Consider the following 57,671-nt stretch of genomic DNA (forward strand, 5'->3'; position numbering starts at 1 on the left):
TACGGCGCCCACCGAGATCTTCAAGCAGCCAGAGCAGCCCCGCGCATTCGCCGTGGATCAGCGCACCATCGTCGGCAGCCTGACGTAGATCGCGGCGAATGTCATCACGAATAGATAGCGCGTCGGCATGCTCTTCTGGGAATCCACCGGGCACGATGTAGCCTTCGGCTTCCGGCAGTTCGTCAACCAATGGGTCAAAATCCACGACCTCGGCTCCAGCGGCCTGCAATAGCTCACGGTGCTCTGCATAGGTAAACGAGAACGCAGGACCCGCCGCGACCGCCACGCGCACGCGGCGATTAAGAGCCAGCGGTGCAACGAACTGTGCAGGGTCCCATGGTTCGGCTGGATAGGGCTGCCGGGCAAGCTGGATAATCCGGTCGATGTCGATGTAGGTCTCCACCAAGTTGGCCATCGATTCAATGACCGCTTCTAGCTGCTCACCCTGCTCGACCGCAGTGACCAGCCCCAAATGCCTGCTGGGCACCTCAATATCAGTCACTCGCGGAATAGCGCCGAGCACCTCGACCCCCATGGCCTCCACAGAACGGGTAATGATGTCCGCATGCCGCGGGCTGCCCACCTGATTAATAATCACGCCACTGACACGGACGTCAGTGCGAAGCGTGGAGAAACCGTGGACAACAGCCGCAGCCGACTGCGACATATGCCGGGCATCAATCACCAACACCACCGGAAGTCCCAACAGCGAGGCAATCTCAGCCGTCGACCCCTCCACCGATAGCGGGTCGTTACCAATGCGGCCGTCGAAAAGTCCCATAACACCTTCGACCACCGCAATATCGCTGTCGGCAGCTCCATGTGCGTAGAGCGGCCCAATCATCTCAGGCGCGCACATAAAGGAATCCAGATTGCGCCCGGGACGACCAGCGGCTACCCCGTGATAGCCAGGATCAATATAGTCGGGTCCGACTTTGAAAGGTGCCACCGCGTGACGGCGCGACAGTGCACGCATCAGCCCCGTGGAGATTGTCGTCTTTCCCGTGCCTGAAGCTGTCGCCGCGATGACAATTCCAGGCGCTACCACTCGATGCCCTTTTGTCCCTTACGTCCGACATCCATCGGGTGCTTAATCTTGGTCATCTCCGTCACCAGATCCGCGACCTCCACGAGCTTCGGATCCGCATCGCGGCCAGTCATCACCACATGCTGGCGGCCGGGACGGTTCCTCAATGTCTCCACCACATCGTCGACATCAATCCAACCCCACTTGATTGGGTAGGTGAACTCGTCGAGGACGTAGAAGTCGTGCACCTCATTTTCCAGGCGCCGTTTAATCTCCTGCCATCCCTCGGCAGCAGCTGCCGCATGGTCCTCCTCAGTGCCCTGCTTACGCGACCAAGACCAACCTTCGCCCATCTTGTGCCATTCGACCGGGCCGCCTTCCCCCGTGTCGTCGTGAAGCTCGCCCAACCGGCGCATGACAGCTTCCTCGCCAACCTTCCACTTTGCCGACTTTACAAACTGGAAGACACCGATATTCATCCCCTGATTCCACGCGCGCATCGCCATACCGAATGCCGCGGTGGACTTGCCCTTACCTGGGCCCGTATGCACCGCAGTAATCGGAATCATGCGACGCTGCCTGGTGGTCAGTCCATCGTTGGGAATTGATTTGGGGTCAAGCTTTCCTTGTGCCATGGTCTCGATGATAGGCATGGACCACGCCCGCCACGGCTTCGGCATTGAGTTCGGAGAGATTTATGCAGGTCGCACCCAATTCCACGCTGAGTTCCTGTGCCAGCCCCAGCCGCACGCGAGAGCGCTCACAGTCGATAACCACCGTCGCCGCCAACGCTTGACGACGGATCTTTGCGGCCACAGCCCTCGCCTGCTGCAGGCCATTTTTACCCGTTGCTCGGCCGTCGGAGAGCAAGACCATGATTGCGCGCCGTGTGGGCTCCCTATGGGCTTCCCGAACTACCACTTCGTGTGCCTTCAGCAATCCTTCGGCCAATGGAGTTCGGCCACCAGTGCGGACATCTGCGAGGCGACGTACTGCGGTGTCGATAGACTTCGTCGGCGGTAAAACTAATTCGGCGTTATTTCCGCGGAAAGTAACGACAGCGACTTTATCGCGGCTTTGGTAGGCATCACGCAGCAGCGATGTGACCGCGCCGGTGACGGCTGCCAGACGGTCGCGTGCTGCCATGGAACCCGAGGTGTCCACGACAAAGACGACCAGATTGGACTCAGTTCCCTGTCGAATAGCGCCGTGAACGTCCTCCGGTTCCAGGGGAATCATGGAGTCGCCCATGCGGGCGCCACGATTGGCCGCCGCCAGCACTGTCGCCGGCACGTGGAGACCATGGCCTCCCCGCTCGGCACCAATGGTGCTGCCCCGCGGGCCAATGGCCTTGGAACGCCGACCGGAATCCCCTTGGCCGACACCGTCAACGCTGATTTTACGAACGGCGAAAGGGGGCGCCTTCAGCGGCGCGACCTCCCTTCGATCCCGAGGAATTCGACTGTTGTGGCTCCTGAGGTTCGGAGTTGGAGTCGAACTGGGAGACCTGCTCAGCATCGGGCTCTGGATCCGACTCCGGACTCGACTCTGGCTGATTCTGGTCATCTCGGAACTGCTCCTCTGCATCCTGCAGAGCATCGTCGAGCTGTTCCTGGTCCAGTCCTGGTTCATCAAAGGGGTCACGGCGACGACGGTGCGGCAGTGCCATTTCCGCAGCTACCTTAATGTCTTCCGCAGTGATCTCAATTGGATTGCCGGGTGCCGGCTGCGCCGACTCGTCCCCGGCTACTCGCCAGGCAGCGTGAGCGCGGGCGGTACGTGCAATGACGATGTCGGCACGCATCCCGTCCACATCAAAAGCAGCGCACACAGTGGCAATTTGACCAAGAATGTTGGGGGTCAATTCGACGTCGTCAAGCAGTGCGCGCGCGCGATCGATGCGAGCGTGTAGCGCATCGTCGTCGGCGGCGAACCGCGTGACAAAGCTCTCCGGGTCGGCGTCAAAGTCGAGGCGGCGGGCGACGATTTCCGCGCGGACAGCCGGATCCTTGGATGCGGTGACGTCGATGGCGAGCCCAAAGCGGTCGAGAAGCTGGGGACGCAATTCGCCCTCTTCCGGGTTCATAGTGCCGACCAACACGAACCTGGAGGTTGCGGAGTGCGAGATACCATCGCGTTCAACAACCACGCGACCGGTGGCTGCGGCATCGAGCACGGAGTCAACGAGATGATCCGGCAGCAGGTTAATCTCGTCGACATAGAGAATGCCACCGTCAGCCGCGCTGAGTAGTCCCGGATTGAACTGTGCGTGTCCGGTAGTCAGGACGGTCTCCACATCGATGGAGCCTACGACTCGATCTTCCGTAGCGCCGAGTGGCAGGTTTACCAACGATCCGCTGAGAAATGGCGCCAACGCGCGGACCGTAGTGGTCTTGGCTGTGCCCTTCTCACCGCGGATGACGACACCACCAATCTCCGGGGATAGCGCGGTCAGAATCAACGCAAGCTGTAGTCGCTGCTGCCCGACGATCGCAGTAAAAGGAAAAGTGGGCTCTGTTTGTGCAGTGGTCGCTGACGTGATTTTTTCCATAAGCACAGTTCTACCCCACTGCGAACGGATGGCTCACAGCGGGGTAGAACAATGTTGGCTTAATTGAACTCTTTGAAGCTCTTCAGCGAGTTACTAGCGCTCCAGCTTCAGGGTCTTCTGGGAAGCCTCCCAGACCTCCTTGAACAGAGCCGGGTCATCAGCCAGGTGCGTACCGTAGGACGGGACGAGCTCCTTCAGCTTCGGAGCCCACTTGCCCATGTGACGGCCGAAGCAGCGCTCAATCAGGCTAATCATCACAGCCGGAGCGATGGAAGCGCCCGGGGATGCACCCATCAGGCCGGCAATGGTGCCGTCCCACGAGTTGATGACCGCGGTACCGAACTCGAGGGTACCGAAGACCGGAGCCTTCATCGGCTTAATGACCTGGACGCGCTGACCAGCGACGATCAGCTCCCAGTCCTCTGGGCGAGCGTTCGGGACGTACTCACGCAGGGACTCAATACGTGCGTCGAAGTCCTTCAGAACCTCAGTAATCAGGTACTTGGTCAGCCCCATCTCCTGGACACCAACACCCATCATGGACGGCAGGTTGGCCGGACGCAGAGACTTAATCAGGTCCAGGTTGTTACCGTTCTTGAGGAACTTCATGTTCCAACCGGCGTACGGGCCAAAGAGCAGGCCGCGCTTGCCGTCGATAACACGGGTGTCCAGGTGCGGAACGGACATCGGCGGCGTGCCGACGGAAGCCTTACCGTAGACCTTGGCGTCATGCTTAGCAATGACTTCCTCGTTGGTGCAGCGCAGCCACTGGCCGGAGACCGGGAAGCCACCGAAACCACGAATCTCGTTAATACGAGCCTTCTGCAGCAGCGGCAGTGCGTCACCGCCGGCACCGACGAATACGAAGTTGGCAACCAGGGTGCGAACGTCCTTGGTGTGCAGGTTCTTCACGGTGACGATCCACTTGGAACCGTCGCGCTTCAGACCGGTGACCTCGTGTCCGTAGCGAATCTCAGTACCCATATCGGACAGTGCGGCCAGGTACTGCTTGGTCAGTGCACCGAAGTTAACGTCCGTACCATTCGGGTTACGAATAGCGGAGACCGGCTTGGAGAAGTCACGGCCCTCGGACATCAGCGGAAGGTACTCAGCGAAACGGTCCGGATCTTCAATGAGCTCCTGACCGTGGAACAGCGGCTCCTTCTCAAGTGCCTCGTAGCGACGACGCATGAACGCCATCTGCTCCGGCCCCTGAGCGAAGGTGGTGTGATCAACTGGGTTGATGAATTCCTTCGGGTCAGTCAGGGTGCCGTTTTCAATCAGCGAGGTCCACAGCTGGCGGGAAACCTGGAACTGCTCATTAATGAGCTTAGCCTTGGTGACATCGACCTTGCCGTTCTTCTCCGGCGTGTAGTTCAGCTCGCACAGAGCAGAGTGGCCGGTACCAGCGTTGTTCCACGGGGAGGAAGACTCCTTGGCGGGCTGATCGAGACGCTCGAACAGAACCTGTGACCAGGATGGCTCGAGCTCCTTGAGCAGCACACCCAGCGTCGCACTCATTACACCTGCACCGATGAGGACGACGTCTACCTCGTCGCCACTGGAAGCAGGAAGCTTGTTATCAGCCATTTTGCTGTCAACATCCTTACTAACTTGATTAGTGATTCAAACTAGCGCTCGCTCACATGCGCGCACACAACTAAAGACGCAAAAGAGAGCTACCGTCTCAGTCCATAATCTATTGTGGCACACATTCCCACTACCCCCGGTAATCGGCGCTAGGCTTGACCCTGTGACTACCGATATTCCCGATTTCGTTACCCCCACCTTTAACCCCGATAACCTAGGCGAAGACTACAGCCAACATGTCATCGAACTCGGCCAGGATCCCGACGGTGAGGGATCCGTACACGCGGTATTGGTCCGCTACTGCCCCGACTCGTCGGCAAGCGACTTCCAAAAACGTCCGGCGGTTCTATGGATTCACGGGATGTCGGACTATTTCTTCCAGAAGCACGTGGCGGAGCGGTACCACGCCGAAGGCTACGCCTTTTACGCTATTGACCTGCGTAAGTGCGGGCGCGCACACCAACCGGGGCAGACTTGGCATGGCTGCAGCGATCTAACGAATTACTTCGAGGATCTCAACAGGGCACTCGCAGTGTTAGACCACGCCGGTCATACAACTGTCACTGTTAATGCGCACTCCACTGGTGGTCTCATTGCCGTGCTCTGGCTCGATTGGTTACGAAGCACAGGCGGCCATTGCCCGCAAGCACCCAATATTTCCGTCACAGCTGCCGTCTTGAACTCACCGTGGCTGACTCTGCACGTTTCCCGGGCAAAGGCTCCCGTGTACTCGCTGGTGACTCGCGTTATGTCGCGGATTCGCCCTAACAGTCTCATTCCGGTGCAGTCTGCGGGCGGCTATGGCAAATCCATTAGCGCCGACCACCAGGGACGCTGGGAGTACAACCGCACTTTCAAGCCGCTGGCTGGCCATGACAAGAACTGGCGTTGGCTCAATGCCATCATCGTCGGCCAGCAACGTGTCAGCCGCGGTATCGATACCGGCGTGCCGACGCTCGTTCTCCACTCGGACAACTACCTTCTCGGTTCCGACTACACACCGGAACTCAGCCGCGTTGACTCTGTCCTCAACACTGAGCAAATTGCCGATGCCACTGCCCACTTGGGACCGCAGGCTCGCAACGTCGCGATTCCGGGTGCTCTCCACGACGTGTATCTCTCCGCACCCGAAGCACTAGACCGCGCTTTTAATGAGACATTCCAGTTCCTTGCCACAGTCAATCCAGGAGACAGCTCAAAATAGGAGCACAGAATAGGAACTCGGAATAAATCAGCATTCAGTACGGTTGAACCAAACTAGTTTGACCAGAATGCTAGGAGTGCTTGTGACCACTGAGAATTCGCCTGAGACTACCCCACGCCACTACGACGTCATCATTATCGGAACCGGGTCCGGCAATTCCATTCCAGCCCCGGCCTACGACAATGTCCGTATCGCTCTGGTGGAGGAAGGACGTTTCGGCGGTACTTGCCTCAACGTTGGGTGTATTCCCACCAAGATGTTCGTTCTGGCCGCTGATGCCGCCCGCAACATCCGCGAGGCCAGCCGCCTGGGCGTGCACGGCACCTTCGGCTCCGTTGATCTCAAGCAAATCCAGGATCGCGTTTTTGCCCAGCGCGTCGACCAGATTGCCGACGGCGGCGAGGCATACCGCCGCGGGGACGAGACTCCCAATATCGATGTCTACGACCGCCACGCAACGTTCGTCGGCCCTCGCACTATTCGCACCGGCATCGGCGAGGAAACCGTCGACATCACAGCCGACAACATCATCATCGCTGCAGGCTCCCGCCCTCACGTTCCGGGCCTCATCGCAGACTCCGGGGTCGATTACTACACCAACGAGAACATCATGCGCGTCGACAAGCTTCCGCGCGAAATGATCGTCGTCGGCGGCGGCTACATCGCTAGCGAGTTCGCGCATGTCTTCGCATCCTTCGGCACGAAGGTGCACATGCTGGTGCGCTCCGATGTCATGCTGCGTGGCTCAGACGCCGCTATCTCCGAGCGCTTCCACGAGGTTGCCTCCCGCGACATTGACATCCGTATGAACACCTCCATCACTGAGCTCTCCCAGGAGGGCGAGATCGTCACGGTCACGCTTGACGACGGCACGGAGCTCGCAGCCGATGCCCTGCTCGTGGCAACCGGACGCATCCCCAACGGTGACCGTATGGACCTTGCAGCCGGTGGTGTGGCGATGCACGACGATGGTCGCATCAAGGTTGACCAGTACGGCCGCACCTCTGCCGAAGGTGTGTGGGCGCTGGGCGATGTCTCTAGCCCGTACCAGCTGAAGCATATTGCCAACCATGAGGCCAAGGTTGTCTTCCACAACGTGCTGAATCCGTCGGACCTGCGCGAATTTGACCACCGCTACATTCCGTCGGCAGTCTTCTCACATCCGCAGATTGGTCAGGTCGGTATGACCGAGGATGAAGCTCGCGCCTGGGCTGCGGAAAATGGCACGGAGATTACCGTGAAGGTACAGAACTACGGCGATGTCGCCTACGGCTGGGCGCTGGAGGATCGCGACGGCTTCGCTAAACTGATTGCGGACCGCTCCACCGGCCGCCTGCTGGGTGCGCATTTCATCGGCGAGCAGGCTGCCACCCTAGTGCAGCAGTGCATCCAGATGATGAGCTTCGAAATGGATGTGCGCGAAGTTGTCAAGGGCCAGCACTGGATCCACCCAGCACTGCCAGAGCTGATTGAAAACGCAATCCTGGGCCTGGAGTTCGATAACTAGCCCAGCTGTTCAATACCTGTGGCCTGGGCCAATGCGGGCCCAGCCAGGTACTTCTCGACTGCATTGGCCAACAGGTCGACCTGCAGCAGCCGTTCTCCGGCAAACGAAGTATTAGGACTGACCTCAAAGCCGTCCCGACCGACGGCAACTGCAACTTCCATCAGCAACTCACGGCGCGCCTGATCATTTTCCAGGTAGCCGTGGCGGTGCGTGCCCATCACCATGCCACGCCGCGCCCCTTCTTCAGGCTCAGTGATAAAAGGCGCCTCGCTGCTTCGCACAACCTGTCCATTGTGGACTTCGTAAGAGCCATCCGGGTGGCTCACCAGCGTCTTCGTCCCCGCGAATTCAATGTCGGTATCGAACACGCCAAGCCCGTTCACTGTCCCGGCTACCGACTCCACCGAGTCAGTGATGGTGGTGCAGAGCATTTGGAACCCACCGCAGATGCCAATCAGCGGCAGCCCTCGGGCGGCTCGGTTCTCCAGTACGTCGTCAAGCCCACGCTCGCGCAACCACTTGAGATCGGCGACCGTCGACTTCGTCCCGGGCAACACGACCAGGTCGGCGCGAGCAACGACCGACGGATCGACCGTCCACTGCACGTGTACCCCTGGTTCACAGGCAAGCGCTTCGATATCGGTGGCGTTGGACACGCGCGGCAAGCGAATGGCGGCCACGGACAACGTTTCCGTACCCAGCGGTGCGTTCGCCGGCCCTACCGACGCACCAGCGACTGTGCCGAGCGAATCCTCCGCATCGATCCACAGCCCCGGAATAAAAGACACTACGCCGAGTACGGGCACGCCGGTGTGCTCGCGCACCACGTCCAATCCCGGTGTCAACAGCGAAACATCGCCCCGGAACTTGTTGACGATAAAACCGGTAATCCGCGCGCGGTCTTCGGGGCTCAAAATTGCATGCGTGCCGACGAAATGTGCAAGCACCCCACCGCGGTCGATGTCGCCGGCGACCACAACCGGCAAATCAGCGAGCTCTGCCAAGCCCATGTTGGCGATGTCTGACTCTCGCAGATTGACCTCGGCAGGACTACCAGCGCCTTCGCACAAGACGACATCGAACTGCCCCCGCAGCTCTTCCAATGTCTCCGCGACTACCCCGCGCAACGCTTTTCGACGCGACCGGTACGTCAGAGCGCTCACATGCCCATCGGCTTTGCCCTTCACCACCACCTGACTAGTGTGGTCCGAGCCCGGCTTGAGAAGCACCGGGTTAAAGGAGACATCCGGCTCCAGCCCACAGGCGAGCGCCTGCAGAGCCTGCGCGCGCCCAATCTCGCCGCCGTCAAGCGTGACAGCGCAGTTGTTGGACATGTTCTGTGCTTTGAAGGGTGCGACCTTCACGCCGCGGCGCGCGAGCAGCCGACACATGCCGGCGACCAGAACCGACTTACCGGCATCTGAGGTGCAGCCGGCAATCAGAGCTGCAGGGGCCTGCACGGGTTAGGCCTCGGGCTTCCAACCAGTTTGGAACTGACCTGGCACGTTCTGCTCATCCGGCAGAGTGAGGATTTCATAGCCGTCGGAGGTCACCAGCACCGTGTGCTCGAACTGGGCGGTGAACTTGAAGTCATCATTCTGCACAGTCCAGCCATTATCCCAGATGTGGTACGGCAGCTCACCAAGGTTAATCATCGGCTCAACAGTCAAGGTCATGCCCGGCTCGAAAATGGTGTCCTGGCTCGGCTCATCGTAGTGGAGAACGATTAAACCATTGTGGAACGTGGTACCGACACCGTGACCGGTGAAGTCCCGAACGGTGTTGTATCCAAAACGCTTAGCGTAAGACTCGATTACGCGGCCGATGACATTAATCTCACGGCCCGGCTTGATGACCTTAATGCCGCGCATGGTGGCGTTGTAAGTGCGCTCCACTAGCTGGAGGTGCTCCTCCGAGACATTGCCCGCGAGGAAAGTCGCGTTGGTGTCACCGTGGACGCCGTTCTTGTATCCGGTGACGTCGACATTGACGATATCGCCGTCTTCAATAACCTGAGTGTCCGGAATACCGTGGCAGACAATCTCATTGAGAGACACACAGCACGACTTCTCGAAACCGCGGTACCCCAGCGTGGACGGGTAGGTGTCGTGATCCAACAGGTACTCGTGCACCACCCGGTCAATCTCATCCGTGGTCACGCCCGGAGTTACGGCCTTGCCGGCCTCCACCAACGCGTTGGCAGCAATGCGAGAGACCTCTCGCATATTTTCAATATCTTCCGGAGTCTGTACCAGCGGCTCGCCGACGCCTTCCTGAACCTCGTCCTTCCAGGCGTACTCCGGCCGTTCAATATGTGCCGGAACGGTGCGAATTGGAGTGGACTTTTGCTGAGTAAGTGGAGAACGCTGAATCATGGAACATACTCTACCCCTACCCCCGGATTAGCCTTTCGGCCTGTGCCGGTTTCAAAGCCAGAAATGCTCTAGCCCTCGTCCCCCGAACCTTCATCGATATTGGCAAAGAAGGCATCGGTAATCGCCACGGCATGCTCCGAACCACCACCGCCAACGATAAGCGTGGCAAAGGCCAAATCATCGCGGTAGCCAGTAAACCAAGCGTGGGAGCCGCCAGCGTACTCGGCCTCACCGGTCTTTGCATAAACTTCACCTCGACCGGCAATGGCCGAACCAGTACCAGAGGTCACCACCGCCCGCATGAGTGTGCGAACCTCATTCAAAACCTCAGGCGGCAGTGGCTTTGATACCTGCGACTGCCAGGTTCCCGCGCTTGGCACGAGTGACGGTGTCGGAGTGCGTCCGGCCGCCACCGTCGCGGAAACCAGCGCCATGCCAAACGGGCTGGTCAAGTCATTGCCCTGCCCATAGCCCGCATCGATACGCTCGACTTCATCACTGCCATCAGACACGCTGCCGGTAATAGTGTCGAGGCCCGCGATGTGATAGTTGATGCCGATGCCGAAGTTCTTGGACTCCTCCTTGAACTGCCCTGGCTCCAACTTGTGAGAGATGTTGCCAAACGTGGTGTTACAAGACCGCGCGAACGCATCGCTCAGCGAGGTATTCCCGACACCACTTCCGTTGTAGTTGGTGACAATACGCGGCCCGATCTCCATCGAACCTGGGCACGGCACAGTCGATCCCGCATTTAGCCCCTCGTGCTGCACACCTGCAGCAGCAGTGACAATCTTGTACGTCGATCCCGGCGGGAACTGTCCCATCAGCGCAAGGTCGCCGTCCTTATCCGCTTCCGCCGTCTGGGCTACCGCCAGAATCTTGCCCGTAGACGGCTGCACAGCCACCAGCATTGCCTTCGCATCTTGCCGCGTATCGACTGCCTTCTGCGCTGCGTCCTGCACCTTTTTACTAATCGATGCCTGCACCGCCGGGGCTACATCCGGAGACACCTCATAGAGCGTGCCGACGACTGCTCCGCCCTCGTTGGCCGCCACGATATTCCAGCCATCGGCACCGTGATCACCAGTGTCCACTAGCCTTTCCACACGGCTCATCAAATCAGGCGCAAACCCCGGGTCGGGTCGCACCATCGCTGCTTCATCGTTAACAGAAATTCCGTCAATGTCCGCGAGCTCATCCTTGACTCGCTGCGGCGTGGATGCCGGCAGCACAATCAGTGAAAAGTTACCCTTCCCACCAGCTGCCTGTTCCCCTATAGCGCGCGCGTCAAGCTTCGGACCATCTTCCGGCATTTCATTATTGATGACCGTCGCCGCCCGGTTAATCGACGACTGCACATTCTCCGCCCCATCACGATTGAGAATTACCCGGTGCACAGTCCCCGGCTCAAGCAAGGCCGCACCGTCCGAACCAACCACAGACGGACGTGGAGCTGCGATAGTGCGCAATTCTGGGTGCTGATTACGCCCCAGCTGTGGATGCAGGGATGCTGGCGACCAGCGCAATGCCCAATCCCGTTGCCCAGTCTCAGTCTTGGTCAGTGTGAAAGTGGTGTCATATCCCCAGCGTCGCTGATGCGGTAGCTGCCAATTCATGGCGACTTCCGCCGAGGACTGATTCGAGCTGGAATCGATACCCGCAATCTCATACTCAAGCCCCTCCGGCTGGAGTCCGGCAGTGGCCGCCTTCAGATCTCCTTCAGCGGAGTCCGGGTGATCAGTCAGTGCCGCCGCCTTAGCAACGTCCCCTCCCGCCAGCGCCCCCAGGAATTCCTCGAGCACCTCGCGCCCGGTGTCAGGCCGCGGCGTACACGCGGCGGATGACAACACCAGACCCGTGATTGCCACAGCCGAGATACTGCGAAGCAGGGGCTTGCGGCGCGAAGTTTGTTCCATGTGGGCTGACGTTAGCACCGCTTTGCTTTACGACGACGCTGGCGCGCCGCAACCTGCTATCAGCGGTTCAGCACAATTGGATTGACCACGTCAGCAGCCATAACCAGAACGCCGAAGACCAGCAAAACTGCGGTAAAGGCCATAGTAATTGGCATGAGTTTGGTGTAATCGGCAGGCCCAAGCGCAGGCTTACCGAACGCCTTGCGAATCAGGTCGCGGATGCGCTCATAAATAACAACGGCGATGTGGCCACCGTCGAGTGGCGGCAACGGCACGAGGTTGAACACGGCCAGGAAATAATTGAGGTTAGCCAGCAACAGGAAGAATGAAGGCCACTGGTTCATCTCCACCAATTCACCACCGGCACGCGACGCGCCGACGACACTCATTGGGCTGGCCGGGTCACGCTGAGCACCAAAGATAGAGGCGACCACGCCGGGAACCTTCTCCGGGATGGAGAGCAGCCCGTTCCAAACCGCCCCGAAAAGGCTGCCTGTGAAGCTGGCCGCACCGCCGATGGCAGTCACTGCGTTGTACTCGTGAAGGATGGTCTCTGGTCGCTGGAAGGCGATACCAATTGCTGGCTGGTCGATGTCCTGGCCGTCGTTAGTCTTGCGCTTGACGACTTCCGGGGTGACCGTGACCGTCTGGGTGCTGCCATTGCGGTCGATGGTCATTTTGATGTCGCCACCTGCAGAGCTACCGATGAGAGACACAGCCTCGGGGTAGGACGTGATCTTGGTGCCATTGATCTTCTCAATCACATCTCCGGCACGTAGCCCTGCGCGCTCTGCAGGACCGGAACCAGTGCAGGGCTCCAGCGTGCCGTCGGCACGCTGTGCCGGCGAGACGCACTGCACCGCCTGAATGCGTGGCGCCATTTCCTTACCCATGTTGGGCAAACCCCACGTCACGGCAATGAAGTAAAGAATGATGAATCCAACGATGAGGTTCATTGCCACCCCACCGAGCATCACGATAATGCGCTGCCACCACGGCTTCTTGTACATGGCGTAGGGTTCTTCGGCAGGAGCGATGGGATCCATTGCCGTCATGCCTGCGATGTCGCAGAATCCGCCAAAGGGAATTGCCTTTACTCCATACTCGGTGTCATGCCCACCTGCCGCAGCGTGATGCCGCTTGAAGGAAAACAGCGTTGGGCCGAAGCCAATGAAGTATCGACGCACTCGCATTCCACACAGGCGAGCTGCGGTGAGATGGCCCCATTCGTGAAGGGCGATTGTCACCGCGATGCCGATTGCGAAGAGTAAAACTCCAAGAAGAAATGTCACGAGTGCTCACCCTACCCCCACTTTGGGCAAACGAGCACACCGGCGAACAGTTTCCGGCCGGGCTAAGTCCCAATTTCAGCAAGTTCTAAGGTATCCTTACACCCGATACTCAAGATTGTCTGAAAATGCGCTCAGTCGCTTTCAGCAAAACCGCAGATAGACTGAAGTGCATATAGAGTGCAATTCGCCGAAAGTGTTAACAGGAGGACTTTCAAGTGAGCAACCACGAGCCAAAGGAAGAAATTTACCGCGGCGTCAGCACCCTCGACGAGCCGTCGGCGAAGTGGGGCTGGCACGGCATTAGCAAGAGCGCTATGCAGAAGGCCGGCTGGATTTCCGTAATCTTCCTGCTGGGCATGACCATTGGTAACCACAAGGGCAACGTCGAGAACTGGTGGCTGGTCGTCATCGCCGCCCTGATTGCTATTGGCCTGCTGTTGCAGTTGTTCGCCCCGCAGGGTTCTCAGGTTCGCACCGTTACCGGTCACAACAAGCCGGAAGGCCACATTGAGCCGGAGTGGGCACGCGACCAGGTAAACGGCACTGGCGTCTACGCTAACCTGACCGACTCTCAGCTGCGCTCCTGGAACCGCCTGCCGGAAGGCCAGAACCAGTAGAGTTAGCCACTTTTGCTGAAAGTCTGGCCTAACAGCTCTATAGCAACAGCTCTATAGCGCTACAGCGCACAAAAAGATCCGCACCGAATTCGGTGCGGATTTTTTGCTATTTGTCGGCTAAACCTCTTCGGCCGCCAGCTGACCACACGCTGCCGCAATCTCGTTGCCACGGGTATCGCGGACCGTGCACGGTACCCCCTGCGCCTGTACGCGGCGGACGAACTCCTCCTGCTGCTTCTTCGGAGAGGCATCCCACTTCGAACCCGGAGTTGGGTTGAGCGGAATGAGGTTGACGTGGACACGTGAGCCCAGAGCATTATGGAGCTTCTTACCCAACAGGTCTGCACGCCAATCCTGGTCGTTAATATCGCGAATCAAAGCGTACTCAATAGATACGCGACGGCCTGTCTTGTCTGCGTAGTAGCGAGCTGCATCAAGTACCTCGGCCACTGTAAAGCGATTGTTGATTGGTACCAGCTCGTCGCGAAGCTCGTCATCTGGAGTGTGCAGAGACACCGCGAGGGTGACTGACAGGTCCTCGTCGGCAAGCCGTCGGATGTTCGGCGCGAAACCGACCGTAGAGACGGTGACATTGCGCATCGAGATGCCGAATCCCTCCGGCGACGGCCGCGTGATGCGATGGACGGCGGCGAGAACGCGATTGTAGTTCGCGAGCGGCTCACCCATGCCCATGAATACGATGTTAGTCAGACGACCGCCCTCAGCTGCCATCGTGGCAGCGGCCTCACGAACCTGGTCGACAATCTCCGCGGTGGAGAGATTACGCTGCAGACCGCCTTGACCCGTCGCACAGAATGGGCATGCCATACCGCAGCCCGCCTGCGAGGAAATACAGAGGGTCGCACGCCCCGGGTACTTCATCAGCACGGATTCCAGCAGCGTACCGTCACCTGCACGCCACAGAGTCTTACGCGTTTCGCCGTCGTCACAGGTGATGTGCCGCACGGGGGTCAACAGAGGTGGGAAGAGACTGTCTTTGACCTTTTGACGGTCTGCTTCCGGCAGATCAGTCATCGTCATAGGGTCAGCCTCAAGCCGACCGTAATAGTGCCGGGCAATCTGATCGGCGCGGAAGGCCGGCAGGCCCAGTTCCTTGACCGCAGCCTTCCGTTCCTCAACATCGAGGTCCGCAAAATGGGTCGCGGGCATGCCGCGACGTGGAGCTTTAAGAACGATTGGAAGTGAAGATGCCATGATGGCACCCATTTTCGCATGTAATGACGGTTTTGGCCTAATGAGCGACTAGGCAGCCGCAACTAAGTGGACCTTTACAAGTGGTACATACCTGCCAAAACGTGTTGAATGATAGGTATGACTAACGCTAATCAGCCGAATAACGACAGTCCGCTTTTCGACGATACTCCGTCGTACTCTCCAAATGATTCCGTGGCTCCTGCACCAGAGCAGGACAACCTTCCAGAGCCAGTCGTTGACGCGCCCGCAGAGAAGGACTCCACACCGGAGCCAGCGCCCGCTCCTGGCCGGCGCAAGGTGAAAAAGACTACCGCGGGCTCGATGTGGGTTGGCCTGGTCATCAGTGCAGTTTTGCTGATCGTATTGCTTGTATTCATTCTGCAGAATCAGCAGGAGACCACACTAAACCTGTTCGGCTGGGCCTGGAACTTCCCGGTCGGTGTCGGAATGCTGTTCGCTGCTATCCTCGGCGCCCTCATCACTGCGCTAATCGGTGGCTGGCGAATGTTTGATCTGCGCCGCCAGATTCGTAAGGGCGACAACTAAAGCCCGACTGAACCAGCCAAATTAAACCAGGCTGAAAAGCTGCAATATCAGCCACGTCATCGCGGCTGATGGCAGCATGCCATCCAGGCGGTCCATCAGACCGCCGTGGCCCGGCAATATCGAGGACATATCCTTAATCCCCAGATCGCGTTTGAACTGGGACTCCATCAGGTCACCAAGCGTGGCGGAGATAACCAAGGCAATGCCCAGCACGATGCCCTGCCACCACGGCGCGTGCAACATAAAGATTGCACAGAGCGCTCCAGTAATAGTGGCGAGTACGAGAGAGCCGCCGAACCCTTCCCAGGATTTTTTAGGGCTTACCTTCGGGGCCATCGGATGCTTTCCGAACATGACACCGGCGGCATAGCCTCCGACGTCATTGGAAATTACCCCGATCATGAAGGTCACAATGACCAGACGGGGGTCGACTCCCCAGGGATTGTCCATGTGCACCAGCTGCACAGCTAGCGCCGCAAAGAACGGAATCCACATCACCACGAAAACTCCAACTGCGACATCCCGCAGCCAGTTCCGTGGTGCTTCAGCCATCCCGTGTAAGAACAGACGAACGACCAGCAAGAGCATCAGAGTCGCGGCCAGGCCCATGACCAAACCGTCAATCCCCCAGTAGGCAGACAACCACACCATCAGCTGTCCGCCGAGAATCAATACCGGGCGAGGGACCTGCCAATCGGACTCACGGAGCCGCTCGCAGACCTCCCAGGTTGCGAGACCAACCGCCGCGGCGACCAGAACGGTCCAGGCGAGCGCCCCCAGTAGCAAGCCGATGATGACGACTGCACCAAGTGCTACGCCCACCGTGATTGCAACCGGCAGGTTCCGACCTGCTGAGTTGCGTGGCTTAATGAGCCGTAGTTCGTCTAGAACACGTTCCTTATTGGACGCTGGCTTCGACGTTGGCATTGGCGCCTCAAATCCCCTCTCCCGGTTGAATATGAAGGCCTAAACCTCCATCAATTCCGCTTCCTTGCGTTCAACCAAGGAGTCCACCTGCTCGACGTAGTTCTTGGTGACCTGGTCCAGCTCCTTTTCGCCTGCCTGCACCTCGTCCTCGCCAGCATCGCCGTCCTTCTGAATCTTCTTCAGAGTTTCCATGCCCTTACGACGGACATTGCGAATCGCGATCTTGGCGTCTTCGCCCTTCGAACGTGCGACCTTAACCATCTCACGACGACGCTCCTCGGTCAGCTGCGGGATAGTTACGCGCAGGACCTGGCCATCATTAGTCGGGTTCACACCCAGGTCGGAGTTGCGAATCGCGTTTTCGATGTCGCCCATGACGCTCAGCTCATACGGCTTAATCAGCAGCATGCGCGGCTCTGGAACCGAAATGGTAGCCATCTGGGTAATCGGAGTCGGAACACCGTAGTACTCCGCAATAACGCCGTTGAACATCGCCGGGTTCGCACGGCCAGTGCGAATGTGGGTCAGCTCCTCGCGGCAGTGTTCTACGGAGCTACCGTACTTTTCTTCACAGTCAAGCAGGACTTCATCAATCATTGTGTTTTTAACCTCGGGTTTCTACGCGGGTTCTAGATAGTTCTAGAGCGCTCTGTGGAAAGAACGTATTACGAACAAATTTATCAGCTGTGGACGAGAGTACCGATTTGCTCACCGGCTACCGCGCGCGCAATGTTTCCGTCGGTAAGCAGATTAAACACGAGAATCGGCATGTTGTTGTCCATGCACAGGGAGAAAGCGGTGGCATCCGCAACGCGCAGGTCGCGTTCCAGAACCTCACGGTGGGTGATGTCGTCGAACAGCTCTGCGTCCGGCACCTCACGTGGGTCGGCCGTGTAGACACCGTCAACGGCCTTGGCCATCAGCAGTACCTCGCAGCCGATCTCCAGGGCGCGCTGGGCGGCGGTGGTGTCGGTGGAGAAGTACGGCATACCCATACCTGCACCAAAGATGACCACGCGGCCCTTCTCCAGGTGGCGCTTAGCACGCAACGGCAGGTACGGCTCCGAGACCTGTGCCATGTTGATTGCAGTTTGAACGCGGCAGTCCACGCCCTCCTGCTCGAGGAAGTCCTGCAGAGCCAGGCAGTTCATGACCGTGCCCAGCATGCCCATGTAGTCAGAGCGTGCGCGGTCCATGCCGCGCTGCTGAAGCTGTGCGCCACGGAAGAAGTTACCTCCGCCAATGACGACACAGACCTCGACGCCCTTTCGGGAAACTTCCGCAATCTGTCGGGCAACGTTTTGCACCACGTCCGGGTCAACGCCAACCTTGCCGCCACCGAACATCTCACCACCGAGCTTGAGCATCACACGTTTGAAGCCATTGCGCTCGACAGATTCTGCCATGACCATGCACCTTTCTCACACCGTTTAAAAAGTCGCAGACGAGTCTACCCGGTCACGACAGCAAGGCACACTTGACGCTCCGCATTGTCTGCAACATGGCAGCAAAATGCCCCACCCGAAGCAATCGGATGGGGCATTCACACTAGCTAGCAGCTAGAGGTTAGAGCACAAATTACAGCGAATTAGTGCTGACCAACCTCGAAGCGGACGAAACCGGTCAGGGTAACGCCAGCCTCTTCCATGAGCTGCTTAACGGTCTTCTTGCTGTCAGCGACGGACGGCTGCTCCAGCAGAACAACGTCCTTGTAGAAGCCGTTCAGACGGCCCTCGACGATCTTGGCGATAGCCTGCTCCGGCTTGCCCTCTTCGCGAGTAATCTTCTCGTAGACAGCGCGCTCTGCCTCGACGCGGTCAGCCGGGACATCCTCGCGGGACAGGTACTGAGCCTTCAGAGCGGCAACCTGCATAGCTGCTGCGTGAGCAGTCTCTGCAGCGCCCTCTCCCTCACCGGTGTAAGCAACCAGAACACCGACAGCTGCCGGCAGGTCTGCTGCACGGCGGTGCAGGTAGACAGCGATGTTGTCGCCCTCGAGAGTAGCAGCGCGACGCAGCTCCAGCTTCTCACCGATCTTTGCGGAGAGCTCCTGGGTAGCCTCAGCTGCGGTCTGACCGTCGAGGTCAGCTGCTGCGAGCTCTTCCGGGGAGTTTGCCTTGACTGCTGCGGCAGCGTCGGCGACCTTGTTGGCGAAGTCGATGAACTCCTGGTTCTTGGCAACGAAGTCGGTCTCGGAGTTGACCTCGACCATGGTGTTACCAGAAACAGCAATCAGGCCCTCGGCAGCGGTGCGCTCTGCACGCTTGCCGACGTCCTTTGCGCCCTTAATGCGCAGGATCTCGACAGCCTTGTCGAAATCGCCGTCGGTCTCGACGAGTGCGTCCTTACAAGCCTTCATGCCGGAGCCGGTCAGCTCACGGAGCTTCTTGACGTCAGCAGCAGTGAAATTCGCCATGCTGGGCGTTCCTCCTTGTGGTGGTTAGAACTTGTGGTGGTTAGAAAGTTCAGCTTTACTCAGCGGATGCCGTCTCAGTTGCAGCGGAGCCCTCGGCGTCCATCTCTGCAGCCTGGTCGGTGTTCTCAGCGGCGGACTCGATCGGAGCGTCGCCTGCTGCTTCGCGAGCAGCGTTGGCCTCGCGCTCAGCGCGAGCCTTGCGGCCCTCTTCAACAGCGGTGGAGATGATGCGGGTCAGCACGGAAGCAGCGCGGATTGCGTCGTCGTTGCCCGGGATCGGGAAATCAACGTCATCCGGGTCGCAGTTGGTGTCCAGGATGGCAACAACCGGAATGCCCAGCTTCTTAGCCTCGGAGACAGCGATGTGCTCCTTGTTGGTGTCAACAATCCACAGTGCGGACGGAACCTTGGACATGTCGCGAATACCGCCCAGGGTGCGCTCCAGCTTGGTGCGCTCACGGGTCAGCATCAGGATTTCCTTCTTGCCGCGACCCTCGTAGCCGTTCTCAGCAGCGTCCATTGCCTGAAGCTCCTTCAGGCGAGCCAGGCGCTTGGAAACGGTGGCGAAGTTGGTCAGCATACCGCCGAGCCAGCGGTGGTTGACGTACGGCATGTCAACGCGCTCTGCCTCGTTCTGAACGGCTTCCTGAGCCTGCTTCTTGGTACCGACGAACAGGATGTTGCCACCGTGAGCGACAGTCTCCTTGACGAACTCGAAAGCCTCGTCGATGTAGGTCAGGGTCTGCTGCAGGTCGATGATGTAGATGCCATTGCGCTCGGTGAAGATGAAACGCTTCATCTTCGGGTTCCAACGACGGGTCTGGTGACCGAAGTGGACACCTGCATCGAGCAGTTCTCGCATGGATACAACAGCCATGTCATATTCAGGGAAGATCCTCACGTCCAGCCTGACTAGGGCTGCGGCTGCTTCCCTTCCTTTCTTATCCGATATAGGTGGTTACAGTTCACGCACAGGCTTTCCCTGTGCCCTAGCGCTCCCCCGCTGCCTCACACCCGACAGATATCCTGCCGAGCACCCGTGAACCAGCCGGAATGGGTCGCGCGCGTAGTCTTTGTGCTAATGACCGCCCATTAAGGCAGACACCGCGAGCGTAATCTTATCTGATACATCGCGCAGGTCGCAATATCTGACACGCCCTGCTATCCACAGGACAAAAAGTCATCCACAGCTAGAACCGTTTGCAATGCACTGCCGCTTGTCGACGGGTGTAGCGTCCGCCACACTATCGCGCATGACAACCAAGCAGAGTTTCAGGCGCTCGCTAATGCGCACATTAGCGCTATTCGTGCTCGCTGTCGCGCTAACAACACCCCCAAGCCCACCTGCAGCTACCGGCGAGCCAATATCCGCTATTACGCATACTTTCCCTGTGCACGGCAAAGTTCTACGCTTCTACACCCCACCGGAAAAACGCTGGCAGCCTGGACATCGCGGAGTAGACCTGAACGCCTCCCCGGGCCAGCCAATCCGCGCCTCAGCTCCCGGTGTGGTGCATTTCGCCGGTTCGATCGCCGGAATGACTTCCGTGTCAATCATGCACGCCGATGGCATCCGCACAACCTATCAGCCCATAGATACCGCGTTAGAAAAGGGAGACCACGTGGCCGCTGGCCAGGTGATTGGTCATCTTGTGGTCAACGCCAAACATCCCGAACCGGGCCTGCATTGGGGCGCACTGCGCGGCAAAGACTATCTCAACCCACTGGATTTGATACAGCGGAGACCAATCGTGCTCAAGCCTGTACGCAATTAAACAACCCTGCGCAATTAAGCGCGCGGATGTGCCCGCTTATGTACTTCACGGAGACGATCCGCTGAGACGTGGGTATAAATCTGCGTGGTCGCCAGACTCGAATGACCGAGCATCTCCTGCACCACACGCAAGTCAGCGCCACCTTCCACCATGGCCGTGGCCGCAGAATGTCGGAGAGCATGCGGTGAAACATCAGCCCATTTATGAATAACTCGGCGCGCCTGACGAGGATTCAATCTACCTCCACGCACACCGAGAAAAAGCGCATGTTCGGCCTGTGCGGAAGCATGAAAGCTTCCACGCACCTGGAGCCAGCCTTTGAGTGCCGCCTCCGCTGGTGCACCGAAGGGCACGATGCGCTGCTTGTTCCCCTTACCCACTACCGAGATGATGTGGCGGGAAAAGTCCACATCTGAGACGTCGGCCTTGCACAGCTCTTCTACACGCATCCCGGTGGCATACAACAGTTCCACAATGGCCAAGTCGCGAGCCGCAACTGCGCTGTCCTCGGATGAGACTTTCTCGATTGCCTCCTCAACCCTCTCCGGCGAGAGCACTTCCGGAAGATGCTGATGTTTCTTCGGCGTTGACAGCCGCAGCGACGGATCAGCATCGAGAATTTGCCGAGCTACGAGCCAACTACAGAACTGGCGAATGGACGTCGTTAAGCGAGCCAGCGATGACCGCGCAGCACCCTCCGCATGCTTCGCGCCGAGGTGCGCACGGATGACAGGGGTGGAGAGTTCACTGATGTGGTCCAGGCCGGCGAGGAGGGGGATGAGATCGGCTCGATAGGCACGGACGGTTGCGTCAGAGAGTCTGCGGGAATAAGTCAGCTCATCGAGAAAATCCATGAGCACGGCCTCAATATTGGCGGATAACCCGAGATCCAGCTCAGTCCTGTCGTCGTTATTGGTTGCGCGCTTCACGGTTCTGACCTTAGTAGATGCACACCGCGAGACCTCACCAGACAGCGGAAAAAGGCAGTGACTCCGACTTTCGCCAGAGCCACTGCCCTATTGCCTCACCCATGTCACAAGCCCGTTTCCGTAACAGTTACTTAGGCTTGCCTTGCCTATATTACTGAGCGTACAGAGAATTGCAATACCTAATTCAAGATTTTTTCGAGATTCTCTGCAGAAGGCTTTATTAGCGCCTCACTAACGCTTCTGTTCCTGGCGCAACCACCCACCCTCCACCCGACTGGTCAGCCCCTGTCCCTGCAGCTCCAGCAACAAATGTGTCGTAAGCGCAACGGCTAATCCCGCCTGCGCTGCGACTTCTCCCACCGGCGTTGGCTCCGCAGAATTCAGAGAGTCGTAGACAGCGAGCTCGTTTCGAGAAAGCTTCTGCACCGCCGACTTTTCCCACAACAATTCAAGCTGAGCATCCTCATTCACTGTGCCAACTGACCGATACAGCGACCGCACATTATCGGCACTACACACCAGGACAGCCTCGCCACTGCGGATTAGGTCATGACAGCCAGAGGTAGTTTGCAGCGTCACCGGTCCCGGCACTGCTCCCAAGGGCTTGTTTAGCCTCACTGCCCAGTGCGCTGTGTTGCGCGCCCCTGAACGCCAGCCCGCCTCGACGATTGTGGTTGCTCGCGATAGAGCCGCTACCAGCCGATTCCTAGTCAAAAACCGATGCCGTGCTGGTCGCACCCCCGGTGGATACTCCGTAATCAGCGCACCCCGCTCTGCAATCCGGTCGAAGAGCTCTGCATGCGCCCGCGGATAGTCAACCCCTACACCACCGGCTCCGACCACAACCGTAGTGCCGCCAGCGTCGAGCGCAGCTCGATGCGCCGCGGCATCAATACCCAACGCACCACCACTGATGACACTAACCCCCGCATTCGCGAACTGCCCCGCGAATTGGGCCGCCACCTGTGTCCCGTAGCTGCTGGCCATCCGCGTTCCGACAATCGCCACCGCTTCACTGACCACGTCCCGCAAGTCACGGCCACGCACCCACAGCGCAAGTGGTGGTGCATCGGCGCGGTCACGGACTTCGAGCGTCGTAAAGCAGGACAGCAGCTCCCCCGGCCACTCTGGGTGCCCCGGATAAATAAGACGCCACCCCATCGCTGCCGCCAGCTCCAAATCGTGGCCGCTCTGGTCAACGTCGGCCCGTGCCTGCGTCGTATTGAGCAGACCTTCCGGCAGCCCGGCGCGAGCCTTGATCCTCTCTGCTACCTCTACCGGGCCAAACTCCGTCACGAGCCGCACAATCTGCGGATGCGTCGCCTCTACCACACGATTCAGGTAAGCCCACGCGTGAATTTCGTCCATTTCTCCCCCTTGATAATGGTTCGGTTGTATTAGCCGCCCTCGCGGTCATGCAGCTGGCAGGCACGTTGCACGTGCTCGAAGGTAAACGCGTCTACTCCCCCGAGGTCTGCGAGCGTCCACGCCACTGCGATTACTTTGTCCACTCCCCGCTGGGTAATCTCTCCGTTCCTCAACTGGAAGTCCAATAACGCCATCGCTTCTTCGTCTAAGCCCGCGTGACGACGGAGAAGCGAGCGTGGCACACTCGCGTTGGTGACGGCTGCTTCGTCGGCAAGCCCCAGGGCCTGCCACCTATGGCGGGCACGGTCACGTGCGGCCTGTACCCGATCGCGAACGGCCGCGGAGGGCTCATTGTGTGCTTTGTTTTTAATTCCCAGCTTGGCCCCGGCAGGACTGAGCGTGACGTTGAGATCCATGCGATCGCGAAGCGGGCCCGATAATGCGCGACCATGCTTGGCTCGCTCGGTACTAGAACAGGTGCATTCGCTGGCATACACCGCCCCACACTGACAGGGATTGGTCGCCATGACTAGTTGTGTTCTCGCCGGAAAGGTCACTCGATGGTGCGTGCGCAGGTGGACGACCACCCCGTTTTCCATCGGCATCCGCAACGCATCCAATACCGCCGGGCGCATGAGGGTGATTTCGTCCAAGAAGAGCACCCCATGGTGGGCAAGGCTAATCGCGCCGGGCTTGGGCACAGCACCGCCGCCGACTAGCGCTGCCACAGTCGCGCTGTGATGTGGAGCCACAAACGGCGGATGTTGGACAAGAGTGTCCGCAGTATCGAGCGCTCCGGCCACCGAATGCAGCGCGGTGACCTCCAGCTGCTGCCACTTCTGCAATGGCGGCAGAATTGTGGGCAAGCGCTCAGCGAGCATGGACTTCCCAGTTCCCGGAGAACCCTGCATGAACAGATTGTGCCCACCTGCTGCGGCTACCTCGAGGGCGAAGCGCGCCTCAGGTTGGCCATCGACATCGGCCAGGTCTACCGAGAAGGCTTGTTCGCTGGGGTCGTCGTTAAGCGCGGTCGTCAAACCTGAGCCGGTGAGTACCCAGCCCCATAGCTGTGTGAGGTCGGCTGCGGTGCAGACTGCGATGCCGTCGACGAGCGCGGCCTCGGCGGCGTTGGCGGCGGGGACGACAACCCAACGGGCACCTGCCTCGCGGGCGGCAAGGACCTGCGGCAGCACTCCACGCACCGGGCGAATGGAACCGTCGAGCCCAAGTTCGCCAATGAGAACCGTGTGGCGGAGACGACCTCGGGCCTCCATGTCATCGCTGGTTGCGATAAGGATGGCGCAGACGATGGCGAGGTCAAAGCTAGTGCCGTGCTTGCGGATATGCGCCGGCGACAGACTCACCACGACTTTTGTCTTCGGCCAGGGCAACTGCGAGTTAGCAACCGCCGTGCGCACGCGATGTTTGGCTTCTCCGACGGCGGCATCGCCGAGCCCACCGATATACATTCCTGGCAAGCCACGCCCAACATCGGCTTCCACCTGCACAATAGTTCCTTCAATGCCGCTGAGGCTGACTGCAAGAGCTGTACCGACAGTCATCTAGCAGTCCCACATGATCGCGTCGCTGATTGCGGGAATGTACGTAACTGCAACGACTGGAGGACCGGACGAAGGGCTGGACACTGTGACTTCTGCGCAGTCGATAACTACGGACTCTAACCAGTAGGTAGAACTCTCTGACAGCCATTGTGCCGCTGCCTTGCGCAAATGACGAAGCTTGGCTGCTGTGATGGACTCTCTGCCGTCCCCAAACTGACTACTTCGCGAGCTGCGCCGCGTTTTTACCTCCACAAAATGCAGCCTGCCGTCAACATCTTCAGCAATAAGATCGAGCTCATAGCGCCCCACCCGCTCATTCCGAGCAATAATTTCCCACCCCTGGTCCTCCAACATCTCGGCGACGAAATCTTCCCCAAACGCGCCGAGCTGTCTCGTAGTCAGTTCTTCAAAGCTCTGTGTCATCGCCCTGGTCCCCCTGGTCCCCCGTTGAATTGTGCCTTGGCGGTTTACTGCCTAGACTTTTGCCGCCTTGGCGGTTCGGAAACACTCTTGCACAGCGGGCATGACAAAGGCCCTCCGATAAATGCTCAGAGGGCCCTAACTGTGGATAATTTTTCGACTGTGGATAACTGTTAGCAGCTAGCCATAACAAGTGATGACAGGCGACGATAACCTACGGCAGTCGCAAGTCCGGCTTATCCAGTTCCTCGATATTGACATCCTTGAAAGTGATAACGCGCACGTAGCGGACAAACCGAGCCGGGCGATGGACATCCCACACCCACGCATCCGACATCCGCAGCTCGAAATAGACCTCGTTTTCGCTGTTGTGCGGAATCAGCTCCACAGCATTAGCAAGGTAGAACCTGCGCTCCGTCTCAACAACGTACGAAAACTGACTAACGACATCGCGGAACTCCTTGTACAGGGATAGTTCAACGTCGGCCTCGTAGTTTTCTAGATCTTCTGCGCTCACGACCGCGACGGCTCCTTCGAGTGTTTACATGTTGCTCTTTTTGTACATGTTGGTCTATTCGGGGTGCTCAAGATACTCCGCGTGTGCCAAGCGCACATTGCGGTATGACCACCGATGCTCCGGGGTTGCGCCATGGCGTGAAATCGCTTCCATATGCGATGACGTGCCGTAGCCCTTATGCCCCGCCAGACCATAGTCCGGATACTTCTCCGATAGGTCAACCATAATGCGGTCGCGGGTGACTTTGGCTAAGACACTCGCAGCAGCAATACATCGGCAAGCGGAATCACCACCAATCACGGGCAAATAGGGTGCCGTGAAGCCAGACACCTTGAGTGCGTCGGTAAGCACGTAGCCAGGACGCTGCCCCAACCCGGCTACCGCGCGGCGCATTCCAGTGACATTCGCGTCCTGGATGCCGAATTGGTCGATGTAGGACGCGGGAATCGTCGTCACGCAAAAAGAGGTGGCGAAGCGTTGGATGAGCGGAAAGAGCCGTTCACGTGCGGCCGGCGTGAGCTTTTTAGAATCGGTGAGCTTATCCAGCTCTGCGATAGGGCGTTCTGGAAGGCAGCAGGCGGCGATAACTATCGGGCCTGCACAGGCGCCGCGACCAGCCTCGTCGACCCCGGCTACAGGTCCAAAGCCGCGCTTTGCCAGCGCGACCTCTATCGTGCGCGACTGCTTCAGCCTCCGCAGTTTCGGCGCCGGCGGCGTGAGCAGACTGTGCTGACTAGTTGTGCTGGATGTCCGGATCATCGACGCCACCGATGCGGTTAAACGGCAGGATGATTGCCTGCACCTTGCCGACGACGTTATCCAGTGGCACAGTACCCTGCAGCTCGTCGCCCATGTGATAGCGAGAGTCCGCAGAGTTGGTGCGGTTATCACCCATGACCCACAGATGCCCCTCCGGCACTGTTACCGGCCCGAAGTACGGGCCACCACACTGCTCTGAGCCAAGATTATCCACCACCGGCTTGTCTGCTGGAGTTTTAATGAAATCCTGGTCTGTCATCTTGCCGTCAACCATGATGCCGGGATCTCCTGGGCGACACTGCACAGTCTGCCCACCCGTGGCAATCACACGCTTGACCAACGCATTTTCATCAGGGGCGACAAGGCCAATCCAGGAACCAACCGTCTGCAGCGAGTTTGCCACCGGGTTAGTAGAACGCTGTGACACGTAGTTACTATTCCAGGACTCCGGGCCATTAAAGACGACAACATCGCCGGGCTTGGGATCTGAGAACTGGTAGGAAACCTTATCCACCCAAATGCGGTCACCGGTGCACCCGACACATCCGTTGAGCGTCGGCTGCATCGACTCGGATGGGATCACGTAGACACGGCCGATAAAGGACTGCACACCAGCACTGATGAGCAGGGCAATCACGATAATGATTGGAATCTCGATGTACCACGGAGTGTGCTTTTCAGGCTCCTCGTCAAGTTTCCGGAAGCCTTTCAAGCCTTCAGTACGGTCTTCTTTTTGGCCGTCAGTCTGTTCGCGAGAATCGTCGTCGGTCATGGGAAAAGACTATACGCGATAGAAAAATCCCCACCGAGCTCAACACTCGATGGGGATTATTTTGCGCCAAAAGACTAGCGGCGCTCCTTGATGCGTGCAGCCTTACCGCGCAGGTTGCGCAGGTAGTACAGCTTCGCACGGCGAACGTCGCCCTTGAAGACAACGCGAATCTCGTCGATGTTCGGGGAGTGCACCGGGAAGGTACGCTCAACAGCGATACCGAAGGATACCTTGCGGACGGTGAAGGTCTCGCGGACGCCGCCGCCCTGACGACGGATAACGACGCCCTTGAAGACCTGAATACGCTCGGTCTTACCCTCGACAATCTTTACGTCGACCTCGACGGTGTCACCAGCGCGGAACTCCGGAATGTCGTCGCGCAGGTATGCTGCATCAACCTTGTCAAGAATGTTCATGGAAACTTATTCCTTTACTTTTTGCATAGACAGAGGACCCTGGCGGCGCTTTCCCACAGAGGGACGCTCGGCCGGTTCATGCCCGAAACAGGTAAAGCTGCCTATAAAGACAACCTGGAAATTATTACACACCCCCTGGTCAGAAACCAAACTCTTCCATGTTCCGCGGGTCTTGCGGGTCTTGGGGAGCTTCCGAGTCTTGGGGGTCTTGCGGGTTGGGAGTATCGGTGTCTTCTCCCCTGCGCGCTTCCTCGACCAGCTTCCGTGATTGCTCTATCAGCTCCTGGCGATACTCGTTATATTCTGCCAGCGCCTGCGTCATCCGCAGTCCCCGTTTGTCGAAAGTGTAGCGCCCGTGCCCGGCAAGCGGCCCGTCTTCCAGGCTCACCGCCTTTTTGCCCGTGCTTGACGACGTCCACAGTTCCACCCCATCCCGATCACGTGCAACATTCCACAGACCAGCTGTTTTCATGTTGTGGTGCCGGCGGCAGAGGCAGTGGAGGTTCGGCGTTTCTGTTGCCCCGCCCTCCTCTGGGTGCTCTTTGTCGTACGGCTCAATATGGTCAATGTCGCAGAGCTCCGCGGGTACATCACACCCCGGAAAGCGACACGTTCCGTCCCGACCTTTAACGAAGGCCCTCTGACTTTCGGTTGGGGCGTAGCCCTCCGCGGTTTCGTCGGCAAGCATACGAATATGCGTGACCTTATCAATCCACGCCTGCGTAGCTAACTGCGAGATCCAGCCAACGCCGCCAAGCCAGGCGGTGCGGGGGCGCTCCTCTGTGGCAGGACAGTATAGGTTGAGTACGATTTTTGCCTCGGCGGTGCCGCGGATGAGGTGTGTCAAAGCTTCGACTCGAGTGCAGCCAGCTGAGCTAGAGATGGACTCGAGGGTGGTTTTGAATTCGAGAGCGCGGGTCTTTTCCAGCTCCATAAAAACTTCCGCGAAGTTGTCGCTCTCTTCAAAACCGATACTCTCTCCTACTATTTCGCGTTCTCCTGCAGGAAGCAGCGGATCGACATCACCCGGAAGGTTTTTGGGGCGAAGCTGAGGTTCAATTTCTTCGATAACCCGTTGCAGGAATTTATGTAGGCTGCGAACTCCCCGGAGTGCCTCGCCATGCTTTCGGGGAATGACAAAGCGGGCAATTTCTTCTTCAACAGCTGCACGCACCTCTGGGTCGTGGAGCGGCGCTGTCGCGCGAGCAATGGTGATCAAATGCGCAAAGGGCAAATGAGCTCGAGCTTTAATAAAGGCACCCAGCCGAGGCATGCGCGCTAACTGAATGCCGACCTCTACATACTCGAGCGCTTTACCGCGGGAAATACCCAACTCGGGCGCGATTTCAGCAATGTATGCATCCACATCAATCTCAAGCGACTTCGGCGTGCAACCGCAAGCTATACCCAGTTCCAAGCGGTTGCGTTGGATACCCGCCACCGCCAACTGGTTCGTGGATGACTCATGAAAAAACTGCGGCGCTTCAGGCAGCAGAGCCGCTTGGTAAACATCGGACGGTTGTTTGGCCGGACTATCTTTTTCAGACATTGTTCCCCCAAAGCCCCAACCCCGCTCAGTGTCGATAACCAGTGAATACCACTAGCCCAACGCCAAGAAGAGAAGCTCAAGCACTTTGTTCTTGATGACTCCATTCTAGCACACCCGTTCGATTATACAACCCCTTCAGTAAAACTTTTTCGCTTGTCTTTTCGAGTGCGTTATTCAATGTCACGAGGTGCATCTTCTGGCGAAACTCCGCGCACACTAAGACGGCACGCTACAACCGCTCACTACAACGTCACGCTGATACAGCACTCCAATAACGACCGCTGCCGACCGTTGCTACAAAGCCCCCCCCCCAACTGCTAGATTGTCTCCATGCAGCAGATTCCACACTTTGACCCCTGGATTGTTCGAGGAACAATCATCGCCCCGTGCGTTCTGGCCATTGCACAGCTTCTGTGGGTAATTGCCATTTCCGACCGACTACCGGAGCAGTTAGCAACGCATTGGAGTGGTAACGACACTCCCAACGGTTTTATGCCGCCAATTCAAAGCACATTGATTATGGCGATCATCGTCATCGCATGTGCGCAGATCGGTTGGCTCGGTGCAAAGACCAGCACGCCGCTTGTCGTGCGCAAGCCAATTGCAATAACCAACCTCGCCCTCTGCGGCTTCTTAATCGGCATTGAATTCGCGATTATCATCCCGCAGATCGGCACGACGGACCCTACGACCGCCCGAATCGGCTGGATCTATGCAATAGCCGGCGTCATCATCGGCCTAGTAGCTGCCCTGTTCGTGACGCGCCGCCTCAAGGACTACTCCTCGCTTACCGACGCCACGATCACCGAGCCGACATCGCCACAGTTGCCCCATCGAGAAGGAGACCCGACTCCCATCGACGTCAGTGTGACCATCTCTAAAGGCGTCAAGATCGCCCTCGCAGTCTGGTGCGTGGTGTCTGTAGCGCTCGCAGTGTTCCTGCCAAGCCTCGGCATTGTTTTTCTGCTGTGCACGCCGCTATTCCTCATCGCATATGAAACCGGCATGACACTAGACACGGACCCGAAGACAGATTCCATTACCGTTTTTAACGGCTGTGGACCGCTGAAGATGAAACACCCCATTGAGCTTCGAACCATCAAATATGCGAAGCCGGCCACTTATAACTGGGCCGACGGTGGCGGTATTGGGCTTCGACTTGGCAATGATGGCCGCATCACCGTGGCGGCACGGTCAGGCGAGGCAGTCAAGATTGAGACCTCGGGGTCCGATTACACCATCGTCGTACCGGATGGAATGGCTGCGGCTGTCGCGGGTGAGATCAACAGCCGCATCGACGCTATGCGCCAATAGGCTATGCGCTAACAGATCAAGCGCTAAAAGATCAAGCGCTAAAAGCCTGCCCTGCGCAGCGCGTCAGCCATGGAACCGCCGCCTCCACCACGGTTGGCTCCACCGCGCTTCTTATTCTGGGAACCACGCTTTCGGCCGCCTCCACGGCCTTCTCCGCGACCGCCGTCACGCTTTGGCTTGGTATCCGAGGCGTCGTCGTCAAGCCTGAGCGATAGACCGATGCGGTTGCGTTCGACGTCAACGTCGAGAACCTTCACCTTGACCACCTCGCCCGAGCGGACGACCTCGTGTGGGTCGGAGACGAAACCGCGGGCCATGTTGGAGACGTGGACGAGGCCGTCCTGGTGGACTCCGACATCGACGAAGGCACCGAAGGCCGCGACGTTGGTGACGGTGCCCTCGAGAATCATGCCGGGCTGAAGATCGGAGACCTTCTCCACGCCTTCCTTGAAGGTGGCGGTGACGAACTCGGGACGCGGATCGCGGCCGGGCTTGTCCAGCTCGGTTAAGATGTCCTGGACGGTGGGCAGGCCGATGCCGGCGGACTCGTCGACGAAGTCTGCAGCACGCACCTTGGACAAGACGCGGGAGTTGCCGATGAGCTCCTGGACACTAACGCCGGTCGACGCGGCGATGGCATCGACGACGCGGTAGGACTCCGGGTGCACGGCGGAGGCATCCAGCGGGTTGTTAGCGCCGTGGATGCGCAGGAAGCCGGCGCACTGCTCGAAGGCCTTCGGGCCAAGACGCGGAACCTTCAGCAGCTCCTTGCGGGAGGTGAAAGCGCCGTTTTCGTCTCGGTAAGCGACGATGTTGTCCGCAACAGTCGAGGACACGCCCGCAACGCGACCGAGCAGCGGCGCGGAGGCGGTGTTGACCTCGACGCCGACAGCGTTGACGGCATCCTCAACCACGGCATCGAGAGAGTGCTCGAGCTTGGTCTGGGAAACGTCGTGCTGGTACTGGCCGACACCGATGGACTTCGGATCGATTTTGACGAGTTCAGCAAGCGGGTCCTGCAGGCGGCGGGCAATCGATACGGCACCGCGGAGAGATACATCCATGTCCGGGAACTCAGCTGCTGCCAGGGACGATGCGGAGTAGACGGAAGCACCGGCCTCAGAAACCACCACAGGGGTCGGCTTCTTGCCACCGGCCTGAGCTATCAGGTCAGCGATTTCGCGGGCCAGGGTTTCGGTCTCGCGGGAAGCGGTGCCGTTGCCGATGGCCATGAGCTCCACGCGGTGCGTGGCGCAGAGAGTGGCCAGTTGCTCCTTGGCGCCGGACCAGTCATTGCGCGGCTGGTGCGGGTAGACGATGGCAGTGTCGAGCACCTTGCCAGTGGAGTCGACAACGGCGCACTTAACACCATTGCGGTATCCCGGGTCCAGGCCGAGAGTGGCGCGCTGGCCAGCCGGTGCGGCCAGCAGCAGGTCACGCAGGTTACGGGCGAAGACATCCACGGCTTCGGCCTCGGCACGCTCCTTCAGTCGAGTGCGGGCATCGAGGGCAGCGGACACCTCCAACTTGGTGCGCCAACCGAAACGAACGGCCTGGTCAATCCACTTGGAGGCACCGCCGTCGGGAAGCTCAAAGGCCTCACGAATCATGTGTTCGTAGGTCTCATCCTCACCCGCATCGATGTTAAGAGTCAGGATGCCCTCGGCCTCACCGCGAAGCACGGCCAGTACACGGTGGCTAGGCATGGTGTCCAGAGGTTCGTTGTGCTCGAAGTAGTCACGGTACTTCGCACCCGCAGTCTCCTTGCCCTCCACCACGGCAGCGGCGGCGGAACCGGAGGACCACACCTGCTCACGGACAGAGCCAACCAAATCAGCATCGGTAGCGAAGCGATCGACCAAAATGGCACGGGCACCGGTCAGAGCGTCCTTCGCATCCTTGCCAGCTGCCTCGCCGTACTTAGTGGCTAGAGTCTCGGGGTCCGCGGCGGGGTCGGCCAGTAGCTCCTCCACCAGCGGTTCGTACCCGGCCTCACGCGCAATATCGGCCTTGGTCTTGCGCTTCTTCTTGTACGGCAGGTAGAGATCCTCCAGCCGTGCCTTGGTATCGCAGGCGAGGATGGCGGCCTTGAGATCGTCGTTAAGCTTTCCCTGCTCTTCGATAGCGGCGAGAATCGTTTGCTTGCGCTCTTCTAGTTCGCGCAGGTAGACGACGCGTTCCTCGATGAAACGCAGCTGTGTGTCATCGAGTCCGCCGGTTACTTCCTTGCGATAGCGGGCGATGAAAGGCACGGTGTTGCCTTCGTCGAGAAGCTTGATAGCGGCGGCGACGGCACTTTCGGCAACGTCCGCACCAGTGGCGGCGAGTTCTCGGGCAATTACTGATGAAATCACCCGGGCAACTTTACTATCGTGGAAGTACCAATTGGCGAACGCCCCACAGAAGGCTCGCAGTAAACACCGGAAAAGGAGCCCCATGAAGCAGAAACTCTGTGCCGAATACCTGCGCATCTCCGACGAGGAGGCAGCGCGGTTAGTTGAGGTCGCAGCACCTGCGGCAACCAGCGACGGCGGCACGGCGGGGCTTGTTAACGACGGCGCGGAGAAGATTATCCTGCAGCACTTCGTCGACGTTCCGGACGAAGACGCCCTGGACATCGACACGGACTGGGAGTCCCTGCTGCGCACGTTGACCGGCAATCCCATCGACGGCCAAGCACTCGGCGACCCGCTGGCGGAGGCCATCCTCGGCGCCGACCGCGTCTGCCGCAAGCCGCTGTCTGCAGTCATCCGCGCCGATCGCGTCGGCGACGTGCACCAGACGCTGGCAAGCATCGATCTTGCCGCCCGCATCACGGACAATGGTTCGCTTATCGACGAAGCCACTGCGACACAGCGGTACCGCGAACTCGTGGCCTTCTACGAGGAGACTAAGGCAGCGCGTAGCGCCGTGCTCGTGGCCATCTCCTAAGAACTAGCAGCGCAACTGCTAAGCCGATAACTCCGGCGATGAGGCCGCCGATAACATCGGTAAGCCAGTGCGCCCCGACCCACACGCGCGACAGTGCCACAGCGCCGATAAGCGCGATGATGGCCAGGTCGAGCAGCTTGCGGGCTGTGCGGCGCAATACGGGGATGGCAAGCTGCATCGCGGCCATACCGCTGGAAGTAACCGCTGCCACATGTGCAGAAGGAAACGCCGCGTCATGTAGGTTGACCAGCGAGAACTCCTCACCCGGTCGGTCGCGGTCCAAAAACCACTTCATGGCATAAGTCACCGCAATCGACGAACCGAATGACGCCGGCAGTAGCAACGCCCACGCACGGAAGCGGAACCACAGGAGTGCCGCAGCAACAAGCGTGACCGGCGCGATGTAAATCGGCCGGATAATCTCGCTCAAAGCCAGCATCAAACTATCGACGCGGCCATCCCGCGCCCCATGCAGGTCACTGACCCAGCCCGCAAACGACTGATCCACGCTCCCCGCCAGCTGCGTCTGAGTGAACCACGCCAGTGCACCTAGGACAGCTAACCAACCAATGACATGCCGGGGTCGCGCAATTCGAACACGTGCCACTAGCAGTTCTCCTCGGTTACTTCCCCAATGACTCCTTGGATTATTTCCCGGTCACGGGCGCTGAGGTCGACGTCGGCAAGCAAATCGGGACGACGTTCGGCCGTGCGGATGAGTGACTGGTCGCGCCGCCAACGGTCCACCAGCGCGTGATTGCCGCTGAGGAGAACGTCCGGCACTGCCAGTCCACGCCACTCGCGCGGCTTGGTGTAGGACGGCCCTTCGAGCAGACCGTCAGAGAAAGAGTCCTCCTCGTGGCTTTTGCGATTGCCCAACACACCCGGGATCAACCGCACGACGGACTCCGCAATCACCAGCACCGCCACTTCCCCGCCGATCAGCACATAGTCCCCAATAGAGACCTCACGCACGCGGTAACGATTAGCGGCATCATCAATAACTCGCTGGTCAATGCCCTCGTAGCGCCCGCACGCGAACACAATGTGCTCCTCGTGTGAGAACTCCTGCGCCATCTGCTGCGTAAACGGCTCGCCCGCCGGGGTCGGGACGATCAGCAGGGGCTTCGCTGAATCTTCTTCGCTTAACGACGGCACTTCCGCTGCAGCATAGGAAGATTCCTCGGCCAAACCCAATTTCTGATCATGGCGGACATTGTCCAAATGTGGCACCGCGGACGTGAGCGACTGCTCCGCTTTCAGCGCCGCTACCTCGTCGAGGGCGGGACCCCAGACATCCGGCTTCATAACCATGCCGGGGCCACCGCCGTAGGGTGAGTCATCCACGGCCTGGTGTACACCTGGCGCCCAGTCGCGCAGGTTGTGTACGCCGACGCTCAAAATGCCCTGCTCAATTGCCTTGCCCAGCAGCGCATGACGCAGTGGCTCGAGGTACTCCGGGAAGATTGTGACTACATCGAGACGTAAGCTCACAGCTCCAACAGTCCTTCCGGCGGGGTGATGGTGACAGTAGAATTCTCAAGGTCAACTTCCGGAACGATGTCCTCTACCAGAGGGATGAGTACCTCCCGGGCCCCGTCGTCAAGCGTGACTTCAAGGAGACGATGAGCGGGCGCGCGGACGATAGAAGTGACCTCGCCTATATCCGTGCCGTTATGGACTACGCGCAGGCCTTCAAGTTCAAAGTCATAAAAGTCCTCGTCTTCGAAGACGGGCTCGGCATAAAACTTCATACCCCGATGACGCTCGGCCTCATTGCGGCCCGGAATCTCCTCGAAGCGAATCAGCAAACGCCCCTGGTGCGGGCGTGCCGTTTTCACAGTCAGCTGTTCCTCACGGCCGGCCTGTACACCCAACAGCGTGGCCCCGACTGCGAAACGCCCTTCCGGGTCATCCGTTGTCGCATCGACGACGACTTCCCCGCGCACACCGTGGGGCTTGATCACTCGGCCAATAAGCACCATGTCAGCTACCGACACGCGCACACTCCCTCTCTTATAAAGGCTCTGTAAAACACCCCGCGTAAAGCAAAAAGGCGCCACCCAACACTTCGTCTTGAAGTATAAGGTAGCGCCCGGATTAGCTAAGCGGCGTACTCAGCGTCCTTATTACTCGGCGTCCTCGGAAGCCTCGGACTCAGCAGCCTCAGCCTCGGCAGCCTTTGCGGCCTCCTCAGCTTCCTTAGCAGCCTTAGCTGCTTCCTTGGCCTCGCGGCGCTTAGCGGTGATGGCCTCAGCGGACGGGCCATTGTTGGCCTCTTCCAGAGCCTTGTTGAACAGCTCGAGCTTGGTCGGCTTCGGCTCAGCAACCTTCAGAGTGCCCTCTGCACCCTCGAGACCCTTGAACTTCTGCCAGTCGCCGGTGACCTTCAGCAGAGCCAGAACCGGCTCGGTCGGCTGTGCACCGACGCCCAGCCAGTACTGAACGCGCTCGGAGTCAATCTTGATGATCGACGGCTCTTCCTTCGGCTGGTAGATGCCCAGGTTCTCAATGACCGCACCGTTGCGACGGGTACGAGCATCAGCAACGACGACGCGGTACTGAGCAGTACGAATCTTACCCAGGCGCTGCAGCTTAATCTTGACTGCCATGAGGAGTTCCTCTTTCTTCTATGTCACTGGACAATACTTATGCATCCGAGCTCACGAGTAATTACTAACGAAGTACCTCGGACCGGTTTTGCCCTTGGGATATTTACACTGCGCGTGACCACCGGGCGGCCGTGGCCGGATCCGATGAATTCGCAGTCGTGCCTCAGTTGAGGATTCTCATTGAGACAACTCGAGGTATGTTACCAGCAGTTTTTGGAAATTAACAAAACTGCGCACTCGAAACGCTGCATACCCACTAAAGCTGAACGTCGTTGACAGTGCGGTAACGTAACATTCTATGAAAACCACCGGCACCCAATATAGGTATGACTTGGACGGACTACGGGGCATTTCGATTGCCCTCGTAGTCCTTTTCCATGTTTACGTCGGCCGCGTTTCCGGTGGTGTGGACGTATTCCTCTTGCTCTCCGGGTTTTTCTTCTTCGGCGCGCAGTACCGCAATGCCATCAATCCCCGGCAGTCCATCAATCCATGGTGGAGCATCTGGCGCACGCTGCGTCGCCTAATCCCGACACTAGTGCTGGTCCTCTTTGCGACAACCCTGTTTGTCATTTACTTCATTCCATCGCTTCGCACGATCGACATTGCCCAGCAACTCCGCGCCAGCCTGCTCTACTACCAAAATTATGAACTGGTACTCCAGGGCTCGGACTACGCAGCCGCAGAGAGCGAAACCTCCCCACTGCAGCACCTGTGGTCAATGTCGGTACAGGGCCAGTTTTATCTCGGCTCCATTTTGCTCATCTCCCTACTCGCCTGGATGACGCGCTCACCCCAGATTGTCGGCGCGGTTACCTCACCGGTGGAGGCGAAGCGCACCGACGCTACCGGCGGTAAACTCCGCCGAATCCTCACTCCGTTGCTGGCAGTTATCACTCTCGGCTCGATTGCCTATGCCTTCTATATGCACTCCGAGAACCAGGGGTGGAACTACTACTCCACTGTCAGCCGCCTCTGGGAACTCTGCCTCGGCGCACTACTCGGACTGATTCTTGTCCGGGGATCCATCCCCATGCCCAAGCCACTTCGAGTGCTGTTAGCCAGCATCGGCCTCGCACTGGTAGTCTCCACCGGTTTCATCTTCGACGGCGCCGCACAGTTCCCAGGCCCTTGGACCCTATGGCCCCTCGGTGGTGCTGCGCTGATTATTATCGCCGGCCCTGAGGCGGGCTGGATCTCCAAGTTCCTGGCCAGCCGCCCAATGCGCGAAGTAGGCCAGAGCGCCTACGCGCTCTACCTGTGGCACTGGCCTCTTCTCATCCTGGCCATAAACTACCTCAACCGCGATACTCCGGGGCTGAAGCTTGGCACCGCAGTGATCGTCGTTTCCTTTATTTTGGCCAAACTCACCAACAAGTATGTCGAGCTGCCGCTGGCTCAATCGACTCGCCGACCGACCCGGACTCAGCCCGTCGTCGGCGATGCAATCCACGCAATGAAGCATCGTCGCCCGGCTCGTCGTCTAGCGGCAGTCGGCACTGTTGTCGTCATTGCGTTGGTCGGCATGTCCAGCCTTGTCAACGTGCAACAGGTGCGCGTCGATCGCGCCTCCGCCACCAGCCTAGATCCAGAGGTCTATCCAGGTGCACTCGCGCTTACCGACGGGTACGAGGTCCCCAAGGCAGCCACAAAGCCGAATACCGATTTCATCACGGACCTTTGGCCGGAACCTGCCCTCGATGGCTGCCTTGCGACAGGCGGTGAGGACGTCGGATACTTCCCGCCGAATCGCCGTTGGCGCGATGAGACCCAGCCGTGTGTCTACGGTGATCCAGATGCTAGTGACTCGATTGTCATCGTCGGCGGCTCGCACATGGAACATTGGTTTGCCCCGATTGATGCCTACGGCAAAAACAACGGGTACCGAGTGGTGGTTCTTCTCCGACAAGGCTGTCCAGCGACCTTAGAACCGATCCACGGAGTCGGCGATATCTGCGTGGCCTGGACTTTCGAGGCTCTGCAGAAAATTGACGAGATTCAGCCAGAGATGGTTTTCACCACTTCAACCAGACCCCTGTTCCAGGCGGACCCACCGCAGCCCGGCGACTACACACCGGATGGTTACGTTTCGTTTTTCGCTGCTCTACAAGAACGCGGAATTGATTTCTTCGCCATCCGCGATAACCCATGGGCGCTACGGGAGGACTTGGACCAATTCTCCCCCAGCGTATGCGAAGAAGCGGAAGAAGACTGCACTATCCACCGCAAAACTGCCCTAAATGCAGAAAATCCCGCTGAGGAGATTCTTGCGAACTTCCCCAACGGGCACAGTCTAGATTTCTCCGACATCTTCTGCGGTCCGACCACCTGCCGTAAAGTTATTGGCAATATCTACGTCTACCGCGACAGCAATCACATCACCGATGAACTAGCGGCCACTTTCAGTCCTGAAATGGACCGCCAGATTCAGAAGGCTCTGCGGGACTAGCTACTTCTAGTCCCCGCTACTTCTTGCCCTGTCCGAAGTCGAGATTGTTGAGGTCAAAGTCCTCCATACCTTCTGGCAGCTGATTACCCATCTGCTTCTGCAGCTTCTGCAGTTCAGCCATGCTAGGCATACCCGGTATGCCCTGCATACCTGGCATTCCAGGCATACCGGGCATTCCGCCACCGCGCATTGCCTTCGGCGGCGTTGGACCACGGTTAGCGCCCTTGCGCTTATTCTTGCCCTTGCCCTTTCGACCACGCTTGGCCTTGCGGTTCGATGGGCGACCACCGCCCATACCAAATCGGCCGGCCATCTGCGCCATCATCTTCCGCGCCTCATTGAAACGCTCGATGAGCTGGTTAACCTCTGAAACGGACACACCGGAACCGTTGGCGATACGACGACGTCGTGAAGCATTCAGAATCTTCGGATTCTCGCGCTCTTCCGGAGTCATACCGCGGATAATCGCCTCGATGCGGTCAAGCTGCTTTTCGTCGACCATCTCGGCGGCCTTGGACATTTCCGCGCCGCCGGGGAGCATCTTGAGGATGTTGCCGATTGGGCCCATCTTGCGGACCATCATCATCTGCTCGAGGAAGTCCTCAAGAGTCAGTTCGCCGGAACCAATCTTCTGGGCGGACTTGGCAGCCTGCTCATGATCGATTTCCTTGGAAGCGACCTCAACCAACGTCTTTAGGTCACCCATCCCCAGGATGCGGCTGGCCATACGGTCTGGGTGGAAGACGTCAAAGTCCTCCAACTTCTCGCCCGTGGAGGCGAACAGAATCGGCTTACCGGTGACCTCACGGATAGACAGTGCAGCGCCACCGCGCGCGTCGCCATCGAGCTTGGTCAGTACAACGCCGGTGAAGTCAACGCCGTCTCGGAAGGCCTTGGCGGTCTCTACCGCGTCCTGACCAATCATGGAGTCGATGACAAACAGAACTTCATGCGGGTTGATGGCATCGCGAATGTCGCGGGCCTGCTTCATCAGAACCTCATCGATACCCAGGCGACCTGCGGTATCGATAATCACCACATCGTGGCGATGCTGGCGAGCATAAGCGAGGCCACGGAACGCGGCGTCAACTGGATTGTCCTCGCTGGTGCCCATTTCATGGGTGGAATCGAGGCTGGTGCCCGGGAACGGTGCGAAGCACGGCACGCCTGCACGCTCAGCGACAATTTCCAGCTGCTGCACCGCGCCCGGACGCTGCAGGTCACAGGCGACGAGGACCGGGGTGTGCCCCTGATCCGTGAGGTACCTGGCCAATTTACCGGCCAAGGTGGTCTTACCAGCGCCCTGCAGACCGGCCAGCATGATAACCGTTGGTGGCTGCTTCGACATATTCAGCCGTCGAGTCTCGCCACCGAGGATGTTAATCAGTTCCTCATTGACGACCTCAATAATCTGGTTTGCCGGGTTGACAGTCTGGCTGCCAATAATTTCGTTAGCGCGTTCCTTGATGCGCTTGATGAAGGTACGGACAACCTCGAGGGAGACATCGGCTTCCAGAAGAGCCAGCCGAATCTCGCGGGCGGTGGCGTTAATATCCGCCTCAGTCAGGCGGCCCTTCCCGCCCAGCCCCCGCAGGGCACCCGTCAAACGATCGGAAAGAGACTCAAACAAGTTTCCAGCTCCCCTTTTGCCTTGTTTTTTCTTAACTGTTCTACCGTACCCGCTGGATACTCCATTTGGCACATATCTACAGCTTCGCCTATCGACAACGATTGCAGCCCACCCACCCTAAATGCCCCGATTCGGGTGTAACCAATAGGAAGTAAGAAATAGCAATAGGATGAAGCTCTTTTGTACTCAAGGACGTTAGATTACTGTTCGTTATTTTAACGTGACAATTAAACGAGCCTCCAGATATGAATGCCCTACTGCATAAAGAACGTTTATCCAACCCAGTTACCACCAGCTAGGTAACAGAAAGATAACGCCGGTGGCTAGCTTTTACTAAGGCCACCCTTAGTAAGAACCTCCCCCGGAATGGTGTAAGCCAAATAGCAAACCGGCGGCATTGCAGCAGGTCAAAGCACGCCACTGCGCACCTGATGTTATTCCTATAACTACCTCCAATACCGTTCATATATCAACCAGTTTATGGTTAATCATGAACCTAGTTAACCGCAGTTGGCCTGGTTTTATTTTCCGCCGTGCACGATGAGGGATGAACGGCGAAATCATATTCATTGGTCTCTGACCGTTTGACTCCTTGAGAGGTTTTCATGAAGAAGTTCACCACGGCTATCGCCGCCGCTGCCTTCTCCGCCAGCATGATTGCAAGCGCAGGCACCGCTACTGCACAGATTCCGGACTCAATGCCGACCGAGTGCCCCGCCGGCCAGCACTTTGAGAACGTCGGAGGCACTTTCCAGTGCGTCGCAGACCAGCCTGAGCAGGATTCCACTGACGGAATTCCGGCCCCAATGCCGGACAAGTGCCCAGACGGCCAGCACTTTGAGAACGTCGGCGGAACCTTCCAGTGCGTCGCGGACCAGGAAGCTCCTAAGCCCGAAACACCGGGCGACAATGAGTCCCAGCCGGGCGACCCCGGAAACCCAGGCATTTCTGATAAGCAGTGCCCGGAGGGCGAGCACTTCGACATGAGCAAGCCAGTTCCAGGCAACCCGAATGTCTTCGGTGTCTGCGTCAAGGACGAGGCGAAGCCGGACACTGACAAGCCAGGCACGGACAAGCCGGACACCGAGAAGCCAGGCAAGGACGGCAAGGACGGTAAGCCAGGCAAGGACGGTAAGCCAGGCAAGGACGGCAAGCCGGGCAAGGACGGCAAGGATGTCAAGGTAAACGTTGACATCAAGATCTCTGCTGAGTGCAAGAACGAAAACAAGTGCACGAAGGAAGAGAAGAAGGCCAAGGAAAAGGCCGAGAAGAAGGCTTCCGAGTCCAAGAAGACGACCTCTTCCGAGAATGTAAAGAAGGTTTCGGACTCCAAGAAGTCTGAGCAGAATACCTCGGAGTCCAAGAAGGCTTCTTCGACTCAGAGCACTGGCCTGGCAGCCACCGGCGTTGACGCCACCACCCTGGGCGGAGCCGCTCTGGTTCTCCTTGTCGGCGGTGTCGCCGCTACCCGCATCGCCCGCAAGAACCGCTAAGAAGCTTGGGGTTCTACCCCGGTAACGAAACATAAAATGCTCCTGATGCCTATTTAGCATCGGGAGCATTTTTGTGCGCCATACCTCCGAAAAGTCATAGCTCCTATAGCCCGAAGCATAAAACCTCACAGGCACCGATTTTTTACCGAACCTCTACGCCCCATCCACCTTTCACCACCCGACACAATCAGGTACCACGCTTCGCTAGCGAAGACAGAAAAGCCCCCTACCGAGTCGACAGTGACTGGTTCTATAAACGCCCTACCCACAACGGGTGTACACACTCAGCGTTGTAAATATAAGTTCCCACTTCCCCTTACTGGGGTTTGGACAAGTCAACAATTTCTCTTTACCCCCCCCTTCCCAAACCCATACCACCAAAGACTGTAATTAGTTATTAGAATCAAAAGTGTGAACAGTGTTCCCCCTTAAGTCCTTTGATTGCAGGGCTTTCCTATAGACATTGTGAGGTTTCCAAATGAAGAAGCTCTCTTCGACCATGGTGGCCGCTGCCGCTTCAGCCGGCATGCTCATCGGCGTTGGCGCCGCCACCGCACAGATTCCTGACCCCGCCCCGTCGGAATGCCCCGCCGGTCAACATTTTGAAAATGTTGGCGGTACTTTCCAGTGTGTAGATGACGCTGCAAATCCGGATCCAGGAGGTTCATCTAACGATGGCATCCCACCGGGCGTTGAGGACACCCAGACCTGTCCCGACGGTTCCCCGCGTGACATGAGCAAGATTGACCCGGCAACCGGGGCTTACGGTGCTTGTGGCACTTCAGATGATTCCGGCCCAACTCCGGAGCCTGATGAAGATGCCCCAGAAAATGACGGAATTCCGCCGGGAGTCGACGACACCGCAACGTGCCCCGACGGTTCCCCGCGTGATATGAGCAAGATTGACCCGGCAACCGGAGTCTACGGCTACTGTCCGACCTCCGATGACGAAACTCCGGGCGACGATGAAAACCCAGGTGACGAACAGCCCGGGGAGGACGAGAATCCTGGGGAGGAAAATCCAGGCGACAAGCCCGACAACCCTAAGAATTACGGTAAGAAAACCGGGACCAAGAACACTGGTCTAGCAGTCACTGGTGTTCAGGCGACTGCCCTCGGCGGTGCCGCTCTTGCACTCTTGGTCGGTGGCGTGGCAGCTACCCGCCTCGCACGCAAGAATTCTAAGGATTCCTAGCACAACTCTCCGCTAGATTCCTAGCACCTCAACATTAAAGGCCCCGGAGCCCCGCGTATCCTCTACAGAAATCTACGCGGTGGCTCCGAGGCCTTTATTTTTGCCGGGGGCAACGGGCGACGCTGTACTCACCAATCGATGGAAAATTCACTCATCGATGTTAGTTACTATTTGCGGCCGCCGAGCAGTGCGTCTACGAAGCTCTCCGGCTCAAACGGCGCCAGGTGGTCAGCACCTTCACCAAGGCCAACCAACTTCACCGGCACACCGAGCTCGTTTTGCACCTGGAATACAATGCCGCCCTTCGCGGTACCGTCCAGCTTGGTCAGGGCAACGCCGGTGATGTCTACTACATCCCGGAACGTACGAGCTTGCAGTAGACCATTTTGGCCAACCGTCGCGTCCAAAACCAGGATGACTTCGTCAACCTGAGCCTTCTTCTCCACCACGCGCTTAATCTTGTCCAGTTGGTCCATCAGACCGACCTTGGTGTGCAGGCGGCCGGCGGTGTCGATGAGCACCACATCAGCGCCGGACTCGATACCGTGAGCAACTGCCTCAAATGCAATAGAAGCAGGATCGGCGCCTTCAGCGCCGCGAACGGTCTCCGCGCCAACGCGTCGCCCCCAGGTCTCCAGCTGGTCGGCTGCAGCAGCACGGAAGGTATCCGCTGCGCCGAGAACAACACGGTGGCCACCGGCGACCAGTACACGAGCCAGCTTGCCCGTCGTCGTGGTCTTACCTGTGCCGTTGACACCGACTACCAGAATCACTGCGGGCTTGCCCTCGTGCGGAAGTGCGCGGATGGAGCGGTCCATCTCAGGCTTGCACTCCTCAATCAACACCTCACGCAGCAGGGCGCGCACTTGCTCTTCCGTGCTCACCTTCTGGCTGGCAATACGCTCGCGCAGCTTATCGACGACACGCTGCGTCGCAGCCGCACCGAGGTCAGCCATAACCAGGATGTCTTCAACCTCTTCCCACGCGTCCTCATCAAGGTCACCCGCGCCCAAGATGCCGAGCACAGACTGGCCAATTGCATTCTGCGACCGTGACAGACGACCGCGCAGGCGGCCCAGACGTCCCTCAGCCGGGTCGATGGAGTCAATCTGCTGTTCTGCTTCTGGCTCTGGCGTCGGCTCCGGCGCAGCTTCCGGCTCCGGCTCTGGCGTCGGTTCTGGTTCGGGAGTCGGCTCCGGCTCCAGCTCCGGTTCAGGAGCAGGAACTACCTCTACCTCAGGCTCTGCTTCGGGCTCTGGTTGTGGTTCCGGCTCGGGCTCTGATTCCTCTTCCCCGGCCGTTGGCAAATCGATTGGGATTTCCCGCATTACGCGGTCATAATCCCCCTCCATTTCGGTGGGGTTATCCGGAATAACCAGTCGACCTTCTGGTTTCAGCAGTGAACCGTCCGGCTGATCGGCAGGTATATCAGCCTGCTTTTCCTCTGGCTCCGGGGCCTGCTTTTCAATCGGCTTTTCCGCCGGTTTCGGCATCGGTTTTTCAACCGGCTGCTTCTCGCGGGTATCAGTCCCACCACCGGCCGGAGCGAAGTTAAAACCACTAGTGGCCTGGTAATTTCCAGACTTCTCCTGCTGGGTGAGTTCCTTAGTATCTTCCTTCGCAAAGGAAATGCGCTGGTTCTTCCTGCGGACATAGCCCACAACAAAGAGCAGCGCGATAATAACGACAATCGCGACGACAAGGAGTATCCACTGAGTTGGAGTCATAACTCTCATTATGCAGTATCAACGACTCTTCCTCACTTACTCCGCGCTTACTCCGCTCCTGTCGACGGAGTTGCGGATGCCGGTGACATTCGCTGCGAGATTACTCGAGTCACACCATCGCCCCGCATGGTCACGCCGTAGAGCACATTCGCAACGTCCATTGTTGGCTTCTGGTGCGTAATGACAATCAGCTGACTGGTCGCGCGGAGTTCCTCGAGCAGCGCAATAAGGCGACGCAGGTTAACGTCGTCAAGCGCGGCTTCCACCTCGTCGAGTACGTAAAAGGGACTCGGGCGCGCGCGGAAAATAGCGACGAGCATTGCCAGCGCCGTCAGCGACTTCTCGCCGCCGGAGAGCAACGACAGCCGCTTAACCTTTTTGCCCGGCGGGCGGGCTTCAACCTCGATACCTGTCGTGAGCAGGTTGTCCGGCTCGGTGAGAACCAGTCGTCCGTCGCCGCCCGGGAAAAGCGTTTGAAAGACTGCGGGGAATTCTGCCTCGACATCGTTCCACGCGTCTGTGAAGAGCTGCAGGATCGTGGCATCGACTTCCTCGACAACATCGGTGAGGTCCTGGCGGGCCTTGAGGACATCATCGAGCTGCGTGGATAGGAAAGAGTAGCGCTCCTCCATCGCCTTATACTCCTCCAGCGCCAACGGGTTGACGCGGCCGAGCACACGCAGATCCTTCTCCGCCTGTTTGAGCTGCTTCGTCACGGCTGCGCGGTCGAAGTTCTCATCAGGAGCAAAGTCCGCGAGCAGGTCATCGACAGACAGCCCCAACTGGTCGACGATGCGCTCTGCAGCCTCGGTCACGCGGACCTGCGCCTGCGCACGGGCGATGTCGCCCTGGTGCGCGGAATCCGTTAGCTGTGCCAGCTCACGTTGCGCCGCATTTGCCTCCGTCCGGGCCGCTGATAGTGCCTGCGACACTGTCTTCTTCTGCGCCTCGGCATCGTCGCGATCGGCCTCTGCCCGCGCCAACGACACGTTGACCTTCGCATGCAAATCCTCAGCCAGCTCCGCGACAACTTCTGCCAATTCGCGCTGGGCAACCTTCGCCATCTGCGCCTGCTCATGGCGGGCCTTCGCTACGCGCTCCGATGCAGCCTGGCGACGGAGCCGCTCGGCCTTGCCTCGTACACTCGACAGTCGCTCCTCTGCCGTACGCAGCGACAGACGCGCCTCTGTTTCCATGGCGCGCACAGCCGTCAGCGCCTCCGAGGCACGGTCACGTTCGCTTGTCGACGGTTCCCCCTCCTCGGGGTCACGGTCAACGCGAGCTAAGCGGTCTGCGACCACCGCCAACTCCTTCTGGAGCTTCGTTACTCGGTCCGCGGCTTCGGCTCCGCGCTGCTCAGCGCGTTCGGCATCATGCACCACGCCGGACAGCTGCGCTGTGGCCCGAGTTCGGGCATCCGTGAGGACCTTCATACGACTCTGGTGTTCACGCAGCGCAGCACGGGCGGCCGCCGCGTCCGTGCGGCGGTCCTCTTCTTCGGCCTGTGCACCGGAGAGCACACCACCGAGGTCACTCAAACGCACCTGTGCTTCTGCTAGTTCTTCGCGAGTCTTAGCAATGTCGGCGGCGATTTCCACACCTGATGCAGTGCCACCAGCACCGCCAGCTACCCAACCAGAGCCACGCAGCACACCATCGCGGTCAACAACGCGCAGTCGAGTATCCTGGGTCACCAGCTCACGGGCGACGTGCTCGTCGTCGCAGGCCACGACGTCAACGAGCAGAGAGGTCAACGAACCCGAAAGCTCCGCGGGCACTGTCACATGATCGAGCAGCCAGGATGCCTGTGCGGGCAGAGTGATGTCCAAGCGCCAAGAGTCGGATGCATCCGCAGAATTGATAACAACGGCACTGCCCTTGCCCGTGGCCACAAGCTCGTCGATAAGCGAATCTCCACTGCCCTCGCTGACCAGTGCTTCGGCGGCCGCGCCGAGGGCGGCAGTGAGCGCTTTTTCCCAGCCAGCGTCGACATCGATGACTTCAGAGAGAACGCCGAGTTCGTGTTTTTCACGTAGCCACGCGGTGCCGTCGTTGGCAGCGGCGGTGCGGGCGGTCTCCAGAGCTTCGATGCGGGCGGACAGACCTGAGACACTGCGTTCGAGGTCGCGCTCGTCAGCGCGGAGTTCTTTCAACCGTGTAGAGGCCAGCTCTGCTTCTCGGTTGGCCTGTTCATAAGCACTCTGCAGCTCGGGACCTTCGAATTCGGCCTCGGCTAGTTCCTGCGCGGCGTTTTCCACGGCTTCGGTGGCATCGGCACGGCGTTCGTCGGCCTCATTGGTTTGCTCGGCAAGGCGTGCAGCTTCGGCTTCGGCGGCTTCCAAGCGGGTGCGCAGAGATTCTTCTGCGGAAATGAGACGAACCACGCCTTCGCGACGGTCGGCGATTGCGCGAACGGCCGCGAGGTGCTCCGCTTCGGCTTCACGGAAAGTCTCCTCGGCGTCGAAGAGCGTTTCGCGGATTTCCTCCAGTTTTTCGCGGGCCTCTGCCTCAGCCTCAGCGAGCGTGGCTTCTTCGGTGGCGGCGTCGTCGGCCCTCTGCTCCAGGAAGTCCGGGTCTGGGCCTACCCACGGAGCGACGGAGTGGTCGGCCGCGCGATCGGCGGCGATGCGGGCCGTCGCTTGGATACGCTCACCGAGTGCGGAGAGACGAAACCACAAATCTCGGGCAGCATCGGCAGCTGGAGTGATGTCCTCCAGTTCGGCTTCGAGTTCTGCAGTGCGCTCAGCGGCAATCTCGGCTCGCTCCGTGGCGGCCTCCACCTTTTCCTCAATGAGCTTGGCTTGACCAGCAATGTCATTGAGGCTGTCCTGCAAATCCACGAAGTCCGCGGCAGCCAAACGCAACTTGGCGTCGCGCAGGTCTGCCTGCACAGTCTGGGCGCGAGAGGCGGCCTCAGCCTGACGCTTCAGCGGTTTGAGCTGACGGGAAAGCTCACCTGTCAGATCCTGCAGACGGTCGAGATTGGCCTGCATCGACTGCAGCTTGCGCTGCGCCTTTTCCTTGCGACGGCGGTGTTTGAGCACGCCTGCGGCTTCTTCGATAAACGCACGACGCTCCTCTGGCCGCGATTCCAGAATCTGCGAAAGCCGACCCTGGCCGACGATGATGTGCATCTCGCGGCCAATGCCGGTGTCGCTGAGGAGCTCTTGGACATCCATGAGGCGGACGCGAGAACCGTTGATTTCGTACTCACTTGCGCCGTCGCGGTACATGCGACGCGTGACAGAGACTTCCTTATATTGAATGGGAAGTGCCCCATCGGAATTGTCGATGGTAAGAGTGACCTCCGCGCGCCCCAAAGGCTTTCGCCCGGAGGTTCCCGCGAAGATGACATCTTCCATTTTGCCGCCACGGAGGGTCTTGGCGGAATGCTCACCCATAACCCACGCGAGGGCATCGACGACATTCGACTTACCAGATCCATTCGGGCCGACAACTGCGCAGATGCCGGGCTCGAATTTCATCGTCGTCGCCGAAGCGAAGGATTTAAAGCCCTTCAGAGTCAGCGATTTCAAATACATGGGGCAATATCTTACCCGTAGTTACGGTTTGGAGCTGAATTACCCCAAGCACGCACCCTGTTACACAAGATTGTTTACACAGCGTTGTTTACACCACTGCCTGCTTAGTTGACGCGTAGGCCGACTCACCGTGCTGAGCGACGTCGATACCAGAATGCTCCTGCTCGCCGTGGATACGCCAACCGACGGTTGCCTTCAGGACTCGGGCAATGATGTACGTCAGCACGCCTGAGAACACCGCTGCGACGACAGCAATAATGACCTGGATGGCAAACAACTTCAGGCCGTCGATGCCACCGCCGGTAAGCAGTCCGCGATCATTAGCCAGCAGGCCAACACCAATCGTTCCCCACATAGCTGCAACCAGATGCAGACCAACCACATCCAGGGTGTCATCGAAGTTGAATTTGTACTTCAAGCCCACTCCCCAGCAACCCAGCGCACCGCCGATATAGCCCAGAATGATTGAGGTCACTGGGTTCATATCTCCTGCGGCCGGAGTAATAGTCACAAGCCCTGCGATGACACCCGAAGCGGCGCCCAGCGAGGTGGGATGCCCATCACGAATACGCTCGAGTGAAATCCAGCCGAGCATACCCACGCACGCTGCCACCGTCGTATTCAGCCATGCCAGACCAGCGACACCGTCGGCCGCAAATGCCGAACCGCCGTTGAAGCCGAACCAGCCGAACCACAGCAGTGCAGCACCCAGCATGACGAGTGGCAGATTGTGCGGGCGATGCTGGCTGCCATCGATGGACTTGCGCTTACCGACGATAATCGCCAGCACCAAAGCGGCAGTACCAGCAGCAATGTGCACAACCGTACCGCCAGCGAAGTCAATTGGAGCGATCAATGCTTCACCGTCAGCGGTACCGAACAGCTTTGCCGACAGCCCCTCTGCCGAGTGGCTCAGCAGGCCACCGCCCCAGACCATGAAGGTCATTGGGAAGTACACCAGCGTCGTCCAGAAGCCGACGAAGATCAACCAGGTGGAGAACTTCACGCGTTCGGCCAGCGCCCCAGAGATCAGCGCTACAGAAATCGAGCAGAACGTGAGCTGGAACCCAATGTCGATGATGTTTGGGTAACCGTTCGCACTCGCAATGTAGTTGCCGTCGCCATCCGTGATTGAGTTACGCAGACCGAAGAACTCGAATGGGTTGGCAAAAACACCACCGATCGACTGCGATCCGTAGGACATCGACCAGCCCCACAGCACGTAAATGGCACCGACAACGCCGACAGCACCAAAGCTCATCATCATCATCATCATGTTGAGCACCGACTTCTGTCGCGACATGCCGCCATAGAACAGCGCGAGCGCCGGTGTCATCAGCAAAACCAACGAAGCCGAAATCAGCATCCACGCTGAGTTTCCAGACTGTGCAATTACTTCTTCAGGCGTCATATGTGCCTCCCCTGCCTGTCAGTAGGTAGTTATTAACTTAATCCACTCGCCTTTCGTATTTACGTATTCTTTTTCCCGGTTGCGTAGGTTTTTAGCGCTCTGAGACCTCTACAACGCACCAATCGACTACCTCAAGACACGAAAAATCCCCCGCCAACTGCGCAAAAACAATGACATAGAGCGAGGGATAGAACGTATTCGAATTTTTCGGATTCCTACACCGACATGGGGGGGGGAGGAAGGCAGTTGGCACCCGCTTAACGACGGTCAAACGTGCTCAATGCACCCTTCGGTTCCTGCCATAACGGCACCACTGCCGTCACATCGCCCGGAGTATTCGGCCCCTCAAGCCAAGCGAGCAAACTCTCACAGTCTGCCCGTGGCCCTTCAGCAACAACTAACACCCGACCATCCGGGTAGTTCTGGGCGTAACCAACCAACCCCAACTCCAGAGCCGTCGCGCGGGTGTACCAGCGAAAACCAACACCTTGAACACGACCGTGTACCCACGCGGTGAGGCGGACGTCGTTAAGCAACATCGGACTCACGCACTGTCATCGGGTCGGAACCGTCCCAGCACTCAATCTTGTCGTGGCCGCGGACGTTAGGCAGATCATCGCGGTGGAATACCGGATTAAGCCCCTTGGACTTCTGCTCGGAGTAATTCTTTAGTAGGGCGACAGCTACGCCGCCCAGCGGCAGAATGGCGATGATATTGATGGTGGCCATGAGTGCGGAGAAAGTATCTGCAAGCGACCAGACGAGCGGCACGGAACCGACAGCTCCGCCAATCACGCACAGGATGACCAGGACGCGCACGGTATTCAGGACAGCCTTGCTCTTAGACAGGAACGGGATATTTGCTTCGGCGTAGTAGTAGTTGCCCACCAGCGAGGAGAACGCAAGGAAGAAAATGATAACCGTAACCGCGTGGATAGCCCACGTACCCACCTGCGCTGACAGCGCGGTCTGAGTCAGCGCGGTGCCCTCTACATCGCCGCCGAAAGTCGGGTCGGACAGCAGGATGATAACCGCGGTGATGGTACAGACGACCCAGGTATCGAAGTAGACGCCCATGGTCTGAATGAGGCCCTGCTTGACCGGGTGCGACACCGATGCCGTCGCCGCCGCATTCGGAGTGGAACCCATACCGGCTTCATTGGAGAACAGACCGCGGCGAATACCCTGCATCATGGCGGTACCGACGGCAGCACCAGCAATCTCACGGATACCGAAGGCGTGCTCAAAAATCAGCTTGATCATGCCCGGCACCTCGGTGATGTTGAGAGCCAAGACAATCAGGCCGAGGATAATGTAGGCCACGGCCATAATCGGCACGACAATCTGCGTCACCGCCGAAATACGCTGCACACCACCGAAGATGATGACACCAGCCAAGATTGCCAGCACGATACCGACACAGAACTTAAAGATCGGTGTCTCCTGCCCGGTCGACTGAGCCACAGCCGCCGTAATCGAGTTGGACTGCACCGCGTTGAACACGAAACCGTAGGTCACCGTGATAGCGATGACGAACAGCGAGGCCATCCAGCGCCAGTTCTCCCCTAGCCCCTTGGTGATGTAGTAGGCCGGGCCGCCTCGGTAAGAGTCCTTATCCCGCACCTTGTACAGCTGTGCCAGCGTAGACTCCACGAAGCTGGTTGCGCCACCAATCGCGGCGAGCAGCCACATCCAAAACACCGCGCCAGGGCCACCGGTGGTGATCGCCACCGCCACACCTGCGACGTTTCCGGTACCCACGCGTGAGGCTGCCGAAATTGTAAAGGCCTTAAAGGCCGAGATGCCCTTGACGCCCTCAGAAATATCAGAGGGCTTTTCAGTGATGGCCCTGAACATCTCCGGGATGTACCGGATCTGCACCATGATGGTCCGCCAACAGAAGTACAAACCTGTACCAATCAGCAGAACAATCATGAGCAGCCAGTACTTGTCATTCCAAGCATTTACCCAGTCGGTTGCTTGCTCCATGAAACTCATAAGGAAATTCTAGCGCTGACAGGTGGGACACAGATAACTCGATCTATTCCCAAATGGCAGACGGACAATTGCGCGCCCACACCTCGAGCACGGCTCCCCCGCTTGGCCATAGGCGTTCAAGCTCCGCTCGAAATAGCCACTTTCGCCGTTGACATGCACATATAACGCATCGAAGCTCGTGCCACCCGCCGCTAGCGCCCGCTGAAGTACCGCTTGCCCCTCGCGCAAAAGTTTCGCTAAACGACGGACCGAAAGGTCACACGCCGGCACGCGCCCATCGACCTTCGCTGCCCAAAGCATTTCGTCGGCATAGATGTTACCGATACCCGACACAATGTTCTGGTTGAGCAATACGGCCTTAATCGGCGAACGCGACTTCATCATGCGGTGTGCAAGTGCAACCACATCGACAGTTGGCTCCAATAGATCGGGCGCGATCTTGGCTGCGGGTTCCGGAACAAAGCGACCGTGGGATTCGACCATTTCACAGGCCCAGACCCAACCAAAGGTGCGCTGATCGTTGAAGTTGATAAGGTGCCGAGCGCCGTCCGGCAGGGCTATGTCAAATGCGGCCCTGGTGTGGCGTCCGGGCAGCGTATCGGGCGTGTACGGAGCTTCCACACGCAATTGGCCGCTCATACCCAGGTGGATGGCAATTGCGGAGTCGTCGTCAAGCGTGAGCCACATGAACTTGCCGCGGCGATCCGTAGCGATAACCGTGCGCCCGCGCGTGCGACCGATAAACTCTGCGGCACCACCGGGTTGGCGCCGCACGGCACGAGCGTTGTAGACGAAAGTGTCCTCGATGCGGCCACCGACGACGTAAGCGTCGAGACCGCGGCGTACGGACTCGACTTCAGGAAGCTCGGGCATTATGCCAGTGCAGTATGCGCCTGATGCGCGGCGTGCATCTCGGCTTCCTTCTTCGTGGCGCCGGTACCGCTGCCCTTAACCACGCCGTCAACCAGCACGTCGACGTAGAAAGTTAGGTCATGGTCGGGGCCGGTGGTGCGCACAGTGTACTCGGCAGCCGGTAGTTGCTTGGCCGCCAGGCGCTCCTGCAACAGCGTCTTCCAGTCCCGACCGCGAGACTCCGTCGGGGCATCGTCAATCATCTGGTTGAACAGGCGAAGCACGGTCTCGCGGGCAACCTCGAAGCCATGCTGCAGGTAAATAGCACCCAGCAGCGCCTCGGTGGTGTCCGCGAGAATCGAGTGCTTATCCGCGCCACCGGTGGCCTTCTCACCGCGGCCGAGGAGAATGTGCTCTCCCAGCCCGATACTGCGGGCCAGGTCAGCCAGCGCGTACATGTTCACGACACCTGCGCGCATCTTGGAAATATCCTGCTCAGCGCGGTCCGGGAAGCGACGGTAGAGTTCTTCAGCAACGCACATGCCCAGCACGGCGTCGCCCAGGAACTCTAGCCGCTCGTTATTGGTCAGCATGCCATTTTCATTCGCGAAACTGCGGTGAGTCAAAGCGAGCTTCAGGGACTCCTCTGATAGCTCAACACCGAGTTTTTCCAGCAGCGGGGCGTGATCGACGGCCTCGAAAGCCGCCTTTCTAGCCGCCTCACCGGTTAGCCGACGCTTGCGGCTCATCCGTTATATCTCCTTTAAAGTCTTCGTCTAAGTCGTCGTCGATTACTTCTCGTCGCCGAGCGAGCCAAACTTTTCCGCCAGGCCAGCCCAACGCGGATCAATGCGCTCCTCTTCACCCGAGATGCCGTCTGGCTCCGGCACTTCTGAGTCCGACTCAGCACAGCTGGAATCGAAATCCAGACAGGTCGGATTGAAGGGCAGATTCAAGCCCGCCTCATCGATGACGGCTTGAGTGATATCCACCGTATTGTCGACGATCTGGCCAACTTCGTCCTCAAGGTCTTCTTCCTCGGCATCGTCGCCTGTGATGAAGTCCTCGTTGTTGGAAAAGACAGCCGAAATGTGGAAGCTGAGCTCCGGATTCAGCGGGGCTAGGCAGCGGACACACTCGCCGGTGGCCTTGGCAGTCACAGTCGCGTCAACCATGACACCACTGCCGAGGTTCGTGACAATGCCGTCAACGACAACCTCCTCGCCAGCGGCGATGCCAATCATCTCGACACCAACGCGGACGGGGCTATCGCCTACCTTGCGGAACTGCTCGGGCATGCCGCCCTGCAGACATGTCGAAACGTCCAGAACAAATGGGGATGAGTCAGTCATGATAGACCTCAGTCTACCCCGAAGATGCGCTAACGCTCGTACCGGCGGCGTTCCTGCCCCTCGGAGAAGGAAGACGGCGCGCTCTGTGCCCCTGCACCACCGCCGACGGCACCGGCTCCCGAACGCAGTACCGAGCGATTGCGACCGACATTACGCAGGGTCTCCTGGAGAGTCTGTTCAAACTCAGCGAGCTTGGAATCAACGTAGCGGTCACACTCTTCACGGAGGCGAGAGGAATCCGCGTGTGCGTCGGAAAGCAGACGATTCGCCTCGTCATTGGCTTCGCGGACGACCGTCGACTCAGCGACCAGGCGAGCCTGCTCTTCACGGCCTTCCGCAACGGAACGCTCGTAGGATTCGTTACCAGCGTGAATCAGGCGATCGGACTCGGCAGAAGCACGATCCACAATGCTGTCATACTCGTGCTGAGCATCCTCGCGGAGGCGACGGGCGTCGTCCTCAGCGGCCGCGACGGTGCCAGCTGCGTGGGCATTGGCATCCTCGACGGTGTGGTTAGCGCGGGCCTCGGCCTCGTCGACAATGCGATGGGCTTCTTCATCCGCAGTCGAAATGGTGTTGTTCGCCCGGGCTTCAGCATCGTTGATAATCTCATCCCGCTGATCCAAGACGTCCTGCGCGTCATCGAGCTCAGCCGGGAAAGCATCCCTCAGCTCATCGAGCAACTCGAGAACACGCTGACGCGGAACCATACAATTGGCCGACAGTGGCACGCCGTGTGCCTCTTCTAGGATCTGGACCAGTTCATCAAGAGATTCGAAGACGCGAAACATGACTTACATGCTACTTCAGTCGGCGCTGCAGGGCGTGCAAGACAGGCTCGGGAACTAGCCCTTCCACCGAACCGCCGTAGCGAACAACTTCCTTCATCAGTGTCGACGACACATGACCGTACTTCGGATCAGCCTCCACAAAGAGAGTCTCAATGCCCGTCATGCGCCGATTCATCTGCGCCATGGGAGCCTCGTACTCGTAGTCCGCCGCCGAGCGCAGCCCCTTGACCAGGCAGGTAATACCCTGCGCGGACGTGTAGTCAACCAACAGCTTCGACCAGGAGTCCACCTGCACATTGTCCAAGTGCTGCGTGCACTGCCGAATGAGGTCCATGCGCTCTTCGACGTTGAACATGCCCTGCTTATTCGGGTTGTGGGTAACCAACACGGTCAATTGATCGAATTGGCGCGCGGCACGCTCAATCACATCGAGGTGACCAGAGGTCATGGGATCGTAGGAACCGGGGCAGCATGCGTGAGTCATAGAGGTCAAACCACCTTTGGCCGTCGTAAAGCGTAAAGAAGAGCGTTAAGCGTTGTAGATAGCGGTGTCGAAGCGCGCCAAACCGTGAATGCGACGCTTCAGCTTCTGCTGGAGCTGTTCGTAGCCCTCGGGCCACTGCGTCTCCTCGTCATCGCGGTGACGCTCCACAGTCACGACCGCGCCCGGCGCGAGGAAACTGCGCAGCGCCTCCAGCATCTCTGTAACGGCCTCCCCCGCCAGCTCATAGGGCGGATCCGCAATAACGCGGTCAAAAGGCTCGCCCGGCGCGCCCGCAAGGTACGACGACACTTTCATCGGAGACACGGCCACATCAGGATGCCCCACGGTGCGGATGTTCTTTTCAATAGCGGCAATGGCGTTCGGATTGTTTTCCACCAACACGACGGAACGCGCGCCGCGAGAAGCCGCTTCCAAACCGAGCGCACCCGAGCCAGCAAACAGGTCGAGAACGCGAGTTCCCTCTAGCCCAAAGCGTGTGGACCAGGAAGAAAAGATGGCTTCCTTCGCGCGGTCACTAGTTGGCCGAGTGGTCTCTCCCTTAGGCGCGACTAGCCTACGACCGCGTGCCTCACCTGCAATAATGCGGGTCATCTACTTCCCTTCGTGCGATGTGTTCTCGTTGCCGTTGTGCTGTGCCGTGGCGCTGTGAGTTGCTGGCGTGATTCGTGCCAGCAGCTGACCGCCTTCGACATCCACAAATTGATCTGCCGCCACCTCCGCGACCGTGCCCGGGCAGGGCGCTAAAACCGGCGCTTCTAGCTTGACGGCCTCCACGACCGCAATAACCTGACCGGTCGTCACCGAGTCTTTCTCGGCGACCTCCCAGCGGACTACTCCTGCAAAAGGTGCACAGACATTTACCATGCCCAACAGTCTACTTTGGTCTTACTAGGAGCGGTCCAAGTAGTTCGACTGCTCTTCATCGATATCGGAGATAAGCTCTCCCACAAGCCTTTCATCACTGTCGAGGAGAGCCGTGGCATCGTGTCGGGTGCGCTCGATGATCTCGCCGTCGGTGGTGAGGTCCACCAGGCCGAGGCCTGTTGCCAGTCCCGATTGGTCATCGCCGAGCAGATCGCCGAAACTACGCGTGGCCAGGTCCAACTCCGCCAGTTGAATGCCGTCGGTGGTGGCGGCAATGCGATCTAGCCGGGTGCGCTCTGGTGTCTGTGAATGCGTGTGTGTACACAGGAAGCACAGTCCACCACGGTCACCACGGCCGACACGACCGCGCAGCTGGTGGATCTGCGAGATGCCGTAGCTCTCGGCGCGGCGAATCATCATGATCGTGGCCTCTGGTACATCCACGCCGACTTCGATAACTGTGGTGGCCACCAGCACATCCAGCTGTCCTGTGGCAAAGGCCTGCATCACGCGGTCTTTGTCCTCCGGTGCCATATTGCCGTGCAACTGACTGATACGTACACCGGGCAGTTTCTTCCTCGCTCGGTCGAACACCGCCTCCACGGACTCGTCGAGGAACTGTTCCTCGTCGCGGGTAATGCGGGGACAGACAATGAAGGCGCGGTTGCCCTTGGCCACTTCTTCCCCAATCCGCTCCCAGGTTCGTGCCTCCCAGCGCGGCTTTTCCAGCGTCGGTACGACAAAGGATTGGATTTCCTGACGTCCCCGTGGCAATTCCGTCAACTGCGAAACTGCGAGGTCGCCAAAAATGGTCATCGCTACCGTGCGCGGAATCGGGGTTGCCGACATCACCAACAGATGCGGTGTCATTCCACCCCGTCCCCTACTTCGCAGCTGATCGCGCTGGCGCACACCAAAGCGGTGCTGCTCATCGACGACCACCAGCCCGAGATCGAAGAACTCCACGCCCTCACTGAGCAGGGCATGCGTGCCGACGACAATGTCAGCCTCCCCGTTGACTGCCTCCAACAGGGTTGCCCGGCGCTCCTTCGTCGACATCGATCCCGTCAACAGTCGTACAGTCACTGCTACTCCGGCTTGCTCCAGCATCGCTGTCAGCGATCGGTAGTGCTGTTGGGCCAGGACTTCCGTCGGCGCCAGCATCGCGCACTGCCTGCTGGCATCGACTGCTTGCAGCATTCCCAGCAGGGCCACCACGGTTTTACCCGAGCCAACTTCACCTGCTAGCAGGCGGTTCATTGGGTTAGGCCTCGCCATATCGTGCGCAATATCGGCTGCGACCGCGACCTGACCGTCGGTAAGCGAAAACGGCAACCCCCGGCGTAGCTCGTCGCGAAGTCCCCCGGCGACTTCCATGCAGGCCGGCGCGGTGAGGCTCGCTTGAGTACGCTTGCGTGCACCAACGGCGAGCTGGAGCTCAAGCGCTTCGTCGTACTTCAGTCGGGCAAGCGCGATGTCGGGGCCCGCGATGGAGGGAAAGTGTGCGCCACGCAGCGCGGAATCGAAATCGGTAAGTCCCTCCGGTGCGGCGGGCAACGGGTCTGGCTGCAGCGGCAACCATTCGAGGATGCGCTGCATGTACAGAGCCAGGTGAATACCCGCTACTCCTTTGCGGCCACGGTAAATGGGCAAGTAAGGACGCGTGAGCAACCGCTGCATCTCCGCAATCCCCTTGGCTGTCTTCGTCAGCGTGGCCAGCTTGCCAGTGGCTGCGCCTACCGAACCGTCGGCTTT

General features: G+C 58.9%; 53 protein-coding genes (1 of these 53 running past the window's edge). 10 read left to right on the forward strand and 43 right to left on the reverse strand.

The genetic code is table 11. The features are described 5' to 3' along the window. From HMPREF2681_RS07700 to mqo, 5 genes are all read right to left on the reverse strand, one after another. The coding region (locus HMPREF2681_RS07700) for a cobyrinic acid a,c-diamide synthase CobB (protein WP_070546666.1) at window positions 1-1,048 on the reverse strand (1,048 nt) is incomplete at its 3' end. Beyond that, the gene (gene cobO / locus HMPREF2681_RS07705) at window positions 1,042-1,662 is read right to left on the reverse strand and encodes a cob(I)yrinic acid a,c-diamide adenosyltransferase (protein ID WP_042389270.1); all 621 of its coding nucleotides are present in this window, start codon (window positions 1,660-1,662) and stop codon (window positions 1,042-1,044) included. The genes HMPREF2681_RS07700 and cobO, both read right to left, overlap by 7 nt. Beyond that, the gene (locus HMPREF2681_RS07710) at window positions 1,643-2,320 is read right to left on the reverse strand and encodes a vWA domain-containing protein (RefSeq protein ID WP_224784241.1); all 678 of its coding nucleotides are present in this window, start codon (window positions 2,318-2,320) and stop codon (window positions 1,643-1,645) included. The genes cobO and HMPREF2681_RS07710 overlap by 20 nt, the downstream gene beginning before the upstream one ends. A gap of 106 nt (window positions 2,321-2,426) precedes the next feature. Then, window positions 2,427-3,578 carry a magnesium chelatase ATPase subunit I gene (locus HMPREF2681_RS07715; RefSeq protein ID WP_048735587.1) on the reverse strand — a complete coding sequence of 384 codons (1,152 nt, stop codon included), beginning with the start codon at window positions 3,576-3,578 and terminating at the stop codon, window positions 2,427-2,429. 93 nt (window positions 3,579-3,671) lie between these two features. Next, complete coding sequence (gene mqo, locus HMPREF2681_RS07720; RefSeq protein WP_049170803.1) at window positions 3,672-5,168, reverse strand: malate dehydrogenase (quinone); 1,497 nt, start codon at window positions 5,166-5,168, stop codon at window positions 3,672-3,674. 163 nt (window positions 5,169-5,331) lie between these two features. Here mqo and HMPREF2681_RS07725 point away from each other — a divergent pair, with 163 nt between their 5' ends. Then, window positions 5,332-6,372, forward strand: a complete 1,041-nt coding sequence (locus tag HMPREF2681_RS07725; RefSeq protein ID WP_049170801.1) for an alpha/beta hydrolase — start codon at window positions 5,332-5,334, stop codon at window positions 6,370-6,372. Window positions 6,373-6,439: 67 nt separating this feature from the next. Then, complete coding sequence (mtr, locus tag HMPREF2681_RS07730; RefSeq protein WP_070546668.1) at window positions 6,440-7,879, forward strand: mycothione reductase; 1,440 nt, start codon at window positions 6,440-6,442, stop codon at window positions 7,877-7,879. On the opposite strand, the gene HMPREF2681_RS07735 is transcribed toward mtr, so the two are convergent. The 4 genes from HMPREF2681_RS07735 to HMPREF2681_RS07750 all read right to left on the reverse strand — a co-directional run bounded on the left by HMPREF2681_RS07735 (window position 7,876) and on the right by HMPREF2681_RS07750 (window position 13,462). Next, window positions 7,876-9,339, reverse strand: coding sequence for a cobyric acid synthase (locus HMPREF2681_RS07735; protein ID WP_069358763.1), 1,464 nt, complete (start codon window positions 9,337-9,339; stop codon window positions 7,876-7,878). The two genes, mtr and HMPREF2681_RS07735, sit on opposite strands and share 4 nt — an antisense overlap. A 3-nt stretch (window positions 9,340-9,342) precedes the next feature. Continuing rightward, window positions 9,343-10,254: a type I methionyl aminopeptidase gene (gene map, locus HMPREF2681_RS07740; protein ID WP_070546670.1), complete on the reverse strand. Its 912-nt coding sequence runs from the start codon at window positions 10,252-10,254 to the stop codon at window positions 9,343-9,345. Window positions 10,255-10,322: 68 nt separating this feature from the next. After that, a complete protein-coding gene (locus tag HMPREF2681_RS07745; RefSeq protein ID WP_070546672.1) occupies window positions 10,323-12,170 on the reverse strand; it encodes a penicillin-binding transpeptidase domain-containing protein in 1,848 nt (615 codons plus the stop codon). Between the two features lie 59 nt (window positions 12,171-12,229). Then, entirely contained in the window at window positions 12,230-13,462 is a 1,233-nt protein-coding gene (locus HMPREF2681_RS07750; RefSeq protein WP_070546673.1) for a M50 family metallopeptidase, read from the reverse strand. Window positions 13,463-13,677: 215 nt separating this feature from the next. On the opposite strand from HMPREF2681_RS07750, the gene HMPREF2681_RS07755 reads away from it, so the two are divergent. Beyond that, window positions 13,678-14,079, forward strand: coding sequence for a DUF2631 domain-containing protein (locus HMPREF2681_RS07755; RefSeq protein WP_016422566.1), 402 nt, complete (start codon window positions 13,678-13,680; stop codon window positions 14,077-14,079). A gap of 117 nt (window positions 14,080-14,196) precedes the next feature. On the opposite strand, the gene rlmN is transcribed toward HMPREF2681_RS07755, so the two are convergent. Continuing rightward, window positions 14,197-15,294 (reverse strand): dual-specificity RNA methyltransferase RlmN, encoded by a 1,098-nt coding sequence (gene rlmN / locus HMPREF2681_RS07760; RefSeq protein WP_049189669.1) that lies wholly within the window; start codon window positions 15,292-15,294, stop codon window positions 14,197-14,199. A gap of 117 nt (window positions 15,295-15,411) precedes the next feature. Here rlmN and HMPREF2681_RS07765 point away from each other — a divergent pair, with 117 nt between their 5' ends. Continuing rightward, a complete protein-coding gene (locus tag HMPREF2681_RS07765; RefSeq protein WP_065421645.1) occupies window positions 15,412-15,840 on the forward strand; it encodes a lipopolysaccharide assembly protein LapA domain-containing protein in 429 nt (142 codons plus the stop codon). A 21-nt stretch (window positions 15,841-15,861) separates the two neighbouring features. Here HMPREF2681_RS07765 and HMPREF2681_RS07770 read toward each other — a convergent pair whose 3' ends face one another. The 5 genes from HMPREF2681_RS07770 to rpsB form a co-directional block, all read right to left on the reverse strand. Further along, window positions 15,862-16,767 (reverse strand): phosphatidate cytidylyltransferase, encoded by a 906-nt coding sequence (locus tag HMPREF2681_RS07770; RefSeq protein ID WP_070546675.1) that lies wholly within the window; start codon window positions 16,765-16,767, stop codon window positions 15,862-15,864. Between the two features lie 39 nt (window positions 16,768-16,806). After that, a complete protein-coding gene (gene frr, locus HMPREF2681_RS07775) occupies window positions 16,807-17,364 on the reverse strand; it encodes a ribosome recycling factor (RefSeq protein WP_038628675.1) in 558 nt (185 codons plus the stop codon). Between the two features lie 83 nt (window positions 17,365-17,447). Further along, window positions 17,448-18,173 carry a UMP kinase gene (gene pyrH / locus HMPREF2681_RS07780; RefSeq protein WP_070429358.1) on the reverse strand — a complete coding sequence of 242 codons (726 nt, stop codon included), beginning with the start codon at window positions 18,171-18,173 and terminating at the stop codon, window positions 17,448-17,450. Window positions 18,174-18,355: 182 nt separating this feature from the next. Then, entirely contained in the window at window positions 18,356-19,183 is an 828-nt protein-coding gene (gene tsf, locus HMPREF2681_RS07785; RefSeq protein ID WP_048735543.1) for a translation elongation factor Ts, read from the reverse strand. Between the two features lie 55 nt (window positions 19,184-19,238). After that, window positions 19,239-20,060 (reverse strand): 30S ribosomal protein S2, encoded by an 822-nt coding sequence (gene rpsB / locus HMPREF2681_RS07790; protein WP_038628671.1) that lies wholly within the window; start codon window positions 20,058-20,060, stop codon window positions 19,239-19,241. A 376-nt stretch (window positions 20,061-20,436) separates the two neighbouring features. Here rpsB and HMPREF2681_RS07795 point away from each other — a divergent pair, with 376 nt between their 5' ends. Further along, window positions 20,437-20,958 (forward strand): murein hydrolase activator EnvC family protein, encoded by a 522-nt coding sequence (locus tag HMPREF2681_RS07795; RefSeq protein ID WP_070429359.1) that lies wholly within the window; start codon window positions 20,437-20,439, stop codon window positions 20,956-20,958. 14 nt (window positions 20,959-20,972) lie between these two features. Here HMPREF2681_RS07795 and HMPREF2681_RS07800 read toward each other — a convergent pair whose 3' ends face one another. The 9 genes from HMPREF2681_RS07800 to HMPREF2681_RS07840 all read right to left on the reverse strand — a co-directional run bounded on the left by HMPREF2681_RS07800 (window position 20,973) and on the right by HMPREF2681_RS07840 (window position 29,250). Beyond that, window positions 20,973-21,827 carry a tyrosine recombinase XerC gene (locus HMPREF2681_RS07800; RefSeq protein ID WP_049170927.1) on the reverse strand — a complete coding sequence of 285 codons (855 nt, stop codon included), beginning with the start codon at window positions 21,825-21,827 and terminating at the stop codon, window positions 20,973-20,975. 291 nt (window positions 21,828-22,118) lie between these two features. Next, on the reverse strand, window positions 22,119-23,255 hold the full coding sequence (gene dprA, locus HMPREF2681_RS07805) for a DNA-processing protein DprA (protein WP_070546677.1): 1,137 nt from the start codon (window positions 23,253-23,255) through the stop codon (window positions 22,119-22,121). Window positions 23,256-23,284: 29 nt separating this feature from the next. Further along, on the reverse strand, window positions 23,285-24,817 hold the full coding sequence (locus tag HMPREF2681_RS07810) for a YifB family Mg chelatase-like AAA ATPase (RefSeq protein WP_070546679.1): 1,533 nt from the start codon (window positions 24,815-24,817) through the stop codon (window positions 23,285-23,287). Further along, the gene (locus HMPREF2681_RS07815; protein WP_070546680.1) at window positions 24,818-25,240 is read right to left on the reverse strand and encodes a YraN family protein; all 423 of its coding nucleotides are present in this window, start codon (window positions 25,238-25,240) and stop codon (window positions 24,818-24,820) included. A 211-nt stretch (window positions 25,241-25,451) separates the two neighbouring features. Then, window positions 25,452-25,754 carry a DUF2469 domain-containing protein gene (locus HMPREF2681_RS07820; protein WP_005509529.1) on the reverse strand — a complete coding sequence of 101 codons (303 nt, stop codon included), beginning with the start codon at window positions 25,752-25,754 and terminating at the stop codon, window positions 25,452-25,454. A 54-nt stretch (window positions 25,755-25,808) separates the two neighbouring features. Then, complete coding sequence (locus HMPREF2681_RS07825; RefSeq protein WP_224783775.1) at window positions 25,809-26,513, reverse strand: ribonuclease HII; 705 nt, start codon at window positions 26,511-26,513, stop codon at window positions 25,809-25,811. Then, entirely contained in the window at window positions 26,488-27,285 is a 798-nt protein-coding gene (gene lepB, locus HMPREF2681_RS07830) for a signal peptidase I (RefSeq protein WP_048735525.1), read from the reverse strand. The genes HMPREF2681_RS07825 and lepB overlap by 26 nt, the downstream gene beginning before the upstream one ends. Window positions 27,286-27,359: 74 nt before the next feature. Then, window positions 27,360-27,701, reverse strand: coding sequence for a 50S ribosomal protein L19 (gene rplS, locus HMPREF2681_RS07835; RefSeq protein WP_048761860.1), 342 nt, complete (start codon window positions 27,699-27,701; stop codon window positions 27,360-27,362). Window positions 27,702-27,840: 139 nt separating this feature from the next. Next, window positions 27,841-29,250, reverse strand: a complete 1,410-nt coding sequence (locus tag HMPREF2681_RS07840) for an HNH endonuclease signature motif containing protein (RefSeq protein ID WP_070546682.1) — start codon at window positions 29,248-29,250, stop codon at window positions 27,841-27,843. A 330-nt stretch (window positions 29,251-29,580) separates the two neighbouring features. On the opposite strand from HMPREF2681_RS07840, the gene HMPREF2681_RS07845 reads away from it, so the two are divergent. Then, entirely contained in the window at window positions 29,581-30,564 is a 984-nt protein-coding gene (locus HMPREF2681_RS07845; protein ID WP_070439618.1) for a DUF1648 domain-containing protein, read from the forward strand. 38 nt (window positions 30,565-30,602) lie between these two features. Here the strand turns inward: HMPREF2681_RS07845 and HMPREF2681_RS07850 are convergent, their stop codons facing one another. Continuing rightward, a complete protein-coding gene (locus HMPREF2681_RS07850; protein ID WP_070546684.1) occupies window positions 30,603-32,918 on the reverse strand; it encodes a Tex family protein in 2,316 nt (771 codons plus the stop codon). 82 nt (window positions 32,919-33,000) lie between these two features. On the opposite strand from HMPREF2681_RS07850, the gene HMPREF2681_RS07855 reads away from it, so the two are divergent. Then, a complete protein-coding gene (locus tag HMPREF2681_RS07855) occupies window positions 33,001-33,495 on the forward strand; it encodes a DUF1877 family protein (RefSeq protein WP_016422552.1) in 495 nt (164 codons plus the stop codon). Here HMPREF2681_RS07855 and HMPREF2681_RS07860 read toward each other — a convergent pair. The 4 genes from HMPREF2681_RS07860 to rpsP all read right to left on the reverse strand — a co-directional run bounded on the left by HMPREF2681_RS07860 (window position 33,455) and on the right by rpsP (window position 36,107). Beyond that, a complete protein-coding gene (locus HMPREF2681_RS07860) occupies window positions 33,455-34,102 on the reverse strand; it encodes a phosphatase PAP2 family protein (protein WP_070546686.1) in 648 nt (215 codons plus the stop codon). The genes HMPREF2681_RS07855 and HMPREF2681_RS07860 overlap by 41 nt on opposite strands. Then, a complete protein-coding gene (trmD, locus tag HMPREF2681_RS07865) occupies window positions 34,102-34,989 on the reverse strand; it encodes a tRNA (guanosine(37)-N1)-methyltransferase TrmD (RefSeq protein WP_069358773.1) in 888 nt (295 codons plus the stop codon). The genes HMPREF2681_RS07860 and trmD overlap by 1 nt, the downstream gene beginning before the upstream one ends. Continuing rightward, window positions 34,986-35,480: a ribosome maturation factor RimM gene (gene rimM / locus HMPREF2681_RS07870; RefSeq protein WP_049171609.1), complete on the reverse strand. Its 495-nt coding sequence runs from the start codon at window positions 35,478-35,480 to the stop codon at window positions 34,986-34,988. Before rimM ends, trmD begins: the two co-directional genes overlap by 4 nt. A gap of 144 nt (window positions 35,481-35,624) precedes the next feature. Further along, window positions 35,625-36,107 carry a 30S ribosomal protein S16 gene (gene rpsP / locus HMPREF2681_RS07875; protein WP_038628648.1) on the reverse strand — a complete coding sequence of 161 codons (483 nt, stop codon included), beginning with the start codon at window positions 36,105-36,107 and terminating at the stop codon, window positions 35,625-35,627. 331 nt (window positions 36,108-36,438) lie between these two features. Here rpsP and HMPREF2681_RS07880 point away from each other — a divergent pair, with 331 nt between their 5' ends. Then, entirely contained in the window at window positions 36,439-38,556 is a 2,118-nt protein-coding gene (locus HMPREF2681_RS07880) for an acyltransferase family protein (RefSeq protein ID WP_246822712.1), read from the forward strand. Window positions 38,557-38,572: 16 nt separating this feature from the next. On the opposite strand, the gene ffh is transcribed toward HMPREF2681_RS07880, so the two are convergent. Continuing rightward, entirely contained in the window at window positions 38,573-40,186 is a 1,614-nt protein-coding gene (gene ffh / locus HMPREF2681_RS07885) for a signal recognition particle protein (protein WP_049189530.1), read from the reverse strand. A gap of 605 nt (window positions 40,187-40,791) precedes the next feature. Between ffh and HMPREF2681_RS07890 the strand changes: the two genes are divergently transcribed. Then, window positions 40,792-41,679 (forward strand): collagen-like domain-containing protein, encoded by an 888-nt coding sequence (locus tag HMPREF2681_RS07890; protein WP_070546689.1) that lies wholly within the window; start codon window positions 40,792-40,794, stop codon window positions 41,677-41,679. A gap of 478 nt (window positions 41,680-42,157) precedes the next feature. Continuing rightward, complete coding sequence (locus HMPREF2681_RS07895; protein WP_070546691.1) at window positions 42,158-42,874, forward strand: intestinal mucin; 717 nt, start codon at window positions 42,158-42,160, stop codon at window positions 42,872-42,874. A 167-nt stretch (window positions 42,875-43,041) separates the two neighbouring features. On the opposite strand, the gene ftsY is transcribed toward HMPREF2681_RS07895, so the two are convergent. The 13 genes from ftsY to HMPREF2681_RS07960 form a co-directional block, all read right to left on the reverse strand. Then, complete coding sequence (ftsY, locus tag HMPREF2681_RS07900) at window positions 43,042-44,601, reverse strand: signal recognition particle-docking protein FtsY (RefSeq protein ID WP_049171536.1); 1,560 nt, start codon at window positions 44,599-44,601, stop codon at window positions 43,042-43,044. Between the two features lie 47 nt (window positions 44,602-44,648). Then, a complete protein-coding gene (gene smc, locus HMPREF2681_RS07905; protein WP_049171541.1) occupies window positions 44,649-48,143 on the reverse strand; it encodes a chromosome segregation protein SMC in 3,495 nt (1,164 codons plus the stop codon). A gap of 88 nt (window positions 48,144-48,231) precedes the next feature. Continuing rightward, window positions 48,232-49,554 carry an ammonium transporter gene (locus HMPREF2681_RS07910; protein WP_070546692.1) on the reverse strand — a complete coding sequence of 441 codons (1,323 nt, stop codon included), beginning with the start codon at window positions 49,552-49,554 and terminating at the stop codon, window positions 48,232-48,234. A gap of 257 nt (window positions 49,555-49,811) precedes the next feature. Beyond that, window positions 49,812-50,093, reverse strand: coding sequence for an acylphosphatase (locus HMPREF2681_RS07915; RefSeq protein WP_049171546.1), 282 nt, complete (start codon window positions 50,091-50,093; stop codon window positions 49,812-49,814). After that, window positions 50,083-51,543: an alanine/glycine:cation symporter family protein gene (locus tag HMPREF2681_RS07920; RefSeq protein ID WP_070546694.1), complete on the reverse strand. Its 1,461-nt coding sequence runs from the start codon at window positions 51,541-51,543 to the stop codon at window positions 50,083-50,085. The genes HMPREF2681_RS07915 and HMPREF2681_RS07920 overlap by 11 nt, the downstream gene beginning before the upstream one ends. A gap of 18 nt (window positions 51,544-51,561) precedes the next feature. Further along, window positions 51,562-52,425, reverse strand: a complete 864-nt coding sequence (mutM, locus tag HMPREF2681_RS07925) for a bifunctional DNA-formamidopyrimidine glycosylase/DNA-(apurinic or apyrimidinic site) lyase (protein WP_049189533.1) — start codon at window positions 52,423-52,425, stop codon at window positions 51,562-51,564. Continuing rightward, on the reverse strand, window positions 52,425-53,153 hold the full coding sequence (gene rnc, locus HMPREF2681_RS07930; RefSeq protein ID WP_049189534.1) for a ribonuclease III: 729 nt from the start codon (window positions 53,151-53,153) through the stop codon (window positions 52,425-52,427). Before rnc ends, mutM begins: the two co-directional genes overlap by 1 nt. A gap of 42 nt (window positions 53,154-53,195) precedes the next feature. Beyond that, a complete protein-coding gene (locus HMPREF2681_RS07935) occupies window positions 53,196-53,756 on the reverse strand; it encodes a YceD family protein (RefSeq protein WP_048735478.1) in 561 nt (186 codons plus the stop codon). A 29-nt stretch (window positions 53,757-53,785) separates the two neighbouring features. After that, complete coding sequence (locus HMPREF2681_RS07940) at window positions 53,786-54,547, reverse strand: SPFH domain-containing protein (RefSeq protein ID WP_049171555.1); 762 nt, start codon at window positions 54,545-54,547, stop codon at window positions 53,786-53,788. Between the two features lie 10 nt (window positions 54,548-54,557). Beyond that, a complete protein-coding gene (gene coaD / locus HMPREF2681_RS07945; RefSeq protein ID WP_070546696.1) occupies window positions 54,558-55,031 on the reverse strand; it encodes a pantetheine-phosphate adenylyltransferase in 474 nt (157 codons plus the stop codon). Window positions 55,032-55,076: 45 nt separating this feature from the next. Beyond that, complete coding sequence (gene rsmD, locus HMPREF2681_RS07950) at window positions 55,077-55,643, reverse strand: 16S rRNA (guanine(966)-N(2))-methyltransferase RsmD (RefSeq protein WP_070546698.1); 567 nt, start codon at window positions 55,641-55,643, stop codon at window positions 55,077-55,079. After that, the gene (locus HMPREF2681_RS07955; protein ID WP_070439653.1) at window positions 55,644-55,916 is read right to left on the reverse strand and encodes an acyl-CoA carboxylase biotin carboxyl carrier protein subunit; all 273 of its coding nucleotides are present in this window, start codon (window positions 55,914-55,916) and stop codon (window positions 55,644-55,646) included. Window positions 55,917-55,940: 24 nt separating this feature from the next. After that, window positions 55,941-57,671: the 3' portion of an ATP-dependent DNA helicase RecG gene (locus HMPREF2681_RS07960; RefSeq protein WP_070439655.1), read on the reverse strand. It continues 420 nt past the right edge of the window; 1,731 of the gene's 2,151 nt are visible here — the last part of the coding sequence; its start codon lies off the right edge, out of view — the gene reads right to left on this strand; its stop codon occupies window positions 55,941-55,943.

Origin of the sequence: Corynebacterium sp. HMSC064H12 (genome assembly GCF_001809925.1) — a bacterium.
GTDB classification, from domain to species: Bacteria; Actinomycetota; Actinomycetes; order Mycobacteriales; family Mycobacteriaceae; genus Corynebacterium; species Corynebacterium jeikeium_D.

Excerpts from the sequence above, each read along its gene's own strand:
- cobO (WP_042389270.1), bottom strand. The coding sequence starts at position 1,662 with ATGGCACAAGGAAAGCTTGACCCCAAATCAATTCCCAACGATGGACTG.
- HMPREF2681_RS07715 (WP_048735587.1), bottom strand. The coding sequence starts at position 3,578 with ATGGAAAAAATCACGTCAGCGACCACTGCACAAACAGAGCCCACTTTT.
- mqo (WP_049170803.1), bottom strand. The coding sequence starts at position 5,168 with ATGGCTGATAACAAGCTTCCTGCTTCCAGTGGCGACGAGGTAGACGTC.
- mtr (WP_070546668.1), top strand. The coding sequence starts at position 6,440 with ATGCTAGGAGTGCTTGTGACCACTGAGAATTCGCCTGAGACTACCCCA.
- map (WP_070546670.1), bottom strand. The coding sequence starts at position 10,254 with ATGATTCAGCGTTCTCCACTTACTCAGCAAAAGTCCACTCCAATTCGC.
- HMPREF2681_RS07745 (WP_070546672.1), bottom strand. The coding sequence starts at position 12,170 with ATGGAACAAACTTCGCGCCGCAAGCCCCTGCTTCGCAGTATCTCGGCT.
- rlmN (WP_049189669.1), bottom strand. The coding sequence starts at position 15,294 with ATGGCATCTTCACTTCCAATCGTTCTTAAAGCTCCACGTCGCGGCATG.
- HMPREF2681_RS07765 (WP_065421645.1), top strand. The coding sequence starts at position 15,412 with ATGACTAACGCTAATCAGCCGAATAACGACAGTCCGCTTTTCGACGAT.
- HMPREF2681_RS07770 (WP_070546675.1), bottom strand. The coding sequence starts at position 16,767 with ATGCCAACGTCGAAGCCAGCGTCCAATAAGGAACGTGTTCTAGACGAA.
- frr (WP_038628675.1), bottom strand. The coding sequence starts at position 17,364 with ATGATTGATGAAGTCCTGCTTGACTGTGAAGAAAAGTACGGTAGCTCC.
- pyrH (WP_070429358.1), bottom strand. The coding sequence starts at position 18,173 with ATGGCAGAATCTGTCGAGCGCAATGGCTTCAAACGTGTGATGCTCAAG.
- tsf (WP_048735543.1), bottom strand. The coding sequence starts at position 19,183 with ATGGCGAATTTCACTGCTGCTGACGTCAAGAAGCTCCGTGAGCTGACC.
- rpsB (WP_038628671.1), bottom strand. The coding sequence starts at position 20,060 with ATGGCTGTTGTATCCATGCGAGAACTGCTCGATGCAGGTGTCCACTTC.
- HMPREF2681_RS07795 (WP_070429359.1), top strand. The coding sequence starts at position 20,437 with ATGACAACCAAGCAGAGTTTCAGGCGCTCGCTAATGCGCACATTAGCG.
- dprA (WP_070546677.1), bottom strand. The coding sequence starts at position 23,255 with ATGGACGAAATTCACGCGTGGGCTTACCTGAATCGTGTGGTAGAGGCG.
- HMPREF2681_RS07810 (WP_070546679.1), bottom strand. The coding sequence starts at position 24,817 with ATGACTGTCGGTACAGCTCTTGCAGTCAGCCTCAGCGGCATTGAAGGA.
- HMPREF2681_RS07815 (WP_070546680.1), bottom strand. The coding sequence starts at position 25,240 with ATGACACAGAGCTTTGAAGAACTGACTACGAGACAGCTCGGCGCGTTT.
- HMPREF2681_RS07825 (WP_224783775.1), bottom strand. The coding sequence starts at position 26,513 with ATGATCCGGACATCCAGCACAACTAGTCAGCACAGTCTGCTCACGCCG.
- lepB (WP_048735525.1), bottom strand. The coding sequence starts at position 27,285 with ATGACCGACGACGATTCTCGCGAACAGACTGACGGCCAAAAAGAAGAC.
- rplS (WP_048761860.1), bottom strand. The coding sequence starts at position 27,701 with ATGAACATTCTTGACAAGGTTGATGCAGCATACCTGCGCGACGACATT.
- HMPREF2681_RS07840 (WP_070546682.1), bottom strand. The coding sequence starts at position 29,250 with ATGTCTGAAAAAGATAGTCCGGCCAAACAACCGTCCGATGTTTACCAA.
- HMPREF2681_RS07845 (WP_070439618.1), top strand. The coding sequence starts at position 29,581 with ATGCAGCAGATTCCACACTTTGACCCCTGGATTGTTCGAGGAACAATC.
- HMPREF2681_RS07855 (WP_016422552.1), top strand. The coding sequence starts at position 33,001 with ATGAAGCAGAAACTCTGTGCCGAATACCTGCGCATCTCCGACGAGGAG.
- rimM (WP_049171609.1), bottom strand. The coding sequence starts at position 35,480 with ATGGTGCTTATTGGCCGAGTGATCAAGCCCCACGGTGTGCGCGGGGAA.
- rpsP (WP_038628648.1), bottom strand. The coding sequence starts at position 36,107 with ATGGCAGTCAAGATTAAGCTGCAGCGCCTGGGTAAGATTCGTACTGCT.
- HMPREF2681_RS07890 (WP_070546689.1), top strand. The coding sequence starts at position 40,792 with ATGAAGAAGTTCACCACGGCTATCGCCGCCGCTGCCTTCTCCGCCAGC.
- HMPREF2681_RS07895 (WP_070546691.1), top strand. The coding sequence starts at position 42,158 with ATGAAGAAGCTCTCTTCGACCATGGTGGCCGCTGCCGCTTCAGCCGGC.
- ftsY (WP_049171536.1), bottom strand. The coding sequence starts at position 44,601 with ATGACTCCAACTCAGTGGATACTCCTTGTCGTCGCGATTGTCGTTATT.
- smc (WP_049171541.1), bottom strand. The coding sequence starts at position 48,143 with ATGTATTTGAAATCGCTGACTCTGAAGGGCTTTAAATCCTTCGCTTCG.
- HMPREF2681_RS07910 (WP_070546692.1), bottom strand. The coding sequence starts at position 49,554 with ATGACGCCTGAAGAAGTAATTGCACAGTCTGGAAACTCAGCGTGGATG.
- HMPREF2681_RS07915 (WP_049171546.1), bottom strand. The coding sequence starts at position 50,093 with ATGTTGCTTAACGACGTCCGCCTCACCGCGTGGGTACACGGTCGTGTT.
- HMPREF2681_RS07920 (WP_070546694.1), bottom strand. The coding sequence starts at position 51,543 with ATGGAGCAAGCAACCGACTGGGTAAATGCTTGGAATGACAAGTACTGG.
- mutM (WP_049189533.1), bottom strand. The coding sequence starts at position 52,425 with ATGCCCGAGCTTCCTGAAGTCGAGTCCGTACGCCGCGGTCTCGACGCT.
- rnc (WP_049189534.1), bottom strand. The coding sequence starts at position 53,153 with ATGAGCCGCAAGCGTCGGCTAACCGGTGAGGCGGCTAGAAAGGCGGCT.
- HMPREF2681_RS07935 (WP_048735478.1), bottom strand. The coding sequence starts at position 53,756 with ATGACTGACTCATCCCCATTTGTTCTGGACGTTTCGACATGTCTGCAG.
- HMPREF2681_RS07940 (WP_049171555.1), bottom strand. The coding sequence starts at position 54,547 with ATGTTTCGCGTCTTCGAATCTCTTGATGAACTGGTCCAGATCCTAGAA.
- coaD (WP_070546696.1), bottom strand. The coding sequence starts at position 55,031 with ATGACTCACGCATGCTGCCCCGGTTCCTACGATCCCATGACCTCTGGT.
- rsmD (WP_070546698.1), bottom strand. The coding sequence starts at position 55,643 with ATGACCCGCATTATTGCAGGTGAGGCACGCGGTCGTAGGCTAGTCGCG.
- HMPREF2681_RS07955 (WP_070439653.1), bottom strand. The coding sequence starts at position 55,916 with ATGGTAAATGTCTGTGCACCTTTTGCAGGAGTAGTCCGCTGGGAGGTC.